The organism is Streptomyces sp. NPDC001903 (genome assembly GCF_042891345.1).
Taxonomy (GTDB): domain Bacteria; phylum Actinomycetota; class Actinomycetes; order Streptomycetales; family Streptomycetaceae; genus Streptomyces.
The window spans coordinates 57,672-114,103 of sequence record NZ_JBIASZ010000024.1 but is presented as its reverse complement, the minus strand read 5'-3'; the positions used below and the strand labels follow the sequence as shown (position 1 = coordinate 114,103).

Genomic DNA, 56,432 nt, shown 5'->3' with positions numbered 1-56,432 from the left:
CGAGAAGATGGCGGCCAAGCTCCAGAAGGGCCCGAAGGAGTTCACGCTCGACGACTTCCTGGCCCAGATGGAGCAGGTCCGCAAGATGGGCTCCATCTCCAAGCTGCTCGGCATGCTCCCCGGCATGGGGCAGATCAAGGACCAGATCAACAACATCGACGAGCGCGACGTCGACCGCACCGCCGCGATCATCAAGTCGATGACCCCGGCCGAGCGCCAGGACCCGCACATCATCAACGGCTCGCGCCGCGCCCGTATCGCCAAGGGCTCCGGTGTCGAGGTCAGCGCCGTCAAGAACCTCGTCGAGCGCTTCTTCGAGGCCCGCAAGATGATGTCCCGCATGGCCCAGGGCGGCGGCATGCCCGGGATGCCGGGCATCCCCGGGATGGGCGGCGGCCCCGGCCGGCAGAAGAAGCAGATCAAGCAGGCCAAGGGCAAGCGCAAGAGCGGCAACCCCATGAAGCGCAAGGAAGAGGAGGCGGCGGCCGCCGCCCGCCGCGAGCAGGGCCCGCAGAGCGCCCCGCCCGCGACCGGCAGCCCGTTCGGCCTTCCCGCCGGCGGCCAGTCCGGCCAGGACTTCGACCTTCCGGACGAGTTCAAGAAGTTCATGAAGTAGGCGCGGCCGTACGCGCAGGGGCCCTGGCCGGAGCATCCGGCCAGGGCCCCTGCGCGTTCCTCCTGGAGGCGCCGAGGTGCGATTTGTCCCTTATGGTCGGCCACGAGGACGGCAGTAAGGAGGCCACGTGCCCAGCCCCACCCCCGTACCGCCTCGCGACCGCGCCGACACGCCCTGGCGCTCCGAGGGCGCGCCGACACCGCCGCCCAAGAGGAAGATGCCCGGGGGCTGGCGCGGACTCGTCCTCGCCGCACTGATCGTCTTCCTGCTCGCCAACGTGGCCCTGTCGTACTTCAACCAGGGCGACGAGCCGACCGTCTCGTACACCGAGTTCAGCAAGCAGGTCGCCGACGGCAACGTCTCGAAGATCTACTCCAAGGGCGACGCCATCCAGGGCGAGCTGAAGAACAAGCAGCCGCTGCCCGACGGCGACAAGGGCGACTACACGAAGTTCGTCACCCAGCGCCCGGCCTTCGCCGACGACGACCTGTGGGCCAACCTCAGCAAGCACAACGTCGTCGTCACGGCCTCACCGGTCGTCGTGCAGCGCAGCTTCCTCGCCAATCTGCTGATCTCGCTCGCCCCGATGCTGCTGCTGGTCCTCCTGTGGGTGTTCATCGCCCGCCGCATGGGCTCGGCCATGGGCGGCGTCGGCGGGCTGGGCCGCAAACAGCCGCCCAAGCCCGTCGAACTGGAGGGCGGCAAGCGCACCACCTTCGCCGACGTGGCCGGCATCGACGAGGTCAAGGGCGAGCTCCACGACGTCGTGGACTTCCTCAAGAACCCCCAGCAGTACCGGGCCCTGGGCGCCAGGATGCCCGGCGGGGTGCTGCTCGCCGGACCGCCCGGCACGGGCAAGACCCTGCTGGCGCGGGCGGTCGCGGGCGAGGCCGGGGTGCCGTTCTTCTCCGCCTCCGCCTCCGAGTTCATCGAGATGATCGTCGGCGTGGGCGCCTCACGGGTGCGGGAACTCTTCTCCGAGGCGCGGAAGGTGGCCCCCTCCATCGTCTTCATCGACGAGATCGACACCATCGGGCGGGCCCGCGGCGGCGGCGCCGCCATGGGCGGCCACGACGAGCGCGAGCAGACCCTGAACCAGATCCTGACCGAGATGGACGGCTTCTCCGGCTCGGAGGGGGTCGTCGTCATCGCCGCCACCAACCGGCCCGACGTCCTCGACCCCGCGCTCACCCGCCCCGGCCGCTTCGACCGCACGGTCTCCGTCTCCCCGCCCGACCGGGCCGGCCGCGAGGCCATCCTGCGCATCCACACCCGCGAGATCCCGCTCGCCGCCGACGCCGACCTCGACCAGACGGCCCGCACCACCCCCGGCATGACGGGCGCGGACCTCGCCAACCTCGCCAACGAGGCGGCCCTGCTCGCCGTGAAGCGCAAGCAGACCCAGGTCACCCAGGCCGACTTCATGGACGCCCTGGAGAAGGTCCAGCTGGGCGCCGCGCGGTCGCTGGTCATGCCGCAGGAGGAACGCCGCCGCACCGCCTACCACGAGAGCGGCCACGCCCTGCTCGGCATGCTCCAGCCGGGCGCCGACCCGGTCCGCAAGATCACGATCGTGCCGCGCGGCCGGGCGCTCGGCGTCACCCTCTCGACCCCCGACGCGGACCGCTACTCCTACACGGAGGACTACCTCCGCGGCCGCATCATCGGCGCGCTGGGCGGCATGGCGGCCGAGCACGTCGTGTTCGACGTCATCACGACGGGCGCCGAGAACGACCTGGAACAGGTCACCAACCTCGCCCGCGGCATGGTCGGCCGCTGGGGCATGAGCGAGCGCGTCGGCCGCCTCACCGCGATCCCCGCGGACGCGCAGAGTCCGTACGGGCTGCTGGCGGCCCCCGCCACCCTCGACGCCGTGGACCACGAGATGCGGCGGATCGTCGACGAGTGCTACGCGGAGGCCTGCCGGCTGCTGCGCGAACACCGGCCGAAACTCGACGCGCTGACCGAGGCCCTGCTCGCGAACGAGACCCTGGACGAGCCGGCCGCCTACGAGGCCGCCGGCATCCCCCGGCTGTCGAAGGAACCGAAGTAGCGCCGGGACCGCCGCGCGGTGCCCCGCGGCGGTCCCCGGCCGTCGCGGCTACGGCACGCGGGCGATCACGTAGCGGAAGATGTTCGGCAGCCAGACGGCGCCGTCCGGCCGCTCGTACGGGTGAAGCGCCTCGGTCAGCTCCTTCTCGACCTGCGCCGGATCGGACGAGGCCTCGTACAGCCCCGTCGACAGCAGCCCCCGTACCGCGCTGTCCACGTCCGCGTACCCGAAGGGGCAGAACACCCGCCCCGACCCGTCGGGCGTGAGCCCCGCCCGCGCCACGGCCGCGTCGAGGTCCCGCGGCGCGGGACCGCCGCCCAGGACCGCGGGCACCGTGCACCGCTCCGCCGGGCCCCAGTCGGCCAGCACCACCGCCCCGCCCCGCCGCACCGCGGGCAGGGCCGCGTCCAGGGTCGCCGCGGACGGGGGGAAGGCCAGCAGCACGTCGTACGGGCGCGCGCCGCCCGGCGGGTCCGGGACCACGTCCAGCAGCCGCTCGCGCGCCAGCGCACGCCGCGCCGGATCCGCCTCCACCCCCGTGGCGACGGCTCCCCGCCCCGCGGCCAGCAGCAGGGCCAGCCCGGACCCGCAGTCCAGGCCGAGCAGCCGGTCGCCCGGCCCGACCTCCAGCCGGTCGTAGACCGCTTCGTACAGCGGTACCAGCATCCGTTCCTGGATCTCCGCCCAGTCCCGGGCGACGAGCGTCGCCGTCGGCGTCGGTGTCATCGAAAGAGCGCTCCTGATTCCTTGTCGCCCCCTTGCCCCCGTTGCCAGAGAACTCCCCATTCGCCCCCGCGTCCAGAGGAGTGCGCCACCCGATTCACGCTCGACGCGCCCGGCGCCGTACCATTCGCGCCATGGCAAAGGCACCCGTTCTCACCCCCCAGGCGGAGGATTTCCCCCGCTGGTACCAGGATCTGATCAACAAGGCCGAGCTGGCCGACAACGGTCCGGTACGCGGCACCATGGTCATCCGACCGTACGGCTACGGGCTGTGGGAGCGGATGCAGCAGGAGATGGACGCGCGCATCAAGGACGCGGGCGCCCAGAACGCGTACTTCCCGCTGTTCATCCCGCAGTCGTACCTGACGCGCGAGGCCGAGCACGTCGAGGGCTTCGCCCCCGAGCTCGCGGTCGTCACGCACGGCGGCGGCAAGGAGCTGGAAGAGCCGGTCGTGGTCCGGCCCACCTCCGAGACGATCATCAACGACTACTTCTCCAAGTGGGTCCAGAGCTACCGCGACCTGCCCCTGCTCATCAACCAGTGGGCGAACGTGGTCCGCTGGGAGATGCGCCCGCGCGTGTTCCTCCGTACGAGTGAGTTCCTCTGGCAGGAGGGCCACACCGCCCACGCCACGTACGAGGACGCCCGCGACTACGCCGCCCGCATCCACACGGACGTGTACGGCGACTTCATGACGAACGTGCTCGGCATCGACGTCGTGCTCGGCCGCAAGACCGCCAAGGAGCGCTTCGCCGGCGCCATCAACACCCTCACCCTCGAAGGGATGATGGGCGACGGCAAGGCGCTGCAGCTGGGCACGAGCCACGAGCTCGGCACCAACTTCGCCAAGGCCTTCAACACGCAGTACCTGTCGAAGGAAGGCAAGCAGGAGCTCGTCTGGCAGACCTCCTGGGGCGTCTCGACCCGCATGGTCGGCGGTCTGATCATGTCCCACGGCGACGACAACGGCCTCCGGGTCCCGCCGCGCCTGGCGCACATCCAGGTCGTCGTCATGGCGATCAAGGGCGACGAGGCCGTCACCAAGGTCCGCGAGCTCGGCGCGCAGCTGAAGGCCGCCGGCATCCGCGTGCACGTGGACGACCGCGTCGACACCCCCTTCGGCCGCCGCGCCGTGGACTGGGAGCTCAAGGGCGTTCCGGTCCGCGTGGAGATCGGCCCCCGCGACCTGGAGGCCGGCACCGCGATGCTGGCCCGCCGGATCCCGGGCGGCAAGGAGCCCGTGCAGATCGACGCGCTCGCCGACCTGCTGCCCAAGGTGCTCGACGAGGACCAGGCCCAGCTGCTGCGCGAGTCCCGCGAGCGCCGCCTGGCCCGTACCTCCGACGTCTCCACCATCGAGGAGGCCGCCGAGGCCGCCATCGCCGGCGGCTGGGCGCGGATCCCGTGGGCCGACCTCGGCCCCGAGGGCGAGGCCAAGCTGGGCGAGCAGGCCGTCTCCGTACGCTGCCTGATCGCCGCGGACGGGTCGGTTCCGGAGACGGACGACGCCCCCGGTACGCTCGCGATCGTCGCGCGCTCGTACTGATCGCCGCCGTCTGACCAGGGGCCGGTCCCGGCGCACGGCACGAGCCGTGCGCCGGGACCGGCCCTTTTGGTCGACGTTACGTACCGACTCCTCCTGGGATCGGCGCACCCGTCCTCGTCGGGACGCATGAGACTGAACTGACTGGTACGTGCAAAAAATTTGGAATGGCCCGGAATCGGAACACCGGGGCACCCCGGCTCGTTGTCACGACGTGAGCACGACACCACCTGTTCTCGCCGCAGAGCTGGCGCAGGCGTGGGCCGACATTCAGCGGTACCACCCCGAGCTGCCTGACCTTGCCGCGCCCGAGTCCCTGATCGGAGAGTCCTCGTCCGCCTGCGGCGCCGAACTCTCCTTCGAGCGACTGCTGCACGAGGCAGTCCACGGCATCGCCGCCGCCCGCGGAGTGCGCGACACCTCGCGAGCAGGCCGCTACCACAACCGCAGATTCCTCGCGATCGCCGAGGAGATGGGGCTGGACCACTCCGACGAGCCGCATGCCAGCAGCGGCTTCTCGCTGGTCTCGCTCAATCCCGAGGCGAAGAAGCGCTACCGCCCCACCATGGAGCGCCTTCAGCGCGCACTGAAGGCGCACACGGCCGCGACGGCCGCCGACACCAAGCGCAGCTTCCGCGGGCCGGCCGCCCGGCACGGCTCCTCGGGTGGCGGTGTCCGCGTCAAGGCGGTCTGCGACTGCGGGCGCAACGTGCGGGTGGTCCCCTCCGTGCTGGCGCAGGCGCCGATCGTGTGCGGCGGCTGTATGAAGCCCTTCCGCATCCCCGAGGTCGCCGTCTCGGCCGCAGCCTCCTGAGCGCGGCCGACTCCCCGCGAGAAGCGCCGCAGGCATGTGGCACAATGGCTAGCTGTACTCGACAGTCGCATAGGACCCCTCTCTCCTCCGGCTGACGCGTCCATCGGGCACCCGAGTACCGCAACCCCACGTGGCATCTCATGTGCCCAACCACGTCAAGTTCAGGAGACACCACTCCAGTGGCAGTCAAGATCAAGCTCAAGCGCCTCGGCAAGATTCGCCAGCCGCACTACCGCATCGTCGTCGCCGACGCCCGCACCCGCCGGGACGGTCGCGCGATCGAAGAGATCGGTATCTACCACCCGACGTACAACCCGTCGCGCATCGAGGTCAACGCCGAGCGTGCGCAGTACTGGCTGTCGGTCGGCGCCCAGCCCACCGAGGCCGTGCTCGCCATCCTGAAGCTCACCGGTGACTGGCAGGCGCACAAGGGCCTCCCGGCCCCCGCGCCGCTGCTGCAGCCGGAGACGAAGGAGAGCAAGCGTCGCTCCTTCGACGAGTTCGCCAAGGCCCTCGAGGGCATCGGCGAGACCAAGGGCGAGGCCATCACGCAGAAGGCGAAGAAGGCCGACAAGAAGGCGGACGAGGCTGAGGCCGCCGCCGAGTCGACCGAGGCCTGAGCATGCTCGAGGAGGCTCTTGAGCACCTCGTAAAGGGCATTGTGGACAACCCCGACGAAGTGCAGGTCGCCTCGCGCAACCTGCGTCGTGGGCAGGTGCTCGAGGTCCGGGTTCACCCGGACGACCTCGGGAAGGTGATCGGCCGCAACGGCCGCACCGCGCGTGCCCTGCGTACCGTCGTGGGCGCCATCGGCGGCCGGGGGATCCGCGTCGACCTCGTCGACGTGGACCAGGTCCGCTGAGACTTGGTTCATTGAGAACGTGAATCACCGGCACGGGCCGGGGAGGGCATTCGTGCCCGCCCCGGCCCGTCGTCGTCTGAACAGGAGAAAACACAAGTGGAGCTGGTTGTCGCGCGGATCGGCCGCGCCCACGGGATCAAGGGTGAGGTCACCGTCGAGGTGCGGACCGACGAGCCGGAGCTTCGGCTCTCGCCCGGTGCCGTTCTGCGGACCGAACCGGCGTCGGCGGGTCCGCTGACCATCGAGACGGGCCGCGTGCACAGCGGGAGGCTGCTGCTCCGCTTCGCCGGCGTCAAGGACCGCACCGGCGCCGAGGGCCTGCGCAACATCCTGCTGATCGCCGACGTCGACCCGGCGGAGCTCCCCGAGGAAGAAGACGAGTACTACGACCACCAGCTGATGGACCTGGACGTCGTGCTCGAGGACGGCACCGAGATCGGCCGGATCACCGAGATCTCGCACCTGCCCTCGCAGGACCTCTTCATCGTCGAGCGCCCCGACGGCACCGAGGTGATGATCCCCTTCGTCGAGGAGATCGTCGCCGAGATCGACCTGGAGGAGCAGCGCTGCGTCATCACGCCCCCGCCCGGGCTGATCGACGACCGTGCGGAGATCGTCTCCACGCGCGACGCCGAGCCCGAGGGCGACGCCTGATGCGTCTCGACGTCGTCACGATCTTCCCCGAGTACCTGGAACCGCTGAACGTCTCCCTCGTCGGCAAGGCGCGGGCCCGCGGGCAGCTCGACGTACACGTCCACGACCTGCGGGACTGGACCCACGACCGGCACAACACCGTCGACGACACCCCCTACGGCGGCGGTCCCGGCATGGTCATGAAGACCGAGCCGTGGGGCGAGGCCCTCGACGAGGCGCTGGCCGACGGGTACGAGGCCGGCGCGCACGGGCCCGTCATGGTCGTCCCCACCCCCAGCGGCCGCCCGTTCACCCAGGAACTGGCCGTCGAGCTCTCCGAGCGGCCCTGGCTGATCTTCACGCCGGCCCGGTACGAGGGCATCGACCGCCGGGTCATGGACGAGTACGCCACGCGCATGCCGGTCTACGAGGTCTCCATCGGCGACTACGTGCTGGCGGGCGGCGAGGCCGCCGTCCTGGTCGTCACCGAGGCCGTGGCCCGGCTGCTGCCCGGAGTGCTCGGCAATGCCGAATCGCACCGCGACGACTCCTTCGCGCCCGGCGAGATGGCGAACCTGCTGGAGGGGCCGGTCTACACGAAGCCCCCGCAGTGGCGCGGCCGGGGCATCCCCGACGTGCTGCTCAGCGGCCACCACGGGAAGATCGCCCGCTGGCGCCGGGACGAAGCCTTCCGTCGGACCGCGCTGCACCGCCCCGATCTGATCGAGCGCTGCGAGGCCTCCGCCTTCGACAAGAAGGACCGCGAGATCCTGAGCATCCTGGGCTGGCGGCCCGCCGCCGACGGCCGATTTTGGCTCAGGCCGCAGGCCGTGGAAGAATAGGCGGCTGCTGTGTGCTCGCGTGCGCCCCTGCCACAGGGGGACAGTCGCCCGCCGAGTGACGCGGCTCCCGAATTCTCTCCGGAAACCCGCACCGGCGGCCTGTGGCGTCGTGCGAAGAAAGCAGACGAAGAACATGTCTCACCTGCTCGATGGCGTCAACGCCGCCTCGATCCGCTCCGACGTCCCGGCCTTCCGCCCGGGTGACACGATCAACGTGCACGTCCGCGTCATCGAGGGCAACCGCTCCCGTATCCAGCAGTTCAAGGGTGTTGTCATCCGTCGCCAGGGCTCTGGCGTCTCCGAGACCTTCACCGTTCGCAAGGTCTCCTTCAGCGTCGGCGTCGAGCGCACCTTCCCGGTGAACTCCCCGATCTTCGAGAAGATCGAGCTCGTCACCCGCGGTGACGTGCGTCGCGCCAAGCTGTACTTCCTCCGTGAGCTCCGCGGCAAGGCCGCGAAGATCAAGGAGAAGCGCGACCGCTGATCTCCTCTCCGGGTCCCGGAGGCGGCCGGATAGGCTCGCCCTCGATGGACACCGAAGCAGAGCTCACACAGCGCGGCCACTCCTCCCCCGAAACGGGGGAGGGGCGGCCGCGCTTTGCGTTGTGGGGGCGTCGCGCGCTGCCCCCATGGCGGGCCTTCCTGACCTTGCGGGGGGCCGCGGTGCTCGGCGTGCTCTGCACGTGCTTCCTGCTGCTGCTCAGCAATTTCGTCGTACAGCCCTTCCTGATCCCGAGCCGGTCGATGGAACCGACGCTGCGGGTCGGCGACCGGGTGCTGGTGAACAAACTGGCGTACCGTTTCGGCGACCAGCCCGGGCGCGGGGACGTGGTGGTCTTCGACGGCACGGGCTCCTTCGTACGGGAGGGCGCCCAGGGCAATCCGATCGGCGAGGCCCTGCACGGCGCGGCCTCCGCGCTCGGGATCGGCGAGCCGTCCGAGACCGACTTCGTGAAGCGGGTCGTGGGCGTCGGCGGGGACGACGTGGTGTGCTGCGACGCGGGCGGGCGGATCAAGGTGAACGGAGTCCCGGTGGAGGAGCCGTACCTGTATCCCGGCGACGCGCCCTCGAAGGTGCCCTTCCGGATCGTCGTACCCCTTGGGACCCTGTGGGTCATGGGTGATCACCGTTCCCAGTCCCGGGACTCCCGGGACCACCTGGGGGAACCGGGCGGAGGGATGGTGCCGGTGGAGAAGGTGATCGGGCGGGCCGACTGGATCGGCTGGCCGGTTTCGCGCTGGGGGTCGGCTCCCACGGCGACACCGTCCTCCGGCGGCGGTCATGGGTAGCCGGGGGCGGCCCAGAGGCGGCCGGGTCCCCGAGCCGGATCCGGAGTCCGAGCCGAGGCGGACGCCCCCGCCCACGCACACGCCCCAGCCCGCGCCCGCGCCCCGATTCTGGCGTGCACCCGAGACTCCGGGCGGCCCCGTGCCCCGGCGGGAGCCCGAGCCCGCCGCTGTCCCCGAGCCCGCCGCGGTCCCCGAGCGGCCGGTGCGGGAGCCCGGGTCGCGGCGAGGGGCCAAGGCGCAATCCGTTGCGGCCGAGACCGGAGGCCGCGCCGAGCGGCGCCGGCTGGCGCGCCGGGTCAAGCGGCGCAGACGCACCCGCCGGGTGGGCGAGGTGCCGCTGCTGATCATCGTGGCGCTGTTGATAGCGCTCGTCCTCAAGACCTTCCTCGTGCAGGCCTTCTTCATCCCGTCCGGATCCATGGAGCAGACGATCCGGATCGGCGACCGCGTGCTGGTCGACAAGCTGACCCCGTGGTTCGGCTCCAAGATCGAACGCGGCGAGGTCGTCGTCTTCAAGGACCCCGGCGGCTGGCTCAAGGGCGAGGCCGCGCGGCCGCCCGAGGACCCCGTCGGCGTCAAGCAGATCAAGGAGACGCTGACCTTCATCGGCCTGCTGCCCTCCGCCGACGAACAGGACCTGATCAAGCGCGTCATCGGCGTCGGCGGCGACACCGTCGTGTGCTGCGACGCCAAGGGCCGCGTCACCGTCAACGGAACGGCGCTCGACGAGCCGTACGTGAGCCCGGGCAACGCCCCCTCCGAAATCCGGTTCGAGGTACAAGTGCCCAAGGGGCGGCTCTTCGTGATGGGCGACCACCGTGCGAATTCGGCCGACTCCCGCTTCCACCTCGACGAAGCCTTCGACGGCACCATCGACGAGAAGGGGGTCGTGGGCCAGGCCGTCGTCATCGCATGGCCGTTCGACCACTGGCGGAAGCTCGAACAGCCCGTGACCTTCCGTTCGGTTCCCGATCCGGCCCCGAGCGGGCGACGCGGCCGTCGTGGGCGCCGACGCGGCCCGCCGTTCGCATAGTGTGTCCTCGGTCTCCCGCGCCTTAGGGAACTCCCGCTCGTTAGGGGAGGGGAGGGCCCGCACCCGAATCCGGCGCGGGCGGCGATCTGCGAGGTTGAGGAGTGGATGTGGGGGATGTGGCGGTAGGCGCGCGATCCGGACGCGACGAAGGCGAGGAGCGGCCGGACGATGCCAAGCGCGAAGCCGAGGACGAGGACAGTGGTGCCGAGGCGAAGCCGCACCGCTCGTTCTGGAAGGAGCTCCCGCTCCTCATCGGCATCGCCCTGCTGCTCGCCCTGCTGATCAAGACCTTCCTGGTGCAGGCGTTCTCGATCCCGTCCGACTCGATGCAGAACACCCTGCAGCGCGGCGACCGGGTGCTCGTGGACAAGCTGACCCCGTGGTTCGGCTCGGAGCCCGAGCGCGGTGAGGTGGTGGTCTTCCACGACCCCGCGAGCTGGCTGGCGGGGGAGCCCACCCCGGAGCCCAACTTCGCGCAGCAGGTCCTCAGCAAGATCGGCCTGATGCCGTCCGCGGACGAGAAGGACCTGATCAAGCGGACCATCGCCATCGGCGGTGACACGGTCGAGTGCAAGAAGGGCGGACCGGTCGTCGTCAACGGCAAGGAGCTCGACGAGCCGTACATCTACCCGGGCAACACCCCGTGCGACGACGCCCCGTTCGGTCCGATCACGGTGCCCAAGGGCAAGATCTGGGTGATGGGCGACCACCGGCAGAACTCGCAGGACTCCCGCTACCACATGCAGGACTCCACCCAGGGCTTCGTGCCGGTCGACAAGGTCGTCGGGCGAGCCGTGGTCGTGGCCTGGCCGATCACCCGCTGGGCGACCCTGCCCATCCCGGACACCTTCGACCAGCCGGGCATCGGGAAGCAGTCCAAGGCGACCGCGATGGGCCTCGGTGCCGCCGGGCCGGCGCCCGTCGGGCTCGGACCGGCCGCGCTGGGCCTCGTCGGAGCGGTTCCGGTCGTGATGTGGCGCAGGCGGAGGCTGACCAGCGGGACTACCGGCAGGTAGGGTGCCGCCCAGGTCGTCGATCCCGGAAGTGTGGGGGCGCTGCAATGGGCGGAACGCAAACCAGCGGTACCGAAGCAATACGCGGTGGCAAGGACGGCCGCGGCGGTCTCGGCCATGTGCTGTCGGGAGTCGCCGTGGCCGTCGGCTTCGTGCTCTTCCTGGGCGCCTTCGCCTGGGGGGCCTTCGTGTACCGGCCGTATACGGTGCCGACCGACTCGATGATGCCGACGGTGAACCCCGGCGACCGCGTGCTCGCGCAGCGGATCGACGGCGGCGAGGTCCGGCGCGGCGACGTGGTCGTGTTCACCGACCACCTGTGGAGTGACTCGCCCATGGTCAAGCGGGTCGTCGGCATCGGCGGCGACACCGTGAAGTGCTGCGGGGCGGGCGGCCGGCTCACCGTGAACGGCAAGGAGCTCGACGAGCCGTACCTGAAGCACGCCCTGCCCGAAGGGGCGGTCGCGGGGCCGGCCTCCGACACCCCCTTCGAGGTCACGGTTCCCGAGGGCAACCTCTTCCTGCTGGGCGACCAGCGCGCCGCCTCGCTCGACTCCCGGGCCCACCTCCAGGAAGCCGGCCAGGGCACCGTGCCCCGGTCGGCCGTCCAGGCCCGGGTCGACGCCCTCGCCTGGCCGACGATGAAGATGCTCGAGCGGCCCGGCACGTACGCCTCCCTGCCCGGCGGGATCTCGCACCCGGGGCCGCTGCGCCCGCAGCTGGCCGCGGTGGCGGCCGGAGCCGCCCTGGTGCTGCTGGGAGCCGCGTACGGCCCCCTCGTACGGGTCCTGGGGCGCGGGCGGCGGCGGGAGCCTGCCGGTGCCCGCTGACGCGGCCGCCGCGGGCGGCCCCCGCAAGGTGTCCCGGGTGGTCCTGCTGGACCCCGCGGACCGGATCCTGCTGCTGCACGGCTTCGAACCGGACAATCCCGCGGACCACTGGTGGTTCACCCCCGGCGGCGGGCTCGAAGGCGACGAGACCCGTGAGCAGGCCGCGCTGCGGGAGCTCGCCGAGGAGACGGGGATCACAGAGGTGGATCTGGGGCCGGTGCTGTGGCGCCGGTACTGCTCGTTCCCGTTCGACGGGCGGCGCTGGGAGCAGGACGAGTGGTACTACCTGGCCCGGACCGCACGGACGCGGACCGAGATGGGCGGCCTCACCGAGCTGGAACGACGCAGCGTCAGCGGTGCCAGGTGGTGGACCTCCGAGGAACTTCTCTCGGCCCATGAGACGGTGTACCCGACCAGACTCGCCGAGCTGCTCCGTACGCTGCTCGACGACGGTCCCCCGGGTGCGCCGGTGGTCCTGGCTCCGGAAATCGTTTAGGGGCGCAGGGGCCTGGCGCACAATAGGGGGACGCACGGCTGAAGGGGAACATGCCATGAGCGCCGAGGACCTCGAGAAGTACGAGACCGAGATGGAGCTGAAGCTCTATCGCGAGTACCGCGACGTCGTCGGGCTGTTCAAGTACGTGATCGAGACCGAACGTCGTTTCTACCTCACGAACGACTACGAGATGCAGGTGCACTCGGTCCAGGGGGAGGTGTTCTTCGAGGTCACGATGGCCGACGCCTGGGTGTGGGACATGTACCGGCCGGCCCGCTTCGTGAAGCAGGTGCGGGTGCTGACCTTCAAGGACGTGAACATCGAGGAGCTCAACAAGAGCGATCTCGAGCTGCCGGGCAGCTGACGCCCGGCCCTCCGCCGCCCGTCCCCGCCCTCGCGCCCCACCCTCCCGGCCCCCTCGGCCTCCCCGGTTTTCACCCTCAGGGGTGAGCGGGTTGTCCACAATGCCCTCACTGTCCACCAAGATCCACAAGGTGGGCGGGGCCGCGGGACCGTCGGGGGCGGAGGTGGTGCCCGATGAACGCGAAGGGCGTGGCACAGCAGGCATTGGGGCGGTACGGCGAGGAGCTCGCGGCGCGGCGCCTGACCGAGGCCGGGATGACGGTGATCGCCCGGAACTGGCGGTGCCGCAGCGGGGAGATCGACATCGTCGCGCGGGACGGGGACGCCCTCGTCGTCTGCGAGGTCAAGACCCGTCGGTCGGGGGAGTTCGAACACCCCATGGCCGCCGTCCGCCCCGGCAAGGCCGAGCGATTGCGGCGGCTCGCCGGGCGCTGGCTCGCCGACCACGGAGGACCGCCGGCGGGCGGGGTGCGCATCGACCTCGTGGGAGTCCTGCTGCCACGGCGCGGCGCGCCCGTGGTGGAGCACGTCCGGGGGGTGGCGTGATGGGGTTCGCACGAGCCTGCTCGGTGGCCCTGGTGGGCGTCGACGGCGTGGTGGTGGAGGTCCAGGCCGATCTGGAGCCCGGGCTCGCCGCCTTCACCCTGGTCGGGCTGCCCGACAAGACCCTGACCGAGAGCCGGGACCGGGTGCGGGCCGCCGTCGTGAACTCCGGCGCGACCTGGCCGCAGAAGAAGCTCACGGTCGGGCTCAGCCCGGCCTCCGTACCGAAATCGGGCGCGGGGTTCGACCTGGCCGTCGCGGCCGCCGTGCTGGGCGCCGCCGAGGTGGTCGACCCCGCGGCCATCGCCGACCTGGTGCTCATCGGGGAGCTGGGGCTGGACGGCCGGGTGCGGCCGGTGCGCGGCATCCTCCCGGCGGTGCTCGCCGCGGCCGACGCCGGATACCGCAACGTGGTGGTGCCCCAGCAGTGCGCCGCCGAGGCCATGCTCGTCCCGGACGTGAGCGTGCTCGGCGTCCGCAGCCTGCGGCAGCTGATCGCCGTCCTCACCGACGGAGAGGTACCCGAGGAGGAACCACCGGACCCGCTCGGACGGCCCGACCCGATGCTCGCCGGGCTGGTGGTCCCGGGAGCCGGCATCGGCACCGGGATCTCCCGCGCCGCACGCCCGGCCGGGCAGGACGAGACCCCGGACTTCCCCGACCTCTCCGACGTCGCCGGGCAGTACGGCGCCCGCCGGGCCCTGGAGGTGGCGGCCACCGGAGGCCACCACCTCTTCCTCAGCGGACCCCCGGGAGCGGGCAAGACCATGCTGGCCGAGCGGATCCCCTGGATCCTCCCGCCGCTCTGCCGGCAGGACTCCCTGGAGGTCACCGCCGTGCACTCGGTCGCGGGAGTGCTCCCGCCCGGGGAACCGCTGGTCGCCCGGCCCCCGTACTGCGCGCCCCACCATTCGGCGACGATGCAGTCCCTGGTCGGCGGCGGAGCGGGAGTGCCCCGGCCCGGGGCCGTCTCCCTGGCCCACCGGGGAGTGCTGTTCCTGGACGAAGCCGCCGAGTTCAGCACGAAGGCGCTGGACGCGCTGCGCCAGCCCCTGGAATCGGGGCACGTGGTCATCGCCCGGGCCGCCGGGGTGGTGCGGCTGCCGGCCAGGTTCCTGATGGTGCTCGCGGCGAACCCCTGCCCGTGCGGGCGGCACACCCTGCTCGGAGCCGGCTGCGAATGCCCGGCCTCGGTGATCCGGCGCTACCAGGCCAGGCTGTCGGGGCCGCTGCTGGACCGGGTGGACCTGCGGGTGGAGGTCGAACCGGTCACCCGCTCCGACCTGCTGGGGCGCGGCGGCCGCGGGGAGTCCACGGCCGCCGTCGCGGACCGGGTGCGCGAAGCCAGGCAACGCACCGCCGCCCGGCTCGCCGACACCCCCTGGCGGCTCAACGCCGAGGTGCCCGGACACGAGCTGCGCACCCGCTGGCAGGCCGCCCCCGGGGCGCTGGCCCAGGCCGAGCGGGACCTGGAGCGCGGTCTGCTCACCGCCCGCGGGCTGGACCGGGTGCTGCGCGTCGCCTGGACCCTGGCCGACCTGCGCGGCCGGGACCGCCCCGAACCCCTGGACGTGGCCGTGGCCCTCGAACTGCGCACCGGCATCGCCCGCGGCGCGGCCCTGGCCATGGAGGCGGGGTCGTGAGCGCCCCGGAGCGGCCCGGCCCGGCGACCGGCCCCGGCCCGGTCGAAGCCCCTTGGCCGGCCTGCCGAGCCGAACCGCCGAGAGAGCCCGAGCCGGGTGACGGGCCCGACCGGGGCGCCGCGGCGGGCCCGGCCGCCGAGCCCGATCCCGAGTGGTTGGCGCGCGCTGCCCTGACCCGGGTGCTGGAGCCCGGCGACGAGCACGGCGGGCGGTGGCTGCGCGAGCACGGCGCCGTCGGGTTGATACGGCTGCTGACCGGGCCGGACCGCGCGGCGACGGGCCTGGCCGGGGTGACGGAGCAGCGGCTCGCGGGCTACCGCAGACGGGCCGCGCTCGCCGACCCCCGGCGGGACCTGGCCGCCGCCGCCCGCAGCGGCTGCCGGTTCATCTGCCCCGGCTCCCCGCAGTGGCCGACCCAGCTCGACGACCTCGGCGACGCCCGGCCCGTCGGCCTCTGGCTCCGGGGCCGGCCCGACCTGCGGACCTGGGCGCTGCGCTCCGTAGCCCTGGTCGGGGCCCGGGCCTGCACACCGTACGGCGCGCACATGGCCCAGACCCTGGCCGCCGGGCTCGCCGAGCGGGGCTGGGTCGTGGTCTCGGGCGCGGCGTACGGGGTCGACGGCGCGGCCCACCGAGGAGCCCTCGCCTCGGGCGGCGCCACCGCCGCGGTGCTCGCCTGCGGGGTGGACGTCGCCTACCCGCGCGGCCACGCCGAGTTGCTCGGCCGGATCGCCGCGCAGGGACTCGTCCTGGGGGAGCTGCCGCCCGGCAGCCACCCGACCCCGAGCCGGTTCGTGCTGCGCAACCGGGTCATCGCCGCACTGACCCGCGCCACCGTGGTGGTCGAGGCGGCCCACCGCAGCGGCTCCCTCGTCACGGCCCGGCGGGCCCAGCGGCTCGGGCGGTTCACCATGGGCGTCCCCGGCCCGGCCACCAGCAGCCTCTCGGGCGGGGTCCACGAACTGCTGCGCGGCGAGGCCGTCCTCGTCACGGACGCCGCGGAAGTGGTCGAGCTCATCGGCGGCATGGGCGAACTGGCTCCCGAGCGGCGCGGCCCCGTACTCGCCCGGGACCTGCTGCACCGGGACACCGCCCGCGTACTCGAAGCCCTCCCCGCCGGCCGCCCCGTCCGCGCCGACGAAGTGGCCCTCGCCGCCGGCACCGACACCGATGAAGTCATCGGCAGACTGTACGAACTTCACTCTCTGGGGTTCGTCGAACGGCAGGGCGAGGGCTGGCAGTTGACCACGCGATCGCTTGGGGGCGGCACACAAACCGGTGGCACCCGGCGAGGCGGTGGTTGACCTGGGGTGTTCCGGTGAAAGAGTGAAGCCGATGAGAGACGCGGTCTTCCCGGTGGCAGCCGCCGGGACCGAGCGCCAGGCGCCGGTCCCGGGCCGCCCGCGCGAGTCAGGACGCCCCGGTGCCCATGCGCGATCCCGTACTCTTCGCGCACCGCGACACTTCCGTCACGCTACGCTCCCAAGGAATCCGGCTCCGGCAAAGGCGAAGCATGCCCCAGCACACCTCAGGGTCTGACCGCGCTGCGGTGCCCCCCGCTGCCCGCGGCAGCGTGCGGACCACCGCGCCCTCGTCCCTCGAGGTGCTGTGGCGCTCGTACAAGGAGAGTGGTGACGAGCGGCTGCGGGAGCAGCTGATCCTGCACTACTCACCCCTGGTGAAGTACGTCGCCGGCCGGGTCAGCGTGGGGCTGCCGCCCAATGTGGAACAGGCCGACTTCGTCTCCTCCGGGGTCTTCGGGCTGATCGACGCCATCGAGAAGTTCGACATCGACCGGTCCATCAAGTTCGAGACGTACGCGATCACCCGCATCCGGGGCGCGATGATCGACGAGCTGCGCGCCCTCGACTGGATCCCGCGCTCGGTCCGGCAGAAGGCCAAAGCCGTGGAGCGGGCCTACGCCGTCCTCGAGGCCCAGCTGCGCCGTACCCCCACCGAGCACGAGGTGGCCGGCGAGATGGGCATCGCCGTGGAGGAACTGCACGCCGTCTTCAGCCAGTTGTCGCTGGCCAACGTGGTCGCCCTGGAGGAGCTGCTGCACGCGGGCGGCGAGGGCGGCGACCGCCTCTCCCTGATGGACACCCTGGAGGACACCGCCGCCGACAACCCGGTCGAGGTGGCCGAGGACCGCGAGCTGCGCAGGCTCCTGGCCAGGGCGATCAACACCCTGCCCGAACGCGAGAAGACCGTCGTCACGCTCTACTACTACGAGGGCCTCACGCTGGCCGAGATCGGCAACGTACTGGGCGTCACCGAGAGCCGGGTCAGCCAGATCCACACCAAGTCGGTGCTCCAACTGCGGGCCAAGCTGGCGGATGTCGGGCGGTGAGCTTGCGGCACCTCCGTAGAGTGGACGTGTGCCCAGGATTCGAGCGGCCTCCGTGGCCGAGCACCGGTCGATGCAGCGCGGCGCCCTGCTGGACGCCGCGCGCTCCCTGCTGTCCGAAGGCGGGACGGAAGCGCTGACCTTCCCCGCCCTGGCGGAGCGCACCGGCCTCGCCCGGTCCTCCGTGTACGAATACTTCCGCTCCCGCGCGGCCGTCGTCGAAGAGCTGTGCGCGGTGGACTTCCCCGTGTGGGCCGCCGAGATCGAGGCCGCGATGGAGCGGGCCGAGTCGCCCGAGGCCAAGGTCGAGGCCTACGTGCGGAGCCAGCTGGGGCTGGTCGGGGACCGCCGGCACCGGGCGGTGGTCGCGATCTCGGCCAGTGAGCTGGACGCGGGGGCGCGCGAGAAGATCCGCGCCGCGCACGGGGGACTCGTGGCGATGATCGTGGAGGCGCTGGGTGCCCTCGGGCACGAGCAGCCCCGGCTCGCCGCGATGCTGCTGCAGGGGGTCGTCGACGCGGCGGTGCGGCGCATCGAGCTGGGCGCCGCCGAGGATCCCGGCGTGGTGACGGAGGCCGCCGTGGCCATGGCCCTCCGAGGCGTGCAGGGCTGAGACCCGGGGGGGCTCCCCCCCCGCCCCCGCCCCTCCGCCCCACCCCGTGCCACGTCGCCACCCCGTCTCAGCCGGTCGGGGGCGTGAGGGGCAGCAGTCTCGGGGTCGGGTGCGGGAGGAGGGTCAGGGGGTTCAGGTACGTCGTGCCCGACAGGAGGCCCCAGTGGAGGCAGGGGCTCGCGCAGTGCGTGCCCTCCGTGAGGACCGCCACCACCTGGCCCGTCGTGACCTCCTCGCCCTCCGCCACCAGCGGCCGGACCGGTTCGTACGTGGTGCGCAGGCCGCCCGGAAGGGTCAGGGACAGCACCCCGCGCCCGGCCACCGGGCCCGCGTGGTGCACCCGCCCCGGGCCCACGGCCCTGAGCTCCGCGCCCACCGGGGCGGCCAGGTCCACCCCGCGGTGCCCGGCCGCGTACGGGGTCGGGGGCGGATCCCACCAGCGGGCCACCACCAGGGGCGGCGGGAGCGGCCGGGCTCCCGGGGAGAGCGCCTGGGACAGGGCCAGCAGCAGCGTGAGCAGCAGTGTCGTCATGTCGTCCAGGTTGCCGCCGCGTCGCGCAGCGTGATCGGGTCTGTGGACAACCGGCCGGGTGTGGACAACGGCGTCACCAGGCATACCGCCCGGTCCCGTACACTTCTTACGGCGATCCGGGTCACCGGGTCGACTTCGCACGCCCCAGCACCAGCCGCTCAGGCCGGGTGAAAGCGTCTCTCGGTCCCCTCGTCGGGGGCAGGGCGCGGTGGGGCGTCAGGAACCAAACCGAGAAACCAAGGAGATGGCCATGGCCGTCGTAACGATGCGGGAGCTGCTGGAAAGCGGCGTCCACTTCGGTCACCAGACCCGTCGCTGGAACCCGAAGATGAAGCGCTTCATCTTCACCGAGCGCAACGGCATCTACATCATCGACCTGCTCCAGTCGCTGTCGTACATCGACCGCGCCTACGAGTTCGTCAAGGAGACCGTCGCCCACGGCGGCTCCATCATGTTCGTCGGTACCAAGAAGCAGGCCCAGGAGGCCATCGCCGAGCAGGCGACGCGCGTTGGTATGCCGTACGTCAACCAGCGCTGGCTGGGTGGCATGCTCACCAACTTCTCCACCGTCTACAAGCGCCTCCAGCGTCTGAAGGAGCTTGAGGCGATCGACTTCGAGGACGTCGCCGCCTCGGGTCTCACCAAGAAGGAGCTCCTGGTCCTCTCCCGCGAGAAGACCAAGCTGGAGAAGACCCTCGGTGGTATCCGCGAGATGTCGAAGGTTCCCAGCGCCGTCTGGATCGTCGACACCAAGAAGGAGCACATCGCCGTCGGTGAGGCGCGCAAGCTCCACATCCCGGTCGTCGCGATCCTCGACACCAACTGCGACCCCGACGAGGTCGACTACAAGATCCCGGGCAACGACGACGCGATCCGCTCCGTCACCCTGCTCACCCGCGTGATCGCCGACGCCGTCGCCGAGGGCCTCATCGCCCGCTCCGGCGCTGCGACCGGCGACTCGAAGCCGGGCGAGAAGGCCGCCGCCGAGCCGCTCGCCGAGTGGGAGCGCGACCTGCTCGAGGGCGAGAAGAAGGCCGACGACGCCGAGGCCGCCCCGGCCGAGGCCGCCCCGGCCGAGGCCGCTGTCGAGGCCCCCGCGGCCGAGGCCGTCGTCGAGGCTCCGGCCGCCGACGCCGAGCAGGCCTGACCCTCTGAGAGAGCCCGGCGTTCATCCGCCGGGCACTCGCAGCACGGACGATGACGGCGGGGGAGCCGCGCCACGAGCGCGACTCCTCCGCCGTTCACCCGTAGATCTACGACTTCGAGAGAGAATCACAGACTCATGGCGAACTACACCGCCGCTGACGTCAAGAAGCTCCGCGAGCTCACCGGCGCCGGCATGCTGGACTGCAAGAACGCGCTGGTCGACTCCGACGGTGACGTCGACAAGGCCGTCGAGGCGCTCCGTATCAAGGGTCAGAAGGGCGTCGCCAAGCGCGAGGGCCGTTCTGCCGAGAACGGTGCCGTCGTGTCCCTCATCGCCGACGACAACACCTCCGGTGTCATCGTCGAGCTGAAGTGCGAGACGGACTTCGTCGCGAAGGGCGAGAAGTTCCTCGCCGTCGCCAACGAGCTGGCCGCGCACGTCGCCGCCACCTCCCCGGCCGACATCGAGACGCTGCTCGCGTCCGAGATCGCCCCGGGCAAGACCGTCACGGCCTTCGTGGACGAGGCGAACGCCAACCTCGGCGAGAAGATCGTCCTGGACCGCTTCGCGCAGTTCACCGGCGGTTACGTCACGGCGTACATGCACCGCACCATGCCCGACCTGCCGTTCCAGATCGGTGTCCTGGTCGAGCTCGACAAGCCCAACGCCGACGTCGCCCGCGGTGTCGCGCAGCACATCGCCGCGTTCGCGCCGAAGTGGCTGTCCGCCGAGGACGTCCCGGCCGAGGTCGTCGAGTCCGAGCGCCGCGTCGCCGAAGAGGTCACCCGCGCGGAGGGCAAGCCCGAGGCCGCCCTGCCGAAGATCGTCGAGGGTCGTGTCAACGGCTTCTTCCGCGACAACACGCTGCTCGGCCAGGCGTACGCCCTGGACGCCAAGAAGTCCGTCCAGAAGGTTCTGGACGAGGCCGGTGTCACCCTGGTGCGTTTCTCGCGCATCAAGGTCGGCATCTGAGTCCGTCCTTACAACGACGGACACCGGACCCCGGTAGGGTCTGAAGCAGTCGTCCGCGTGCGCGCGGAACGACCGCAGATCTGACGAGGAGGCCATTGCCGTAGAGGGAACCGCGAGGACCCACCGGCAATGGCCTTCTTCGTATGTGCACGAGGAGATCTCCATGAATCAGGGCGTGGACCCCCACACCGCTTCCGACGACAAGAGCGACCACGACAAGAAGGGCCGCCGCTTCATGCTGAAGCTGTCGGGCGAAGCCTTCTCCGGTGGTGGAGGACTGGGCGTCGACCCCGACGTCGTCCATGCCATCGCGCGCGAAATCGCCGCGGTGGTCCGTGACGGCGCGGAGATCGCCGTCGTGATCGGCGGCGGAAACTTCTTCCGCGGCGCCGAACTCCAGCAGCGCGGCATGGACCGCGCGCGGTCCGACTACATGGGCATGCTGGGCACCGTCATGAACTGCCTCGCCCTCCAGGACTTCCTGGAGAAGGAAGGCATCGACTCCCGCGTGCAGACCGCCATCACCATGGGCCAGGTCGCGGAGCCGTACATCCCGCTGCGCGCCGTACGGCACCTGGAGAAGGGCCGCGTCGTGATCTTCGGCGCCGGTATGGGCATGCCGTACTTCTCCACCGACACCACGGCCGCCCAGCGGGCCCTGGAGATCGACGCCGAGGCCCTGCTCATGGGCAAGAACGGTGTCGACGGGGTCTACGACTCCGACCCGAAGAAGAACCCCGACGCGGTGAAGTTCGACGCGCTGGAGTACAGCGAGGTGCTGTCCCGCGATCTCAAGGTCGCCGACGCCACCGCCATCACGCTGTGCCGCGACAACAAGCTGCCGATCCTGGTCTTCGAGCTGCTCGCCGAGGGCAATATCGCCCGCGCCGTCAAGGGTGAGAAGATCGGCACGCTCGTGAGCGACCAGGGCACCCGGGCCTGAGCGTTCCCACGCCGGGCCCGGCCCCACTGGGCCGAGCCCGCCCCGCCCGCCTGAACCATCCATATCTGACATGCAGGAGCACGTGGTGATCGAAGAAATCCTCCTCGAGGCCGAGGAGAAGATGGAGAAGGCCGTCGTCGTCGCCAAGGAAGACTTCGCGGCGATCCGCACCGGTCGTGCGCACCCGGCGATGTTCAACAAGATCGTGGCGGACTACTACGGCGCCATCACGCCCATCAACCAGCTCGCGTCCTTCTCGGTGCCCGAGCCGCGCATGGCGATCGTGACCCCGTTCGACAAGAGCGCCCTGCGCAACATCGAGCAGGCCATCCGCGACTCCGACCTGGGCGTCAACCCCAGCAACGACGGCAACATCATCCGGGTGACCTTCCCCGAGCTGACGCAGGACCGCCGCAAGGAGTACATCAAGGTCGCGCGCACCAAGGCCGAGGACTCCAAGGTCTCGATCCGCGCCGTCCGCCGCAAGGCGAAGGACTCCCTCGACAAGCTCGTCAAGGACAAGGAGTCCGGCGAGGACGAGGTGCGCCGCGCGGAGAAGGAGCTCGACGACACCACCGCGAAGTACGTCGCGCAGGTCGACGAGCTGCTCAAGCACAAGGAAGCCGAGCTCCTCGAGGTCTGATGAACGACTCTCCCTGGGCCACGGAGCCGGTTCCGGCGGGTCCCGCATACGATGCGCTGGTGGGCCCGCACACTCGGCCCATGCCCATCGTGCCCGATGCCGCCGGCCGTGACTTCGACGACCGGGAAGCACGCGATCGGGGGGCCGCCGCCGAAGGCGGCCCCCCGTTCCGCGCCGAGACGCCGCCGCAGGAGCCCATGCCCAGCCCCCCGCCCCCGCCCTCGCAGGCACCGCAGGACGCCACGCCCCCGCCGAAGAAGCGGGCGGGGCGAGACCTGCGTGCCGCCATAGGGGTCGGTGTCGGCCTCGGTGCGGTGATCTTCGCTTCGCTGTTCATCGTCAAGGCGGTCTTCGTCGGCGTCATCGTCGTCGCGGTCGTCGTGGGCCTGTGGGAGCTCACCTCCCGGCTGCAGGAGAAGAAGGGCATCAAGGCCCCGCTCGTCCCGCTCGCGGTCGGCGGCGCCGCCATGGTCATCGCCGGATACGTCCGCGGGGCCGAAGGCGCCTGGGTGGCCATGGCCCTGACCGCGCTGGCGGTCCTGGTCTGGCGGATGACCGAACCGCCCGAGGACTACCTCAAGGACGTCACGGCGGGCGTCTTCGCCGCGTTCTACGTGCCCTTCCTGGCCACCTTCGTCGCGATGCTGCTCACCGCCGACGACGGTCCGGAGCGCGTGGTCACCTTCCTGCTGCTGACCGTGGTCAGCGACACCGGGGCCTACGCGGTGGGCTGGCGCTTCGGCAAGACCAAGCTGGCTCCGCGCATCAGCCCCGGCAAGACCCGTGAGGGGCTCTTCGGAGCGGTGGCCTTCGCGATGGCGGCCGGCGCGCTCTGCATGGAGTTCCTGATCGACGGCGGCGTCTGGTGGCAGGGCCTGCTGCTCGGCCTCGCGGTCGCGGTCAGCGCCACGCTGGGTGACCTCGGCGAGTCGATGATCAAGCGGGACCTGGGCATCAAGGACATGGGCACGCTGCTCCCGGGCCACGGCGGCATCATGGACCGGCTCGACTCGCTGCTGCCGACCGCCCCGGTGGTGTGGCTGCTGCTCGCCGCGTTCGTCGGCACCGGCTGAAACCGGGCTCCGCGGCTTCCGGCCGACGGGCGGTTCACCAGGGCAACCCCGCTGAGCTGGGACGACGTACGTCTGACGGCTTGGGGCGGGTCCGGGCGGTTACTCTTGAAAGGCGCGCTGCTTCTGCGGCGCGCCTTTCGTCTTACGAGGAGTACCAGCCATGGCCCGCCCTGTCCCGGGAGAGCTCACCTTCGTCGCCCCTCGCGGGGCCAAGAAGCCGCCCCGGCATCTCGCCGACCTCACCCCCGAGGAGCGTCGCGAGGCGGTCGCCGCGATCGGCGAGAAGCCCTTCCGGGCCAAGCAGCTCTCGCAGCACTACTTCGCCCGGTACGCGCACGACCCGGCCGAGTGGACCGACATCCCGGCGGGCTCGCGCGAAAAGCTCCAGCAGGAGCTGCTGCCCGACCTGATGAGCGTCATCCGGCACATCTCGTGCGACGACGACACCACGCGCAAGACCCTGTGGAAGCTGCACGACGGCACGCTCGTCGAGTCCGTGCTGATGCGCTACCCCGACCGGGTCACCATGTGCATCTCCTCGCAGGCCGGCTGCGGCATGAACTGCCCGTTCTGCGCCACCGGCCAGGCGGGCCTGGACCGCAACCTGTCCACCGCCGAGATCGTCCACCAGATCGTCGACGGCATGCGCGCGCTGCGCGACGGCGAGGTCCCCGGCGGACCGGCCCGGCTGTCCAACATCGTCTTCATGGGCATGGGCGAGCCGCTGGCCAACTACAAGCGGGTCGTCGGCGCCATCCGCCGCCTCACCGACCCCGAGCCCGACGGCCTGGGCCTGTCGCAGCGCGGCATCACCGTCTCCACCGTCGGCCTGGTCCCGGCGATGCTGCGCTTCGCCGACGAGGGCTTCAAGTGCCGCCTCGCGGTCTCGCTGCACGCGCCGGACGACGAGCTGCGCGACACCCTCGTCCCCGTGAACACCCGCTGGAAGGTCCGCGAGGTCCTCGACGCGGCCTGGGAGTACGCCGAGAAGTCCGGCCGCCGGATCTCCATCGAGTACGCCCTGATCCGCGACATCAACGACCAGGCCTGGCGCGGCGACCTCCTCGGCCGACTGCTCAAGGGCAAGCGCGTCCACGTCAACCTGATCCCGCTGAACCCGACGCCGGGCTCGAAGTGGACCGCCTCGCGCCCCGAGGACGAGAAGGCCTTCGTCGAGGCCATCGCCCGCCACGGGGTGCCGGTGACCGTACGGGACACCCGCGGCCAGGAGATCGACGGCGCCTGCGGCCAGCTGGCCGCCTCGGAGCGCTAGCCTGCGGTTTCCGCGGGCCTGCGGGCCCGCGGGCCCGATTCGGCCACGGGGTACCCTGTGGCCGAACCAATTGCATATTCCGACAGGGGAGCGCCACAGCGCTGAGAGTGCGGTAACCGTCATCCGCAGACCCTCTGAACCTCGCCCCGGTCATTCGGGGTAGGAAGTTCGGTCATCACTCAAGCTGTTGCGCCCTGCCCGGCGACCGCTCGCATGGAGCGCCGGGCAGGGCCGCGTCTTCTCCTGGTCATCCCAGGAGGAATTCACCAGTGAGCACCACCAAGAAGTTCGCGGGCGCGGCGCTCGCGGCCGCGCTCGGCGTCGCCACGCTCAGCGCCTGCGGCGGCGGGGGCAAGGACGAGTCCGCCTCCGGCGAGAGCGGCGCGCCGAAGTCCAAGACGGTCACGCTCGTCTCGCACGACTCCTTCAACGTGACCGACACGGTCCTCAAGGAGTTCGAGCAGCAGAGCGGCTACACGGTCAAGGTCCTGAAGTCCGGGGACGCCGGAGCCGCCCTCAACCAGGAGATCCTCACCAAGGGCTCCCCGCGCGGAGACGTCTTCTTCGGCGTGGACAACACGCTGCTCTCCCGCGCCCTCGACAACGGCATCTTCACCGCGTACGAGGCCAAGGGCCTGGCCGACGTGAAGCCCGAGTACGTGCTCGACAAGGAGCACCGGGTCACCCCGATCGACTCCGGCGACATCTGCGTCAACTACGACAAGGCGTACTTCGCCGACAAGAAGATCGCCCCGCCGCAGACGCTGGACGACTTGGTCAAGCCCGAGTACAAGAACCTGCTGGTCACCGAGAACGCGGCCACGTCCTCGCCGGGCCTCGGCTTCCTGCTCGCCTCCGTCGGCAAGTACGGTGAGGAGGGCTGGAAGGACTACTGGAGCAAGCTCAAGGCCAACGGCGTCGAGGTCGTCGACGGCTGGGAGCAGGCCTACAACGAGCGCTTCTCCGGCTCCGCGGGCGGCAAGAAGGCCAAGGGCGACCGGCCGCTGGTCGTCTCGTACGCCTCCAGCCCGCCGGTCGAGGTCCTGTACGGGGAGCCGCAGCCGGCCGAGGCCCCCACGGGCGTGGCCACCGGCACCTGCTTCCGCCAGGTCGAGTTCGCGGGCCTGCTCAAGGGCGCGAAGAACGAGGAGGGCGGCAAGGCGCTCCTCGACTTCCTGGTGGGCAAGAAGTTCCAGGAGGACATGCCGCTCCAGATGTTCGTGAACCCGGTGGTGAAGGACGCGAAGCTGCCGGAGCTGTTCACGAAGCACGGCGTGGTCATCGAGAAGCCCGAGAACGTGGCCCCCGAGACCATCGCCAAGAACCGTGAGCAGTGGGTCAAGGCATGGTCCGCGCTCGTCGTGAAGTAGGACGCGAGAGCGCGCGCGGTACGGCCGTCCGGCTCCTGCTGATGGCCGTGCCGCTCGCCTTCTTCGGGCTGTTCTTCGCCTACCCCGTGGCCGCGATCGTCGGCCGCGGGATCAAGACCGACGAGGGCTGGCAGTTCGGGCGGATCGGCGAGGTGCTGACCCGGCCCGACATCGCCGACGTGCTCTGGTTCACCACCTGGCAGGCGTTCGCTTCCACGGCGCTCACGCTCCTGATCGCACTCCCCGGCGCGTACGTCTTCGCGCGCTTCGAGTTCCCCGGCAAACAGCTGCTGCGCGCGGTGGTCACGGTCCCGTTCGTGCTGCCGACGGTGGTGGTCGGCACCGCCTTCCTGGCGCTGGTCGGGCGGGGCGGGCTGCTGGACGAGCTGTGGGGCGTCCGGCTGGACACCACCGTGTGGGCGATCCTGCTCGCGCACGTCTTCTTCAACTACGCCGTCGTCGTACGGACGGTCGGCGGGCTCTGGTCGCAGCTGGACCCGCGCCAGGAGGAGGCCGCCCGGGTGCTCGGCGCCGGGCGGTTCGCCGCCTGGCGGCGGGTGACGCTGCCCGCGCTCGGGCCGGCGGTGGCCGCGGCCTCGCTGATGGTGTTCCTGTTCACGTTCACCTCCTTCGGCGTCGTGCAGATCCTCGGCGGGCCCTCGTACGCCACCCTGGAGGTGGAGGTCTACCGGCAGACCGCGCAGCTGCTGGACCTTTCGACGGCCGCCGTCCTCACGATGGTCCAGTTCGCGGCGGTCGGCCTGATCCTCGGTATCCATGCCTGGACCGTGCGCCGGCGGGAGACCGCCCTGCGGCTCGTCGACCCGGCGCGGACCGCGCACCGGGTCCGCGGGCCGGCGCAGCGCGCCCTGCTGGGCGGGGTGCTGCTGACGGTGGCGCTGCTGATCGTGGCCCCGCTGGCGGTGCTGGTGGAGCGCTCCCTCGACGCGCCCGGCGGGTACGGGTTCGGCTTCTACCGGGCGCTCCAGGACGTGGGCGCGGGTGGCGGAACGTTCCTGGTGCCGCCGCTGGAGGCCATCTGGAACTCGCTGCAGTACGCGCTCGCCGCCACCGCCATCGCTCTGGTGATCGGGGGGCTCGCGGCGGCGGCACTGACCCGGCGCGCGGGCCGGTTCGTGCGCGGGTTCGACGCGCTGCTGATGCTTCCGCTGGGGGTGTCGGCGGTGACCGTCGGCTTCGGGTTCCTGATCACCCTGGACGAGCCGCCGCTGGACCTGCGGACCTCGTGGATCCTGGTGCCGCTCGCGCAGGCGCTGGTGGGCGTGCCGTTCGTCGTACGGACCATGCTGCCGGTGCTGCGCGCGGTGGACGGGCGGCTGCGCGAGGCCGCCGCCGTGCTCGGGGCGTCGCCGCTGCGGGCCTGGCGGGAGGTGGACCTGCCGCTGGTGCGGCGGGCCCTGCTGATCGCGGCCGGATTCGCCTTCGCCGTCTCCCTGGGGGAGTTCGGCGCGACCGTCTTCATCGCCCGGCCCGACCGGCCGACGCTGCCGGTGGCCGTGGCGCGGCTGCTGGGGCGGGCCGGTGAGCTGAACTACGGGCAGGCGATGGCCCTGAGCACGATTCTGATGCTGGTGTGCGCGGTGTCCCTGCTGGTGCTGGAGCGGCTGCGCCCCGACAAGACCTCGGGAGAGTTCTGATGACGTTGCTCGAACTGGCCGGGGTGTCGGTCCGCTTCGGTGAGCGTGCCGTCGTCGACGCGGTCGACCTGGAGGTCGCCGAGCACGAGATCGTGTGCGTGCTCGGGCCCAGCGGAAGCGGCAAGTCCACGCTGCTGCGGGTCGTGGCCGGGCTCCAGCCCGTCTCGGCGGGGCGGGTCCTGCTGGGCGGGGCGGACCAGGCGCGGGTGCCGGTGCACCGGCGGGGGGTCGGCCTGATGTTCCAGGACCACCAGCTGTTCCCGCACCGGGACGTGGCCGGGAACGTCGCGTTCGGGCTGCGCATGCGGGGCTCCGGGCGGGGTTCCGGGCGGGGCGCGTACGAGGCCCGGGTCGCGGAGCTGCTGGAGCTGGTCGGGCTCCCCGGGGCCCAGGGCCGCTCGGTGGCTTCGCTGTCGGGCGGTGAGCAGCAGCGGGTCGCCCTGGCCCGGGCGCTGGCCCCCTCGCCCAGGCTGCTGATGCTGGACGAACCGCTGGGGCAGCTGGACCGCGGGCTGCGCGAGCGGCTGGTGGTGGAGCTGCGGGGACTGTTCTCCCGGCTCGGGACCACGGTGCTGGCCGTCACGCACGACCAGGGGGAGGCCTTCGCACTGGCCGACCGGGTGGTGGTGATGCGGGACGGACGGATCGCGCAGGCCGGGACCCCGCTGGAGGTGTGGCAGCGGCCGGCCTCGGAGTTCGTGGCGCGGTTCCTCGGCTTCGAGAACGTGATCCCGGCGGTGGTGTCGGGCGGGGCCGCGGCGACGGCGTGGGGGAAGGTGCAGGTGCCGGCCGGGTCGCCGCAGGGGGAGCAGAACCTTTTGATCCGGCCCGCCGGGGTGGTGCCGGCGGCCGCCGGCCTGCGGTGCGAGGTGCTCGCGCGCACGTTCCGCGGGACCCATGTGGCGCTGCGGCTCCGGCCGGAGGCGGGGCCGGAGCTGGAGGCGGAGTGCGGGTTGGCCGGGGCGCCGGGGGTGGGTGACCGGGTGGCGGTGGCCTTCTCGCCGGCTGAGGTGGTCGTCCTCCCGGCGGCGTAGCCGCCGTCCGGGAGGGCCCCGCCCGGGGCTGCGCCCCGTACCCCGTACCCCGCGCCTCAGACGCCGGCGGGGCTGAGTTCTTCCGCCGGGGCTTCGTCCGCGCCCTCGTGGTTGCCGTACCAGGCGACCGCCACCGCGCCCGCGACGGCCAGGACGAAGCCGAGGACCGCCAGCCAGGCCAGGCCCGGGCGGGAGGCGTCGCCCAGCCACAGGACGCCGATCGCGCCCGGCAGGACGGTCTCGCCGACCACCAGCGCGGCCGTCGCGCCGTTCACCGAGCCGATCTGGAGGGCGACGGTGTGCAGGTACATGCCGCCGACGCCGGCCAGCACGATGGCGTAGAGCGCCGGGTCGGCGAGCAGCGTGCCGAGGTCGAAGGGGTCGATGCCGTCGAGGATCCGGACGCCGACGCCCAGCGCGCCGAAGGCCAGGCCCGACAGCAGGCCCGCCAGGATCGCCGCCCGGGAGCCCAGGAGCCGGACGGCCACGGTGCCGCCCGCGATGATCAGCAGGGTCACCGCGAACAGCCACCAGTGCGTGGACATCGGGGCGTGGTGGCCGCCCTCGTGGCCCGCCGCCGTCGCCAGCAGCACCAGCGCCGCGCAGACGACCCCGATCGAGGTCCATTCCTTGCGGGTCAGCCGGATGCCCAGCATCTTCACGCTGAGGACGGCCGTGATCACCAGGTTGGCGCTGATGACCGTCTGGGAGAGGAACAGCGGCAGCAGCCGGGCGGCCAGCGCGCCGAGCCCGAAGCCCACGAAGTCCAGGATGGTGCCGACGATGAACTCCCACGTCATCGCCGCCTTCGCGGTGGACGAGAGGTTCGGGCCGCCGTGCGCGGTCACCCCCGCGGCGGCCGGGGTCATCCGGGCCGCCCTGCGCGAGCCCACGGCTTGCAGGACGGACCCCGTGCCGTAGCAGATGGACGCCGCGATCGCGGTCAGCAGGCCTATGAGCACCGAGGGCTCCGTTCACGTCTGGCAGGTTTTGCGTGTTGATTACCTATGGCAGACGTGCGATCGGGCCGGGAAGTTGCCTCGGACCGCCCTCTAGTTCGTCGCATTCATCGCCGCCAGGACGGCGGGGACTTCCTCCACCGAGTCGACGAGCGCGATCCGCGACTCCATCGCGCGGCCGCGCGCCAGCGCCTGGAGCAGCGGCCACGCCGGCAGGTGCTCGGTCCAGTGCGTACGTCCGACCAGGACCATCGGGGTCGGCTCGCCCCGCGACTGGTAGTAGTTCGGCGTCGCGTTGTCGAATATCTCCTGGAGGGTGCCCGCGGCGCCCGGCAGGAAGACCACGCCCGCGTTCGACCGGGCGAGGAGCCCGTCCTCGCGGGTGGCGTTCGCGAAGTACTTGGCGATGTGGCCGGCGAAGGCGTTCGGCGGCTCGTGCCCGTAGAACCAGGTGGGGATGCCCACCGAGTCCCCGCCGGCGGGCCAGCGCTCCCGCACGGCGAAGGCCGCGCGCGCCCAGTCGGACACCGAGGGGGCGAAGGAAGGGGCCTTGGCCAGCATCTCCAGGGCCTCCGGCAGGGCCTCGTCCGGGGCGGGCGCCAGGTAGGCGCCCAGGTTGGCCGCCTCCATCGCGCCGGGGCCGCCGCCGGTGGCCACCGTCAGCCCGGACCGCGCCAGCTTCCGGCCGAGCTCCGCCGCGCCCTGGTAGTCGAGGGCGCCGCGGGCCATGGCGTGGCCGCCCATGACGCCCACCACCCGGGCGCCGGCGAGGTGTTCGTCGAGGGCGTCGGAGACCGCGTCGTCGTGGATGGAGCGCAGCATCGAGGAGAAGACGTCGCCGTCGGCCTTGGTCTCCTGGAACCAGGCGTACGACTGGGCGTCCGGGGTGGCCTCGTATCCGGCGGACAGTCCGGCGAAGAGCTCGTCGGCGGTGTACGGCAGGCCGCGGTACGGGTCGAAGGGCAGGTCAGGGACGGGCGGGAAGACGAGCGCGCCGTCCGCGCGCACCTTCGCCGAGGCGTCGGGCTCCATCGCGCAGCCGAGGAAGACGGCGGCGGAGGTGTCGGCGGCCAGCAGGGCGAACGTGCGCTCCAGCAGGTTGAGCGACTGGATCCGGTAGCCGCTGAGCGAGCCGCGGGCCGCGACCCGGTCGAATTCGGCGAGCGTCTCGATCTCGGTGTCGATGTATCCGTTGACCATTCGGCCCACCCTAAGGGCTGCCCGTGTCAGCGGGTCAGTGCCAGCGACGTCAGCTGCGCCACACCCCACACCACCGGTACGCACGCGGCGGCCAGGGCGGTGGCGCGCAGCGTCGCGGCCGTACGCAGGACCGCGCCGGGAGTGCCCAGGTCGCGCAGGGCCGCATGGGTGGCCGAGCGGTCCTGGCGGACCTCGACGGCCCGGGTGAGCAGCGTCGCGGCCGCGCACAGCACGACCAGGGCGCAAGCCGGCCCGGTCAGCGGGCCCAGCGGGACACCGAAGCCGCCCCGCCCGCGCAGGGCCGCGGCTGTGAGTGCGCCCGCGCCGACCGCGCACAGCACCCCGAGGGGGCGGCCCAGCCGGGGCGCCTCCTCCTGGAGGGCCCGGCCGGCCAGCAGCCGCAGGGCGCCGGGGCGGACCGCCTGGACCAGGGCCCCGCAGGCGTAGGCGAGTCCGGGTCCCGCGAGGGAGAGCCCGACGGCGGTGAGCGCCCAGCCGGCGGGCATGCCCGCGCCGCCGGGACCCGCGTACGCCTCGACCGCCAGTCCGCAGGCGGTCAGGGCGATGCCCCAGGGCAGTGCGGTCTGCGGGGCCAACGGCGGGTGCGGACGCAGGGCGAGGGCGGTGGCGGCGCAGGCGCTCAGCGGGATCAGGGCCAACAGGGTGAGGGCGGCCGCCACGGGCAGCGGCCGGTCGGCGTGCAGCAGTGCGGCCCCGGCTCCGTCGAAGGGCAGACCGGTGAGCTCGCCCCGCAGGTGCAGGAAGGCGGCCAGGGCCAGGGCGCCGCCCAGGGTGCACGCGATGGCGGTGGAGACCACCGCGACGAGCACGCGTTGTACGGGGCCCAGCCCGACGGCGTCCAGTCCCTCCCGGGGCCGGGTCGCCGGGTCGGTCCGGGCCACGGCGACCGCGAACTGCACGGTGACGGCGAGCGGGACCATGGCCCACAGCAGCCGCGGGAACGATCCGGCAGGCCGGACGGTGGCCTCGGCCAGCACGTACAGCAGGAGGAATCCGGTACCGGCGCACGCGGCGGCGACCAGCAGCCGGCGCAGCTGGACGAGCGGGCGGGAGCCGCGGGCTAGGCGGAGAGCGAGCACGCGGCCTGGTCCTCCGGGGTCTCGTCGGACGGCGCGCCGGCACCGCCCGCGCCGATCGCCCCGCCGACGGCGGCCGCGGCCGCGGCGGGCCGCCCGTCGAGCAGTTCGACCCGGCGGTCGGCGACGGCCGCGCTCTCCTCGTCGTGGGTGGCGAGCAGCACGGTGATGCCGTGCGAGCGGGCCGCGGTGGTGAGCGTACGGAGCAGCAGGGCGCGCTCGGCCCGGTGCAGCGGGGCGGTGGGTTCGTCGGCGAAGACGACCGCGGGCTCCTTGACCAGGGCCCGGGCGAGGGCGACCCGCTGTGACTCGGCCCGGGTCAGCGCTCCGGGCCGCTTGCGGGCGAAGGCGCCGATGTCGAGCCGGTCGAGCCATTCGCAGGCGGCGGCCTTGGCGGCGCGGTGGGAGGCGCCGCAGACCAGCAGCGGCAGGGCCGCGTTCTCCCATACCTTGAGCTCGGGCAGCAGCAGGGGGTCGGGGCCGATCCATCCGAACCGGTCGCGGCGCAGCCGTTCGCGGGCCACGGCGCCCATGGTGTGGACGGGCACGCTGTTGAACCAGATCTCGCCCTGCTCGGGCACCAGATGTCCGGACAGGCAGCGCAGCAGGGTGGTCTTCCCGCTGCCGCGCGGGCCGGTCAGGGCCAGGATCTCGCCCTGGCGGACGCCCACCGAGACCCCGATGAGGCCGGGTGAACCTCCGTGGGAGTAGTGAACGGACCGTGCCCACAGGACGTCATTGTCCGGTGGGGCGTTGTCCGGTGGAGCCACCATGGCGTACACCTCCGTCCGGGGGAACGAAGCGGAACCGGTTCGGTCACTGGCACCGCACTGAGATGTAAAGAGATGAACGTCTTGGATGGTGACAGCACACGGCCCGGACCCCCGCGTTCTCACTCGAACGGGGGATCCGGGCCGTGTGGTTCGGACTGTTTACTGCTCGTCGCTGCTCTTTACAGCTTGGTCCACGCCTCGGTGAGCACCGAGCGCAGGATGCCTTCGATCTCGTCGAAGGTGCCCTGGTCCGCAATCAGCGGCGGGGCCAGCTGGATGACCGGGTCGCCGCGGTCGTCGGCCCGGCAGTACAGGCCGTTCTCGAAGAGCGCCTTGGAGAGGAAGCCGTAGAGCACGCGCTCCGTCTCCTCGTCCGTGAAGGACTCCTTGGTGACCTTGTCCTTGACGAGCTCGATGCCGTAGAAGAAGCCGTTGCCGCGGACGTCGCCGACGATGGGCAGGTCGTGCAGCTTCTTCAGCGTCGAGAAGAAGGCGTCCTCGTTGTCCAGCACGTGCTGGTTGAGGCCCTCCTTGTCGAAGATGTCGAGGTTGGCGAGCGCCACCGCGGAGGACACCGGGTGTCCGCCGAAGGTGTAGCCGTGCAGGAAGGTGTTGTCGCCCTTGTAGAACGGCTCGGCGATGCGGTCCGAGACGATGCAGGCACCGATCGGGGAGTAGCCCGAGGTCATGCCCTTGGCGCAGGTGATCATGTCGGGCACGTAGCCGAACTTGTCACAGGCGAACATCGTGCCGAGGCGGCCGAAGGCGCAGATGGTCTCGTCGGAGACGAGGAGCACGTCGTACTCGTCGCAGATCTCGCGGACCCGCTGGAAGTACCCGGGCGGCGGCGGGAAGCAGCCGCCGGCGTTCTGCACCGGCTCCAGGAAGACGGCGGCGACGGTGTCGGCGCCCTCGAACAGGATCTCCTGCTCGATCTGGTCGGCGCACCAGCGGCCGAAGGCCTCGGGGTCGTCGCCGTAGATCGGGGCGCGGTAGATGTTGGTGTTCGGCACCTTGTGCGCGCCGGGCACCAGCGGCTCGAAGGGGGCCTTCAGGGCCGGCAGGCCGGTGATGGACAGGGCGCCCTGCGGGGTGCCGTGGTAGGCGACCGCGCGGGAGATGACCTTGTACTTGGTGTGCTTGCCCTGCAGCTTGAAGTACTGCTTCGCCAGCTTCCACGCGGTCTCGACGGCCTCGCCGCCACCGGTGGTGAAGAAGACCTTGTTCAGGTCGCCCGGGGCGTAGTCGGCGAGGCGCTCGGCGAGCTCCACGGCCTTGGGGTGCGCGTACGACCAGATGGGGAAGAACGCGAGTTCCTGCGCCTGCTTGTAGGCGACCTCGGCCAGTTCCTTGCGGCCGTGACCGGCGTTGACCACGAACAGTCCGGCGAGACCGTCCAGGTAGCGCTTGCCCTTGTCGTCGAAGATGTAGGTGCCCTCACCCCGCACGATGGTGGGGACGGGGGAGTTCTCGTACGACGACATGCGGGTGAAGTGCATCCACAGGTGGTCGTACGCGGTCTTGGAGAGGTCCTGGCTCACGGGCTATCGAGTTCCCCACATGTAGGTCTGCTTCTTCAGCTTCAGATAAACGAAGCTTTCGGTTGATCGCACGCCGGGGAGCGCGCGGATCTTCTTGTTGATCGTCTCCAGCAGGTGGTCGTCGTCCTCGCAGACGATCTCCACCATCAGGTCGAACGAGCCCGCGGTCATGACCACGTACTCGCACTCGGCCATCTGGGTCAGTGCGTCGGCCACCGGGTCGAGGTCTCCCTCGACGTTGATGCCGACCATGGCCTGGCGTCGCAGACCCACGGTGAGCGGGTCGGTGACGGCGACGATCTGCATGACGCCCTGGTCGAGCAGCTTCTGCACGCGCTGGCGCACGGCCGCCTCCGACAGGCCGACGGCCTTGCCGATCGCTGCGTAGGGACGGCGACCGTCCTCCTGCAGTTGCTCGATGATCGCCAGGGACACAGCATCGACCGAAGGGGACGGTTGTCTGTTCCTGGAATCTGCGCTTCGACTGACCACGACCTCACTGTGCACGAGGAGTCGTCTGTTCCGCAAGACGGAATCGATGAAATCCGTTGTTTGACGTCTTGGATCTCACTGATTTCGTAGTTGGTGGCATCCGGCCCTGCCGAAAGCGTCCGCCTAGGGGCTAGGATTGGGATTCGTCTCAATCGTTGGACATGTGATCAGGAGTGTGGCTGGAGTGACCACCGAACTGCGTCGTCTGCGCAACTACATCGGCGGAGAGTTCAAGGACGCCGCCGACGGGCGGACCACCGAGGTGGTCAACCCCGCCACCGGCGAGGTGTACGCCACCGCCCCGCTCTCCGGCCAGGCCGACGTCGACGCCGCCATGGCCGCCGCCGCGGCCGCGTTCCCGGGCTGGCGCGACACCACCCCGTCGGAGCGCCAGAAGGCCCTGCTCAAGATCGCGGACGCCTTCGAGGCGCGCGCGGACGAGCTCGTGGCCGCCGAGTCGGAGAACACCGGCAAGCCGCTGGGCCTCACGGCCAGCGAGGAGCTGCCGCCGATGGTGGACCAGATCCGCTTCTTCGCGGGTGCGGCCCGCCTCCTGGAGGGCCGCTCGGCCGGCGAGTACATGGAGGGGATGACCTCGATCATCCGCCGCGAGCCGGTCGGCGTATGCGCCCAGGTCGCGCCGTGGAACTACCCGATGATGATGGCCGTGTGGAAGTTCGCCCCGGCCATCGCCGCGGGCAACACCGTGGTGCTCAAGCCCTCGGACACCACCCCGGCCTCGACCGTCCTGATGGCCGAGATCATCGACTCGGTGCTGCCCAAGGGCGTCTTCAACGTCGTCTGCGGTGACCGCGAGACCGGCAAGGCCATGGTCGAGCACTCCACCCCGGCGATGGCCTCCATCACCGGCTCGGTGCGCGCCGGCATGCAGGTCGCCGAGAGCGCCTCGAAGGACGTCAAGCGCGTCCACCTGGAGCTCGGCGGCAAGGCCCCGGTCGTCGTCTTCGAGGACGCCGACATCGCCAAGGCCGTCGAGGACATCGCGGTCGCCGGGTACTTCAACGCCGGCCAGGACTGCACCGCCGCGACCCGTGTGCTCGTGCACGAGTCCATCCACGACGAGTTCGTGACCGCCCTCGCCAAGGCCGCCGCCGACACCAAGACCGGCGCCCCGGACGACGAGGACGTGCTCTACGGCCCGCTGAACAACCCGAACCAGCTCAAGCAGGTCGCGGGCTTCATCGAGCGCCTCCCGGCGCACGCCAAGGTCGAGGCCGGCGGCCACCAGGTCGGCGACAAGGGCTACTTCTACGCCCCGACCGTGGTCTCGGGCCTCAAGCAGGACGACGAGATCATCCAGAACGAGGTCTTCGGCCCCGTCATCACCGTCCAGTCCTTCACGGACGAGGCCCAGGCGCTGGAGTACGCGAACGGCGTCGAATTCGCCCTCGCCTCCTCCGTGTGGACCAAGGACCACGGCCGCGCGATGCGGATGTCCAAGAACCTCGACTTCGGCTGCGTGTGGATCAACACCCACATCCCGCTCGTCGCCGAGATGCCCCACGGCGGCTTCAAGAAGTCCGGCTACGGCAAGGACCTCTCCGCCTACGGCTTCGAGGACTACACCCGCATCAAGCACGTGATGACCTCGCTCGACGGCTGATCGCTCCCCGCGGGGATCGCATCGATCACCGAAGGGGCTTGAGAGGGCGGGCAGTAGACAATGTGTCTATTGCCCGCCCTCCGCTGTTCCCCGAGGCTTTGCCCATGCCTGAACTCGCCTTCTCCCGCCGCGCGGCGCTGCGCGGCCTCGGTGCCGCCGGCTTGTTCGCGGCCCTGACCGGCTGCGGTGTGCCCGCCGCCTTCGTCCCCGAGGACCGGCGGGGAGGCCCGGACCGCTCCGGCCGGGACAAGCGGGTCGCCTTCTCGAACTGGCCGCTCTACATCGACACCGACGACGAGGACGAGGAGCGCCGGCCCACGCTGGACGCCTTCTCGGAGAAGACCGGCATCGAGGTCCGGTACACCGAGGAGATCAACGACAACGACGAGTTCTTCGGCAAGGTCAGCCCGGCCCTGATGAACCACCAGGAGACCGGCCACGACCTGGTGGTGGTCAGCGACTGGATGGCCGCCCGCTTCGTCCACCTGGGCTGGGCCCAGAAGATGGACCGCTCGGCGCAGCCCAACGTGGCCACGCACCTCGACCCGCAGCTGCGCTCGCCCGCCTTCGACGAGGGCCGCCTGCACACCGTGCCGTGGCAGTCGGGGATCACCGGCATCGCCTACAACCGCAAGGCGCTGGGCCGCGAGATCAAGTCCGTGAAGGACCTGTGGCATCCGGACCTGGCCGGCAAGGTCACCCTCTTCTCCGGCCTGGACGAGTCCTTCGCCCTGCTGATGCAGGGCAACGGCGTGGACGTCACCCGGTGGACCGAGTCCGACTTCCATCGGATGTGCGACCAGGTGGAGAGCATGGTGAAGAAGAAGCACATCCGCCGCTTCACCGGCAACGACTACACCTCCGATCTGAGCAAGGGCGACGTCCTGGCCTGCCAGGCGTACTCGGGTGACGCGATCCAGCTCCAGGCCGACAACCCCGACATCCGGTTCGTGGTTCCGGAGGAGGGCGCCGAGCTCTGGGCGGAGAGCCTGCTCGTCCCCAACCTGGCCCGGCACAAGGCCAACGCCGAGGCCCTGGTCGACTACTACTACGACCCCGAGGTGGCCGCCGAGCTCGCCGCCGCGGTCAACTACGTCTGCCCGGTCCCGGCCGCCCGCGAGGTGCTGGCCGCCTCCGAGGACAAGGAGACCGCCGAACTCGCCGAGAACCCGCTGATCTTCCCCGACGAGGAGATGCGCAAGAGGCTGGTCGTGGCCCGGGACATCTCCTCGGCCGAGCGCCGCTCCCTCGCCCAGCGCTGGAATGCCATCGTCGGCCTCTGAGCACGGGCGCCGCCGCAATGATCACGGTCCCGCCACAGAACTGAACATGTTCAGAGATTTGGCTGAACGTGTTCAGAAATCGGCGTACGCTTCCTTCCATGAGCGAGCGAAGCGCCCTTCAGCGGCGGATCCGTGCCTGGCTGGTCCTGTTCATCGTCTGCCTCGTGCTCAGCGGCCTCACCGCTTTCCCCTTGGTCAGCGAACTCCACTGGGCCAACTCCCTGGTGTCCCACGCGTGGCTGCGACGGGTGGGGGACGGGCTGGACCAGGCGGACGCGGACTACCCCTTCCTCCTCTACGGCACCGACTGGCTCGCCTTCGCCCACCTGGTGATCGCGGTCTTCTTCTACGGGGTCCACCGCGACCCCGTCCGCAACATCTGGATCGTCGAAGCCGGCATGATCGCCTGCGCCGGCGTGATCCCCCTGGCCCTGATCTGCGGCCCCATCCGGGGCATCCCCTTCGGGTGGAGCCTCATCGACATGTCGTTCGGCGTCTTCGGGGTCATACCCCTGCTGGTGCTCCGCCGCATGATCAAGCGCCTCGAGTCGCTGCCGGCGCAGGGCTACTTGGCGAAGGCCGCCGCGACGATCCCGTAGGCCACCTGGTTCATGTCCCGGCCCTTGGCGTCGGTGGAGTTGACCGAGTAGACGAGCGTGCGCGAGAGGTCGCGCGCGCCGCCGATCACGGTGCTGTAGCCGTACCGGGACCCGGTCTTGCCGTAGACCACCGTTCCGTCCGGCAGGGCGAACCGCTTCATCCCCGCGGTCTGCACGGCGTCCTCCCCGGACTCGAAGTCCCGCACCGCCGGCACCGTGAACATCTCCGCCAGCTGCGCCTTCGGCACCACCCGGCCGGCGAACAGGGCCACGGTGAACCGCTCCAGGTCCGCCGTGGTCGATATCAGGTCCCCGGCAGCCCAGTTGGACGAGGAGTTCCACTCCGTCACGTCCACCAGCGTGCTCCCGCCGCCGGGCTCGGCCACCGCCTGGTAGCCGTGGTGGTGCGGGCCCGCTATCCGGTTCTCCGTACGCGAGGGAACCGAAGTGTGGTGCAGGCCGAGCGGCTTCAGGATCCGGGCGGACAGGGCCTGCTCATACGACGTGCCCGTCAGCTTCTCGATCAGCACGCCGAGGACCGTGTAATCGATGTTGAGGTAGTGCTGCTGCTCGCCCGGCCGGAACTCGGGCCCCTTCGCCGCCGCTTCGGCGATCAGCGCGTGCGGATCGACCACGTCGAACCGGTGCGCGTACTGGACCGGGAACGAGTCACCCGGACCCTCGGCCGAGGGGATGCCGCTCGTGTAGTTCAGCAACTGCCGCACGCTGATGGGCTCGAAGCCGCGCGGGCCGGACGGCAGCAGCCCCGGCAGGTACTCCTGCACCGGCCGGTCCAGGTCGACCCTGCCCTCGGCCGCCAGCTGGAGGACCAGCGCCGCAGTGAAGGTCTTGGTCACCGAACCCGCCCGGAACCGGGCATCGTCGAACGCCGCGCGCCCCGTGCGGACATCGGCCACGCCGGAACTGCCCACCCAGCGGCCGCTCGTACCGCCGACGCGGACCAGTGCGGCCGTCGCGTCCTTGTTGCCGGGGCCGACCCCGGCGATCGCCTTCCGCAGCGCCGCCGCATCGGGCGGGGTCGTGTAGAGCGGTGTCCGGGCCGAACCGGCCGACGCCGGCGCGCCCACCGCGCCGGGCGCCGGAGCCGGAGCGGCGTGGGCCACGGCCGGTCCGGCCGCGATGCCCAGGACCAAGGCGGTGGCGATCAGCGTGCGCGTACGTGCCTTCATGGCGGAACCCCCTGCGAGTCATCCGGGCCCCAGCGGCCCCGACGACTCAATGCTGCAGGTCAGACAGGTCCCAGCGGATCACCACTGAGAGGGGTCTTCACCGGTACGACAACTCACCGGAGCGAGGGACCGGCCAGCCCGCCTCTCACTCCCCAGAGGGAGATACCTCCGAGCCGGCCCAGGGCCAGGCACGGGTCCCGGCACCGGTCGCGGCCCCGGTCCCGGGCGGGGCGCCGGCCCCGGTCCCCACCCCGATCAACCCCGTCTCGTACGCGCAGATCACCGCCTGGATCCGGTCCCGCAGCCCCAGCTTCGCCAGCACGTTCCCCACGTGCGACTTCACGGTGTGCTCGCTCACCACCAGTGCGGCGGCGATCTCGGCGTTCGACAGCCCCCGCCCCAGATGCAGCAGGGTCTCGCGCTCCCGCGCCGTCAGCACCTCCAGCCGCTGCGCGCAGAGCGCCCCCGCGGCCGCCGGCCGCGCCGTCGCCGCCGTGTACTCCTCGATCAGCCGCCGCGCCACCGAAGGCGCCAGCAGCGAATCGCCCGCCGCCACCACCCGTACGGCGTGCACCAGATCGTCCCGCCGCACGTCCTTCAGCAGGAACCCGCTCGCCCCCGCGTGCAGTGCCTCGTACACGTACTCGTCCGAATCGAAGGTCGTCAGCATCACCGTCCGGCACGAGGTCCCGGCCGAGATCGTCCGGCACGCCTCGATCCCGTCGAGCACCGGCATCCTGACGTCCAGCAGCGCCACGTCCGGCCGCAGTTCCCGCACCGCCGCCACCGCCGCCGCGCCGTCCCCGGCCTCGGCGACGACCTCGATGTCCTCCTGCGCGTCCAGGATCATCGCGAAGCCGCTGCGCACCAGTTCCTGGTCGTCGGCCACCACCACACGGATCGTCAACGCCCCACCTCCAGCGGCGAGGTTACTAGGGGGTGTCCGCAAAGTCCCGCCTGCCCCGCGGCGCCCGGCACGCGCTCTCGGCGCACCGGGCGAAATCCCGAGTACGTCCAGTACACGGGCTTCCGCCCGGCACACCGAGAGCACGCACCGGACGCCGCGGGAGCGCCCTGCGGGCGCACGGCGCTACTTCGCGGACACCCCCTAGGCCGTGTCTTTCGGATCATGCCCGGCGCTGTCCCGCCGAGCAGGCGAGACACCCCCCAGGACGACGCGCACCGAGAACCCGAGGCCGCCGGGCCCGGGGCCGTACTCCGCCGTGCCGCCGTGTGCCGCCGCCCGCTCCCGGATCCCGATCAGCCCGTGCCCGCCCGCGCCGGCAGCGGCAGTGGCGCCGGCAGTGGCACGGGCAGTGGTCGTGGCACCGTCAGCCCGTCCCGGACCCCGCCCGTCGTCCGTCACCGTCACCGTGAGCTCGCGCGGCCCGTACTCCAGCCGTACGGAGGCCGTCGACGCCCCGGCGTGCTTCACCACGTTCGTCAGCGCCTCCTGCACCACCCGGTGCACCGTCGCCTCCAACGCCGCAGGCAGCGCGCGCACCGCGCCCGTCCGCTCGTACGAGACCTGCGCCCCGCTGCGCCGGACCCGCTCCAGCAGCCGCGGCAGTTCCTCGATCCCGGGCTGCGGCGACCGCGGAGCCTGCGCGTCCCGCGCCGTGTCCCCCGCCCGCAGCACCCCCAGCATCGTCCGCAGCTGGGCCATCGCGTCGCGCCCCGTCTCGGCGATCGCGTCGAACGCCGCCTCCGCCCGCTCCGGGGCCCTGCGCACCGCCACCGGACCGGCCTCCGCCTGCACGATCATGATGCTGACCGCGTGCGAGAGGATGTCGTGCATCTCCCGTGCGATACGCGCCCGTTCGCGCGCCGCCGCCTGCTCCGCCTCGATGCGGTTCGCCCGCTCCAGCTCCGCCGCCCGCGCCTCGACGGCCTGCGTGTACGCCTGCCGGGTGTACTGGAGCCGCCCCAGCGCGTACGCCGCCGCGAAGACGAACAGCGCGAACAGCAGCTCCCTGGCCGTCCCCGTGTTGAGCGCCACGGAGGCGAGGATCAGCCCGGCCAGGACCACGCCCATGGTGATCCGCACCCGGGCCGGGCACAGCAGCGCCATCGTGTACACCCCGATCAGCGCCGCGTACGGCAGCGGCTGCCCGGGGCCGTCCAGGGCCAGCGTGTAGAGCGAGCCGGCCGCCACCATCCCGAAGATCGCCGCCACGGGAGCCCGCCGCCGCCACACCAGCGGCACGTTGCCGAGCGTGGTCAGCAGGTACGCCGTCCAGGTGGCGGGCGAATCCAGCGGATCTCGCGGTACGACGAACGGAATCGTCGTCGCCACCTGGACCAGCAGAGTCAGTCCGAGGTCCTGCCACCGCGGATCCGCCCGCCGGATCCGCTCCCCCCAGGTCCGTATCACCGGCCGGGTACGCCGAGTTCCGCCCGGACGCGGGCCAGCGCGTCCACCCGGTTCGTGGTGACGGAGTCCACCCCGGCCGCGATCAGCCTGCGCATCGCCCAGGTCGTGTCCGCGGTCCAGGCCGACACCAGCAGGCCCTCCCGGTGCAGGGCGTCCGTCAGCTCCCGGTCCACCAGCCCGAAGCGGTAGTTGAGCCAGGACGGCGCCACCGCGTCGATCAGCACCCGGCGCGGCGGCGCCAGCGTGGTCCAGGTCAGCGCGATCTCGGCGCCCGGATCGGCGGCGCGCACGGCCAGCATCGTGTCCGGCCCCGCGCAGTAGTACGTACGGTCGCGTGCCCCGCACTCCCGGACCTGGCCGACGACCGTCCGTACGGCCTCGGCCGTGGCTCCGGGCAGGTCGATCATCACCCGGCCCGCGCCGGCCGCCATCAGGGCCTCGCGCAGCGTCGGGATCCCGCCGTCCGTCAGCTCCTCCAGCTGCGGGGCCGTGACGGCGTCGAGCCGCACGTCATGGCCCCACAGCCGCTGGAGCGTCTCGTCGTGGAGCAGGACCGGCCGGCCGTCGCGGGTCAGCCGTACGTCGATCTCCACCGCGTCCGCTCCGCGAGCGAAGGCGGAGCGGATCGAGGGCAGGGTGTTCTCACGGGCACGGTAGGGATCGCCGCGATGGCCCACGGCCGTCAGGGTGCGCATGGCACCCATTCTCCGCAGGCGTCAGCGCGCCAGCCAGGCGGAGGTGTACGTGTCGATCTCCGCGCTGAGCTTCGCCTTGCCGGCCTCGTCCAGGAAGGAGGCCTCGACGGCGTTCTTCGCCAGCTGCGCCAGCCCGCGCTCGTCGAGGTCGAGGAGGCGTGCGGCCACCGCGTACTCGTTGTTGAGGTCGGAGCCGAACATCGGCGGGTCGTCGCTGTTGATGGTGACGAGCACGCCCGCCTGCACCATCTCCTTGACGGGGTGGCGGTCCAGGTCGGTCACGGCGCGCGTGGCGATGTTGGAGGTCGGGCAGACCTCCAGCGCGATCCGGTGCTCGGCGAGGTAGGCGAGCAGCTCCGGGTCCTGGGTGGCGCTGGTGCCGTGGCCGATGCGCTCGGCGCCCAGCTCGCGGATGGAGTCCCAGATGGTCTCCGGGCCGGTGGTCTCGCCGGCGTGCGGCACGCTGTGCAGGCCGGCGGCGCGGGCGGCGTCGAAGTACGGCTTGAACTGCGGGCGCGGAACCCCGATTTCGGGGCCGCCGAGGCCGAAGGAGACCAGGCCCTCGGGGCGCAGTTCGACGGCGAGGCGGGCGGTCTCGGCGGCGGCCTCCAGGCCGGCCTCGCCGGGGATGTCGAAGCACCAGCGCAGGATGACGCCGAGCTCGGTCTCGGCGGCCTTGCGGGCGTCCTCGATGGCCTCCATGAAGGCCTTCTCGTCGATGCCGCGCCGGGTGGAGGAGTACGGGGTGATGGTCAGCTCGGCGTAACGGATGTTCTGCCGGGCCATGTCGCGGGCGACTTCGTAGGTCAGGGTGCGGACGTCGTCCGGGGTGCGGACCAGGTCCACGACCGAGAGGTAGACCTCGATGAAGTGGGCGAAGTCGGTGAAGGTGAAGTAGTCGGCGAGCGCCTCGGGGTCGGTGGGGACCGCGGAGTCGGGGTGGCGGGAGGCGAGTTCGGCCACGATGCGGGGGGAGGCCGAGCCGACGTGGTGGACGTGGAGTTCCGCCTTGGGCAGCCCCGCGATGAAGGGGTTCAGGTCGGGCATGAGGGAGCCTCCGGGAGGACGCGGGTGCGGACAGATCGGGCTTCATCGTAGGCAGCTCCGGGACTGTCGGTGACAGCACATAGCATGGGCGTACGAGAGGGGGGCGCCGCATGACCGATCAGAGCCCCGAGCCGAAGGACCCCTGGGCGCCGCCGGAGCGGCCGGCGGTGGAGCTCGGAAAGCCGCAGGTGACACCGGGGGTGTCGGGTCCGCCGTCCGTGCACGACCAGCCGACGATCGCGGGGATGCCGGGGGGCGACACCCCGCCCGCGCAGATACCCGGCCCGGCGCTGCCGCCCGCGTACGGATACCCGGCGCAGCCGGACCCGGGGGGTTACGCGTACCCCGGACCGCCGCCGGCGCAGCCGGCGTACGGCCACCCCGGCCACCCCGGTTACCCGGGCCAGCAGGGTTACCCGGGCTACGCGGGATACCCGGGGTACCCCGGCTATCCGCAGAAGAGCAACGGCTTCGGCGTCACCGCCCTCGTGCTCGGCATCATCGGCATCGTCACCTGCTACCTGGGGCTCCTGTTCGGCGTCCCGGCGGTCATCTTCGGCGTCCTGGGCCGGGGCAAGGCCCAGCGCGGCGAGGCGGACAACGGCCCGATGGCCCTGGCGGCCATCATCCTGGGCGCGATCGGCATCCTGCTCAGCCTGCTGATGATCGGGCTCGTCATCGCCGGCGTCCTGCTCGGAGACCCGGGCAGCGGTTCCGGCTCCGAGTACGACTACGACGGCGGGTCGTCCTCGCACACGCACATACGCGAGCGCGTCTGACGCGGCGGGCACGGGCACGCACACGGGGCATGCGGCGCAGGGCCGGTCCCGGGCAGCACGTGCCCGGGACCGGCCCTGTCCGTCTCTGCGGTCCTCCGTACGGCGCGGCCTACGCCGCCCACGGCCAGTCGGCGTCCCGGCCGCCCTCGATCAGGGAGACCATCCGGAAGGCCGCGTCGCCGAGCCCGCCGAAGGTGTGCCGGTTGCCCGAGCCGGAGGGCGCGTGGCCCGTCCGGTACCCGGCCAGGTTCCAGGTGTACACCGGGACCTCGTCCGGGACGAGGGCCGTCGGATCGCCGCCGTGGGCGTAGGCCGCCTGCTCGTCGGTGACGATCAGGACCCGGTCGTGCCCCTTGTAGTACCGGCGCACGGCCTCCGAGGTGTTGGTGCCGCCGAGGTCCTCGAACCGCTCCAGCACCTTCAGCACCGACTCGCCCCGGCCGTACGGGACCTGCTTGCTCTCCGTCCCGAACTGCACGAGGTCCGCCTCCTGCGCGCGCAGGGCGAGCGCCGCGCCGAAGACGGCCGCCGCGTCCGCCCGGTTGAGCTGCGAGCGGTCCGACAGCGGCGCCCACATCGACCCCGAGCGGTCCACGAGCACCAGCGTCCGGCCCGGCAGGGCCGGTACGTTGGCCAGCGAGTGGCCGAGCGCCCGCTCCAGCGGGTAGGCCCAGCGCAGCGAGGGCGCGTGCCGGTAGGCGGCCAGGTAGCGGAACGGGAACTGCCGGGACCGGGCGACGACCTCCGGGTCGCCGATCTTCGCCGCGACCTGGGCGGCCACCGCGTCCGAGACGCCGGCCTGGTCGAAGTTGCGCAGGTTCCGCAGCAGCGCCATCACCCCCATGGAGGGGATGACCGCCTCCCAGGCGGCCGCGTCCATCGGCCCCTGGAGCCAGCCGGCCAGCGCCTCCCAGGTCATGCCCGCGGCGGCGAGCCGCTCGGCCCCGTCGGGCGCGACGACCCGGGCCCGGCGCTCCTCCAGCGGCAGTTCCATGAGCTCCCGGTGCGCGAGCAGGGTGCGGTTGCCGGCCGGCACCTGCGCCGTCTCCGGGTGGTGCCGCCGGTCGAGGGCGTACCGGAACAGCTCGCCCTGCCAGGGCTTGGCGGGGTCGGGGGAGGCGTGCACGAGGTTGAGCACGTCACCGAAGCGGAAGCCCTTGGACGCGGTGTCGTACTTCAGCAGTGAGGTGGCGGAGTAGAGCCTGCGCACGGCATCGGCGACACCGCGCTTGACCGGCTTGGGGACGGCCCGCCCGTACGTCGCCGTCCAGTAGGCCAGCAGTTCACCGGGCTCGTCGGCGCGCCGCAGTACGGAGTCCACGACCGAGCGGTTCGACGGCCCGTCGGCGGCTCCGGCGTCGAGCCGCGCCTTCACGTACTCGGCCGCTCCGACCAGCGAGGCGGTCCGCATGTTCCCGTCGGCGCGCAGCCAGCCGAGAAGGCCCGCGGTCCATGCGGGGTCCTCGACGGCGAGGCGGCGCACGAGGGCGGCGAACCGCTCGTCGCGGGCCTCGCCGCTCTCGTGGAAGGTCCGCTGCGTCACGAAGTTGGCGACGGCGAGCAGGAACAGCTCGGAACGCGCGTCGCGGACGAAGCCGCGGCCGCCCTGGTGGTTGTCGGCGCGGTCGCCGGTGGTGCGCACGGGCGAGAGGGGCCCCGCGGCGGCGGATGCCTTCTTGGGTGCGCGCAGGTTGAAGCGAGCCATGGTGAATCCCCCCGAATTCAAGTGGAACGTGGGGGAGGCGTGACGTGCGGGATGCCCGAGATCGGAGTCGGCGACGGACTTTTATCCAGGCGAGCTGCCGAGCTGCTCCACCGGCCGGAGCCGGGCGGGATTCGAACCCGCGACCTCCTGGTCCCCGAAGTAACCGTCGCCCGCGCACCGGGCATCCCGCACGCGTGCCTCCCGAGATCAAGGTGGCGGCGGCTTGGGATTCTCTGCGAAAGAAGGAGCCGCAGCCCGCGCACCGGGAGGTGCGTGACGTAGGTGTCCAGAGATCGAGGTCGGCGAAACCACGTGCTGCTCTGCCAACTGAGCTACACCGGCCCGGAAGCCGGTGGCGGGACTCGAACCCGCGACCTGCCCATGAAGAGTGGAAGTAGGTCTCGCCTGCGCACCTGGACGAGACCCACCGTAGGCGGCCCGCTCGTCCGCCCGCCACGCATTTAAGCCCGCGTGCGCAGCCGCTCGCGCGCCTCCATCAGCGCGAAGCCCAGCAGGTTCAGCCCGCGCCAGCGGGCCGGGTCCAGGGCCCGCTCGTCGTCCGCCGCCAGCCCGATGCCCCAGATGCGGTCCATCGGGCTCGCCTCCACCAGCACCCGGTCCCCGGTGCCCAGCAGGTAGGCGCGCAGCTGGGGGGTGGACGCGAACTTGTGCACGCTGCCCTCGACCACCAGCGCGAACCGCTCCCGCACCCATATCGCGTCGTCGAAGCCGCGCACCAGCCGGCCGGCCTTCTTGGCCTCCGCCGGGGTCTTCGCCTCCAGGGCGATCCGCTCCGCCTCCGCGTCCTCGAACAGCCGCGCCTTGCCGGCCATCATCCAGTGCTCGGCCGTGTCGTACCGGACATCACCCACGGTGAACGGGGACGGCCACCACTGGCTCAGGCAGCTGGGGCCGAGCGTCCCGTCGGGGCGCGGCCGGTGCCCCCAGAACGGCAGGTACTTCACCCGCTCACCACGGCTGACCTGCTCGATCAACTTGTCGATCTTCTCCATGCACGCGAGTCTGGCAGTCGCCACTGACACTTCGTACGGGATTTGCGGCGTGCCTCGACACATGGTCGACCGATTCCGTCGCGTAATCAAAAGGCAACAACGGAATCACTTGGCGGTGGGGAACACCTCTGCCAGGATCGGCACTCAATTCGAGCTGAAGCTACGGAGAGCGTGAGAGCGTCATGGGTAATCGCTTCCAGGTCAAGGACCGCTTCGCAGACGGCGCGCAGTACATCGACGGGCAGCTGAGGTCCGGTACGTCCGGGCAGTCGCACACCATCGTCAACCCTGCCACGGGCGAGGAGGTGCTCACGTACGAGCTGGCCTCCACCGCGGACGTCGACGCGGCCGTCGCCGCCGCCAAGCGGGCCTTCCCGGCCTGGTCCGCGGCCACCCCCGGCGAGCGCTCGGACGCCCTGCACCGGCTGGCCGCCGTGCTGGCCGAGCAGGCGGAGGACTTCGCGTACGCGGAATCCCTGCAGTGCGGCAAGCCGATCAAGCTGTCCACCGAGTTCGACGTACCGGGGACCATCGACAACACCGCCTTCTTCGCGGGCGCCGCCCGGCACCTCCAGGGGCAGGCGGCAGCTGAATACTCAGGAGACCACACCTCCTACGTACGCCGCGAGGCCATCGGGGTCGTCGGATCCATCGCGCCCTGGAACTACCCGCTCCAAATGGCCGCCTGGAAGATCCTCCCGGCGATCGCCGCGGGCAACACGATCGTCCTGAAGCCCGCCGAGCTGACCCCGCTGACCTCCCTGATGTTCGCCCAGGCCGCCAAGGACGCGGGCCTGCCCGACGGCGTGGTCAACATCGTCACCGGCGCCGGCCGGGACGCGGGCGAGCACCTGGTGGGGCACCCGGACGTGGTCATGACCTCCTTCACCGGGTCCACCGCCGTCGGCAAGCGGGTCGCCGAGATCGCCACCGCCACCGTCAAGCGGCTCCACCTGGAGCTCGGCGGCAAGGCGCCCTTCCTGGTCTTCGACGACGCCGACCTGGAGGCCGCCGCGCACGGCGCCGTCGCGGCCTCACTGATCAACACCGGCCAGGACTGCACCGCCGCCACCCGCGCGTACGTCCAGCGCCCCCTGCACGACGCCTTCGTCGCCCGCGTGGCCGAGCTGATGGAGACCGTCCGCCTGGGCGACCCCTTCGACCCGGCCACCGACCTCGGTCCGCTGGTCTCGCACGCCCAGCGCGACCGGGTCGCGGGCTTCGTGGAGCGCGCCCGCGGCTACGCCACCGTCGTCACCGGCGGCGAGGTCCCGGGAGGCGAGCTCGCCGAGGGCGCGTACTACCGGCCCACCCTCGTCTCCGGCGCCGCCCAGGACAGCGAGGTCGTCCAGTCCGAGATCTTCGGCCCGGTCCTCGTGGTCCTGCCCTTCGAGACCGACGACGAGGGCATCGGGCTGGCCAACGACACCCCGTACGGACTCGCCGCCTCCGCCTGGACCCGCGACGTCTACCGGGCAGGCCGCGCCACCCGCGAGGTCAAGGCGGGCTGCGTGTGGGTCAACGACCACATTCCGATCATCAGCGAGATGCCCCACGGCGGCTACAAGGCGAGTGGCTTCGGAAAGGACATGAGCGCCTACTCCTTCGAGGAGTACACGCAGGTCAAGCACGTGATGTACGACAACACCGCGGTGGCGGCCAAGGACTGGCACCGCACCATCTTCGGGGACCGCATCTAACCGTCTTCGGCTTCCGCCGAGTGGCAGCCGGCCGCCTGACCAGCGGCGCCACCCCTCCCGAAAGGGCAGCTCATGGAGCAGTTCGAGCCCGACCGCCTCTCGGCGGCGCAACTCGCCGCGATGCGGCGCAGTCTCACCGGCGGGCGCGGCGCCCTCACCCGCCGCTCGCTGTTGCGCGCCTCCGGTGTCGGAGCGCTCACCCTCGGCGGCCTGGCCTCCCTGTCCGCCTGCGGCATCCCGCCGGCCAAGCGCGCGGGGGACACGGCTGTCGCCTCGGACGACCACTCGGCCGACGAGAAGGAGATCAACTTCTCCAACTGGACCGAGTACATGGACACCAGCGAGGACGAGAAGTCCCATCCCACGCTGGAGGAGTTCACCAAGCGGACCGGGATCAAGGTCAAGTACACCGAGGACATCAACGACAACGTCGAGTTCTTCGGCAAGGTCCGCCCGCAGCTCGCGGCCGGCCAGGACACCGGCCGCGACCTGATCGTCGTCACCGACTGGCTCGCCGCCCGCATCATCCGGCTCGGCTGGGCGCAGAAGCTGGACCCCTCCCACCTCCCGCACGCCTACGCCAACCTGATCCCGCAGTTCCGCAACCCCGACTGGGACCCGGGACGCTCCTACAGCTACCCCTGGACCGGCATCGACACCGTCATCGCCTACAACGAGAAGGCCACCGGCGGCAAGAAGGTCGACTCCGTCACGCAGCTGCTCGACGACCCCTCCCTCAAGGGCCGCGTCGGCTTCCTCACCGAGATGCGCGACAGCGTCGGCATGACCCTGCTCGACCAGGGCAAGGACCCGGCGAACTTCACCACGGCCGACTTCGACGCCGCCATCGGCCGGCTCCAGAAGGGCGTGGACACCAAGCAGATCCGCCGCTTCACCGGCAACGACTACACGGCGGACCTCGACAAGGGCGACATCGCCGCCTGCCTGGCCTGGGCCGGCGACGTCATCCAGCTCCAGGCCGGCAACCCGGACATCAAGTACGCGATACCGGCGCCCGGTTACATCACCTCCAGCGACAACCTGCTGGTCCCCGCCCATGCCCGGCACAAGGCCAACGCCGAGAAGCTGATCGACTTCTACTACGAGCCGCCGATCGCCGCCCAACTGGCCGCTTTCATCAGCTACGTCTGCCCGGTCGAAGGCGTCAAGGAAGACCTCGCGAAGATCGACCCCGCGCTCGCGGACAACCCATTGATCATTCCGGACAAGGCGATGGCGGCCAAGGCCCACGCCTTCCGCTCCCTCAGCAGTGAGGAAGAGACCGCGTACGAGGAGAAGTTCGCCAAGCTCATCGGAGCCTGACGAGCCCTCCCGCGCCGGCCTCCGCGCCCCGCCCCCTTCCGACGACACCACCACCGAAGGCCCAGGCCCATGACTGACAAGACCGCGGGCGGCGACGTCCGCCTCGCCGGGATCAGCAAGCACTACGGCTCGTTCACCGCCGTGCACCCGCTGGATCTCACCATCCCCCAGGGCTCCTTCTTCGCCCTGCTCGGCGCCTCGGGCTGCGGGAAGACCACCACCCTGCGCATGATCGCCGGCCTGGAGGAGCCCTCCACCGGCACGGTCAGCCTCGGCGACCGCGAGGTCACCCAGCTGCCGCCGTACAAGCGCCCGGTCAACACGGTGTTCCAGAGCTACGCGCTCTTCCCGCACCTGAACATCTACGAGAACGTGGCCTTCGGACTGCGCCGGCGCGGCATCAAGTCCGTCAAGAAGCAGGTCGACGACATGCTGGAGCTGGTCGAGCTGGGCCAGTTCGCCCAGCGCAAGCCGCACCAGCTCTCCGGCGGCCAGCAGCAGCGCGTGGCCGTCGCCCGCGCGCTCATCAACCACCCGCAGGTACTGCTCCTCGACGAGCCCCTCGGCGCCCTCGACCTCAAGCTGCGCCGCCAGATGCAGCTTGAGCTCAAGCGGATCCAGACCGAGGTCGGCATCACCTTCGTGCACGTCACGCACGACCAGGAGGAGGCCATGACCATGGCCGACACGGTCGCCGTGATGAACGGCGGCCGCGTCGAGCAGCTGGGCGCCCCCGCCGAGCTGTACGAGAACCCCCGCACCACCTTCGTCGCCAACTTCCTCGGCACCTCGAACCTCATCGAGGCCGAGGTCCTGGAGGCGGGCGGCGCCGACGTGGTGGTCGGCTCGGCCGGCGCGAAGCTGCGGCTGCCCGCGGCCCGATGTTCGACCACGCCCAAGGCCGGCGGAAAGCTGCTGGTCGGGGTGCGTCCCGAGAAGATATCCCTGGTCCACGCGGATCAGGAGGACACCATCGCCGCCGGCCGCAACCAGGTCCGCGGCCGGATCGCGGCCTCCTCCTTCATCGGGGTCTCCACCCAGTACGTCATCGACAGCCCCGTCTGCCCGGAGCTGGAGGTGTACGTCCAGAACATCGAGCGCGACGCGCGCCTGACCCCCGGCGCCGAGGTCGTCCTGCACTGGAACCCCGAGCACACCTTCGGCCTGGACGCCGCTCAGGACATCGACGCGGGCATCGAGACGGTCGAGGAGGGCGCATGACCGCCACCGCCGCGCCGCCCGAGGTCCAGGCCCCCGCCGAGCCCCCGGTCCACAAGGCGTCCCTGCGCAAGCGGCTCGTCCCGTACTGGCTGCTGCTCCCCGGCATCCTGTGGCTGCTGGTCTTCTTCGTGCTGCCGATGGTCTACCAGGCCTCCACCTCCGTGCAGACCGGCTCCCTCGAAGAGGGGTTCAAGGTCACCTGGCACTTCCAGACGTACTGGGACGCGCTCACCGAGTACTACCCGCAGTTCCTGCGCTCCCTGCTGTACGCCGGCACCGCGACCGTGCTGTGCCTGCTGCTCGGCTACCCCCTGGCCTACCTGATCGCCTTCAAGGCGGGCCGCTGGCGCAACCTTCTGCTGGTGCTGGTCATCGCCCCGTTCTTCACCAGCTTCCTGATCCGCACCCTGGCCTGGAAGACGATCCTGGCCGACGGCGGCCCGGTGGTGGAGGTCCTCAACGCCCTGCACGTCCTGGACGTCACCAGCTGGCTCGGGATGACCGAGGGGGAGCGGGTGCTCGCCACGCCGCTCGCCGTCGTCTGCGGTCTGACGTACAACTTCCTCCCCTTCATGATCCTGCCGCTCTACACCTCGCTGGAGCGCATCGACACCCGCCTCCACGAGGCGGCCGGGGACCTGTACGCCCGCCCCTCCACCACCTTCCGGAAGGTGACCTTCCCGCTCTCCATGCCGGGCGTGGTCTCCGGAACCCTGCTCACCTTCATCCCGGCGAGCGGCGACTACGTCAACGCCGAACTGCTGGGCTCCACGGACACCCGGATGATCGGCAACGTCATCCAGTCGCAGTACCTGCGCATCCTCGACTACCCGACGGCCGCCGCGCTGTCCTTCATCCTCATGGCCATCGTGCTGATCATGGTCACCATCTACATCCGCCGAGCGGGGACGGAGGACCTGGTCTGATGCGTTGGCTCCGGCGCAATCTCGTCGTCATCTTCGGCCTCGGCACGCTCGCGTACATGATCCTGCCGAACGTCGTCGTGACGGTCTTCTCCTTCAACAACCCGGCCGGGCGGTTCAACTACGCCTGGCAGGAGTTCTCGCTCGACGCCTGGAAGGACCCCTGCGGGGTCGCCGACCTGTGCGGCTCCCTGTCCCTGTCGCTCCAGATCGCCGTGTGGGCCACCATCGGCGCCACCGTCCTCGGCACGGCCATCGCCTTCGCGCTGGTGCGCTACCGCTTCCGGGCGCGCGGCGCGGTCAACTCGCTGATCTTCCTTCCGATGGCCATGCCCGAGATCGTGATGGCCGCCTCGCTGCTCGCCCTGTTCCTGAACATGGGCATCCAGCTGGGCTTCTGGACGATCCTGATCGCCCACGTCATGTTCTGCCTCAGCTTCGTCGTCGCCGCCGTCAAGGCGCGCGTCCTGTCGATGGACCCGCGGCTCGAGGAAGCCGCCCGGGACCTCTACGCGGGCCCGGTGCAGACCTTCGTACGGGTCACCCTGCCGATCGCGGCACCCGGTATCGCGGCGGGCGCGCTGCTCTCGTTCGCGCTCTCGTTCGACGACTTCATCATCACCAACTTCAACTCGGGCAACACCGTCACCTTCCCCATGTTCGTGTGGGGATCGGCCCAGCGCGGTACGCCTGTACAGATCAACGTCATCGGCACGGCGATGTTCGTCATCGCGGTGCTGGTGGTGCTCGTCGGCCAGATGGTCGGCAACCGCCGCAAGAACGCACAGCCCAAGTAACTCTGTAGGGAGTTGGAAGACATGGCCCCAGTCGCCATGCGAAGTGTTGCTCGATCCCTTTCCGGAGCACTGCCGGTCTCGTACTGGCTGGACGACCCCGGCAAGCCCGCCGCACAGCCGGCGCTGACCTCCGACGAGGCCTGCGACCTGCTCGTCATCGGCGGCGGGTACAGCGGACTGTGGACCGCGCTCATCGCCAAGGAGCGCGATCCCGCCCGGGACGTCGTCCTGATCGAGTCGAAGGAGGCGGGCTGGGCCGCCTCCGGCCGCAACGGCGGCTTCTGCGCGGCCTCCCTCACGCACGGCCTGGCCAACGGCATGGCCCGCTGGCCGGGCGAGCTCGCCAAGCTGGAGGAGATGGGCGCCCGCAACCTCGACGAGATCGAGGCGGCCATCGACCGCTACGGCATCGACTGCGACTTCGAGCGCACCGGCGAGATCGACGTGGCCACCGAGCCCCACCAGGTCGAGGAGCTGCGCGAGCTGTACGAGGAGGCCGAGAAGCTGGGCCTCGCGGGCGGCTCGCGCTGGCTCGACCGCGAGGAGCTGCGCGCCGAGGTCGACTCGCCGACCTTCCTCGCCGGGCTGTGGGACACCGACGGCGTCGCCATGCTCAACCCCGCCAAGCTCGCCTGGGGCCTGAAGCGGGCCTGCCTCTCGCTGGGCGTGCGGATCTACGAGAACACCCGCGGGCTGTCCCTGGCCGCCTCCGGCGCCGGGATGGCCGTCCGCACCCCGTACGGGCGGATCTTCGCCCGGCGCGTGGCGCTCGGCACGAACATCTTCCCCTCGCTGGTCAAGCGGATCCGCCCGTTCACGGTGCCCGTCTACGACTACGCGCTGATGACCGAGCCGCTGACCGCCGACCAGCTGAAGGCCATCGGCTGGAACAACCGCCAGGGCCTGGGCGACAGCGCCAACCAGTTCCACTACTTCCGCATCACCCCGGAGAACCGCATCCTGTGGGGCGGCTACGACGCCATCTACCCCTACCGCGGCAAGCTGGACTCCGAGTACGACCACCGCCCCGAGACGTACCTGAAGCTCGCCCAGCACTTCTTCACCGCCTTCCCGCAGCTGGAGGGCATCAAGTTCAGCCACGCCTGGGGCGGGGCCATCGACACCTGCTCGCGCTTCTCGGCCTTCTTCGGCACGGCGCACGGCGGCAAGGTCGCCTACGCGGCCGGCTACACCGGGCTCGGGGTCGGCGCCACCCGCTTCGGCGCCGACGTGATGCTGGACCTCCTCGACGGGGCCCGCACCGAGCGGACCGAGCTGGAGATGGTGAAGTCCCGGCCGATGCCGTTCCCGCCCGAGCCCTTCGCCTGGACGGGGATCACCCTCACCAAGTGGTCCCTGGCCCGGGCGGATGCCCGCGGCGGCCGCCGCAACCTGTGGCTGAAGGTCATGGACAAGTTCGGCCTCGGCTTCGACAGCTGACCTGACCCGCCCCGCCCTGCCTGCCCCGCCCGGTCGGGCGGGCGTCCCGCCGCCCGACCCCGCCACGCCCCGGCGCGCGCCGCGGTTCACGCCGTGAGCCGCTTCACCACCACGGGGTGGGCAAACCCGCGTCATCGCAGGGCCCGGCCCCGCTCTCTTCCGGTGAGGAACCCTCACCCGAGAGAACGGAGGCCGGGCGATGCACGGCTCGGAGATCAAGACCGCGGTGGAATGGCTCGTATCGGTGGCGCCGGATCCCGACGCCTGCCGGTGGGAGTGGGAGCGCAACCCCCTCGGGGTCGCCCTGCTGCCCGCCGGCCGGCAGTGGGACGTGCTGATCCTGCCCGGGGAGCTGGGGCAGGCGGCCCTCGACGTCCTGGCCCTGCTCCTCGACCGGCCCGGCCCGGTGCTCGCCGACTTCGCGGACGCCCGGCTGGGCTTCTTCGTGCCCCCGGGCACGGCGTCCCGCTGGATCGGCACCGGCGTACGGGGGGCGGGACACGGGACCTGGATCGTGGTCCCGTACCCCGGCCGGGCCACGGGCGGGGTGCGCTGGCTGGTGGCCCCGGACGGCAGCGGGACGCTCACCGATCCGGTGCTGCTGGAGCTCGCGATGCACGAGGCCGCGGCCCGCGTGGCGGGGCAGGAAGGACGCAAGCCTTGACAAGGGCATTGGTCTGGACCATGTTGGGCGCCGCTGCCGCATCACCGGCGGCCTGGCTCCATCCCCCCATGTTCCGGAGGCAGTTGTGCGCAGACCCATGTCGCTGCTTACCGCGGCCGCCCTCGCGGTGGCCGCCTTCCTCGCCGCGGGCCCGCCGGCCGCGGCGGCCGACGCCGACCTCGCCCGCAACGGCGGCTTCGAAGCCGGACTCGACGGCTGGAGCTGCTCCGCCGGCAGCGGAGCCGTCGTCACCAGCCCCGTCCACGGCGGGAGTTCCGCCCTCAGGGCCACCCCGGCCGGCCAGGACAACGCCCGCTGCTCCCAGACCGTCACCGTCAAGCCCGACTCCGCGTACACGCTCACCGCCTGGGTGCAGGGCGCGTACGTCTACCTCGGCGCGGCCGGGACCGGCACCACCGACGTGTCCACCTGGACGCAGACCCCGGGCGCCTGGAAGCAGCTGAGCACGGCGTTCCGCACGGGCCCGGCCACCACCTCCGTGACCGTCTACACGCACGGCTGGTACGGCCAGAGCGCCCACCTCACGGACGACGTCACGCTCGTCGGCCCCGACCCGGGCGGCTCCGGACCCGGCCAGCCCCGGCCACCGGCCGCCCCCACCGGCCTGACGGCGTCCGGCGCCACCGCGAGCAGCCTGAACCTCTCCTGGTCGGCCGCCTCCGGCGCCACCTCGTACACGCTCTACCGGGACGGCGCCGCGCCCGTGAGCGTCACCGGGACCTCGGCCACGGTCACCGGACTCGCCGCGTCCACCGCGTACACCTTCCGGGTCGGCGCGGTGAACGCGGCCGGGGAGTCCCCGAAGAGCGCCCCCGTCTCCGCCTCCACGACGAGCGGCGGCGGCAACCCGGGCAACCCCGGCCTGCCGGCCCACGCCCTGGTCGGCTACCTGCACGCGAGCTTCGCCAACGGTTCCGGCTACGTCCGGATGGCCGACGTCCCCGCCTCCTGGGACGTCATCAACCTCGCCTTCGGTGAACCGACGTCGGTGACCTCGGGGGACATCCGCTTCTCGCTCTGCCCGGTCGGCGAATGCCCGAACGTGGAATCCGCGGCCGAGTTCAAGGCG

The 56,432-nt window shown here is 71.4% G+C and carries 55 protein-coding genes, 1 pseudogene and 1 riboswitch (2 of these 57 cut by a window edge); of the genes and pseudogenes, 41 read left to right on the top strand and 15 right to left on the bottom strand.

Translation table 11 applies throughout. The features are described 5' to 3' along the window. Positions 1-616, top strand: the 3' portion of a protein-coding gene (ffh, locus tag ACFYZS_RS36180) for a signal recognition particle protein (RefSeq protein ID WP_389022420.1). It extends 953 nt beyond the left edge of the window; 616 of the gene's 1,569 nt are visible here — the last part of the coding sequence; the start codon falls outside the window, past its left edge; it ends in the stop codon at positions 614-616. 127 nt (positions 617-743) lie between these two features. Continuing rightward, positions 744-2,669, top strand: coding sequence for an ATP-dependent zinc metalloprotease FtsH (ftsH, locus tag ACFYZS_RS36175; RefSeq protein WP_389022417.1), 1,926 nt, complete (start codon positions 744-746; stop codon positions 2,667-2,669). Positions 2,670-2,717: 48 nt separating this feature from the next. Here the strand turns inward: ftsH and ACFYZS_RS36170 are convergent, their stop codons facing one another. Beyond that, entirely contained in the window at positions 2,718-3,395 is a 678-nt protein-coding gene (locus ACFYZS_RS36170; protein ID WP_389022414.1) for a class I SAM-dependent methyltransferase, read from the bottom strand. A gap of 131 nt (positions 3,396-3,526) precedes the next feature. Between ACFYZS_RS36170 and proS the strand changes: the two genes are divergently transcribed. The 18 genes and pseudogenes from proS (at position 3,527) to ACFYZS_RS36080 (ending at position 18,258) form a co-directional block, all read left to right on the top strand. Then, positions 3,527-4,939 carry a proline--tRNA ligase gene (proS, locus tag ACFYZS_RS36165; RefSeq protein WP_389022411.1) on the top strand — a complete coding sequence of 471 codons (1,413 nt, stop codon included), beginning with the start codon at positions 3,527-3,529 and terminating at the stop codon, positions 4,937-4,939. A 211-nt stretch (positions 4,940-5,150) separates the two neighbouring features. After that, the gene (locus ACFYZS_RS36160; RefSeq protein WP_030298455.1) at positions 5,151-5,750 is read left to right on the top strand and encodes a hypothetical protein; all 600 of its coding nucleotides are present in this window, start codon (positions 5,151-5,153) and stop codon (positions 5,748-5,750) included. 179 nt (positions 5,751-5,929) lie between these two features. Next, complete coding sequence (gene rpsP / locus ACFYZS_RS36155) at positions 5,930-6,370, top strand: 30S ribosomal protein S16 (protein ID WP_030162461.1); 441 nt, start codon at positions 5,930-5,932, stop codon at positions 6,368-6,370. Between the two features lie 2 nt (positions 6,371-6,372). After that, entirely contained in the window at positions 6,373-6,612 is a 240-nt protein-coding gene (locus ACFYZS_RS36150) for an RNA-binding protein (protein WP_030011889.1), read from the top strand. 96 nt (positions 6,613-6,708) lie between these two features. Continuing rightward, complete coding sequence (gene rimM / locus ACFYZS_RS36145) at positions 6,709-7,266, top strand: ribosome maturation factor RimM (protein ID WP_389022408.1); 558 nt, start codon at positions 6,709-6,711, stop codon at positions 7,264-7,266. Next, on the top strand, positions 7,266-8,087 hold the full coding sequence (gene trmD / locus ACFYZS_RS36140; protein WP_389022405.1) for a tRNA (guanosine(37)-N1)-methyltransferase TrmD: 822 nt from the start codon (positions 7,266-7,268) through the stop codon (positions 8,085-8,087). The genes rimM and trmD overlap by 1 nt, the downstream gene beginning before the upstream one ends. 133 nt (positions 8,088-8,220) lie before the next feature. Continuing rightward, complete coding sequence (gene rplS / locus ACFYZS_RS36135) at positions 8,221-8,571, top strand: 50S ribosomal protein L19 (RefSeq protein ID WP_008737520.1); 351 nt, start codon at positions 8,221-8,223, stop codon at positions 8,569-8,571. Positions 8,572-8,615: 44 nt separating this feature from the next. Beyond that, entirely contained in the window at positions 8,616-9,377 is a 762-nt protein-coding gene (lepB, locus tag ACFYZS_RS36130; protein ID WP_389022401.1) for a signal peptidase I, read from the top strand. A 202-nt stretch (positions 9,378-9,579) separates the two neighbouring features. Continuing rightward, positions 9,580-10,606 (top strand): annotated as a pseudogene (gene lepB, locus ACFYZS_RS36125) (signal peptidase I); the annotation flags it as partial. Further along, the gene (lepB, locus tag ACFYZS_RS36120; RefSeq protein ID WP_389022398.1) at positions 10,527-11,426 is read left to right on the top strand and encodes a signal peptidase I; all 900 of its coding nucleotides are present in this window, start codon (positions 10,527-10,529) and stop codon (positions 11,424-11,426) included. The pseudogene lepB (ACFYZS_RS36125) and the gene lepB (ACFYZS_RS36120), both read left to right, overlap by 80 nt. 44 nt (positions 11,427-11,470) lie before the next feature. Further along, entirely contained in the window at positions 11,471-12,253 is a 783-nt protein-coding gene (gene lepB / locus ACFYZS_RS36115) for a signal peptidase I (RefSeq protein WP_389022395.1), read from the top strand. After that, positions 12,243-12,749 (top strand): NUDIX hydrolase, encoded by a 507-nt coding sequence (locus ACFYZS_RS36110; protein WP_389022393.1) that lies wholly within the window; start codon positions 12,243-12,245, stop codon positions 12,747-12,749. The genes lepB (ACFYZS_RS36115) and ACFYZS_RS36110 overlap by 11 nt, the downstream gene beginning before the upstream one ends. Before the next feature lie 55 nt (positions 12,750-12,804). Next, positions 12,805-13,113: a DUF2469 domain-containing protein gene (locus tag ACFYZS_RS36105; RefSeq protein WP_006139554.1), complete on the top strand. Its 309-nt coding sequence runs from the start codon at positions 12,805-12,807 to the stop codon at positions 13,111-13,113. 173 nt (positions 13,114-13,286) lie between these two features. Beyond that, the gene (locus ACFYZS_RS36100; protein ID WP_389022390.1) at positions 13,287-13,658 is read left to right on the top strand and encodes a YraN family protein; all 372 of its coding nucleotides are present in this window, start codon (positions 13,287-13,289) and stop codon (positions 13,656-13,658) included. Next, positions 13,658-15,298, top strand: coding sequence for a YifB family Mg chelatase-like AAA ATPase (locus tag ACFYZS_RS36095; RefSeq protein WP_389022387.1), 1,641 nt, complete (start codon positions 13,658-13,660; stop codon positions 15,296-15,298). The genes ACFYZS_RS36100 and ACFYZS_RS36095 overlap by 1 nt, the downstream gene beginning before the upstream one ends. Next, positions 15,295-16,602 carry a DNA-processing protein DprA gene (dprA, locus tag ACFYZS_RS36090; RefSeq protein ID WP_389022384.1) on the top strand — a complete coding sequence of 436 codons (1,308 nt, stop codon included), beginning with the start codon at positions 15,295-15,297 and terminating at the stop codon, positions 16,600-16,602. Before ACFYZS_RS36095 ends, dprA begins: the two co-directional genes overlap by 4 nt. A gap of 209 nt (positions 16,603-16,811) precedes the next feature. Further along, positions 16,812-17,648, top strand: a complete 837-nt coding sequence (gene whiG, locus ACFYZS_RS36085; RefSeq protein ID WP_389022381.1) for an RNA polymerase sigma factor WhiG — start codon at positions 16,812-16,814, stop codon at positions 17,646-17,648. Between the two features lie 52 nt (positions 17,649-17,700). Beyond that, on the top strand, positions 17,701-18,258 hold the full coding sequence (locus ACFYZS_RS36080) for a TetR/AcrR family transcriptional regulator (RefSeq protein WP_389022438.1): 558 nt from the start codon (positions 17,701-17,703) through the stop codon (positions 18,256-18,258). A 67-nt stretch (positions 18,259-18,325) separates the two neighbouring features. Here the strand turns inward: ACFYZS_RS36080 and ACFYZS_RS36075 are convergent, their stop codons facing one another. Further along, complete coding sequence (locus ACFYZS_RS36075; protein ID WP_389022378.1) at positions 18,326-18,790, bottom strand: M23 family metallopeptidase; 465 nt, start codon at positions 18,788-18,790, stop codon at positions 18,326-18,328. A gap of 250 nt (positions 18,791-19,040) precedes the next feature. Between ACFYZS_RS36075 and rpsB the strand changes: the two genes are divergently transcribed. From rpsB to ACFYZS_RS36030, 9 genes are all read left to right on the top strand, one after another. Further along, the gene (gene rpsB / locus ACFYZS_RS36070) at positions 19,041-19,937 is read left to right on the top strand and encodes a 30S ribosomal protein S2 (protein ID WP_389022376.1); all 897 of its coding nucleotides are present in this window, start codon (positions 19,041-19,043) and stop codon (positions 19,935-19,937) included. Positions 19,938-20,072: 135 nt separating this feature from the next. Further along, the gene (gene tsf, locus ACFYZS_RS36065; RefSeq protein ID WP_389022373.1) at positions 20,073-20,909 is read left to right on the top strand and encodes a translation elongation factor Ts; all 837 of its coding nucleotides are present in this window, start codon (positions 20,073-20,075) and stop codon (positions 20,907-20,909) included. A 163-nt stretch (positions 20,910-21,072) separates the two neighbouring features. Beyond that, on the top strand, positions 21,073-21,852 hold the full coding sequence (gene pyrH, locus ACFYZS_RS36060) for a UMP kinase (RefSeq protein WP_030162523.1): 780 nt from the start codon (positions 21,073-21,075) through the stop codon (positions 21,850-21,852). Between the two features lie 85 nt (positions 21,853-21,937). Continuing rightward, positions 21,938-22,495, top strand: coding sequence for a ribosome recycling factor (frr, locus tag ACFYZS_RS36055; RefSeq protein WP_030162526.1), 558 nt, complete (start codon positions 21,938-21,940; stop codon positions 22,493-22,495). Next, positions 22,495-23,568 carry a phosphatidate cytidylyltransferase gene (locus ACFYZS_RS36050; RefSeq protein WP_389022369.1) on the top strand — a complete coding sequence of 358 codons (1,074 nt, stop codon included), beginning with the start codon at positions 22,495-22,497 and terminating at the stop codon, positions 23,566-23,568. Before frr ends, ACFYZS_RS36050 begins: the two co-directional genes overlap by 1 nt. Before the next feature lie 160 nt (positions 23,569-23,728). Beyond that, a complete protein-coding gene (gene rlmN, locus ACFYZS_RS36045) occupies positions 23,729-24,841 on the top strand; it encodes a 23S rRNA (adenine(2503)-C(2))-methyltransferase RlmN (RefSeq protein WP_053691100.1) in 1,113 nt (370 codons plus the stop codon). Positions 24,842-24,915: 74 nt separating this feature from the next. Continuing rightward, a riboswitch (TPP riboswitch) is annotated at positions 24,916-25,025 on the top strand. An 85-nt stretch (positions 25,026-25,110) separates the two neighbouring features. After that, a complete protein-coding gene (locus tag ACFYZS_RS36040) occupies positions 25,111-26,211 on the top strand; it encodes a thiamine ABC transporter substrate binding subunit (RefSeq protein WP_389022364.1) in 1,101 nt (366 codons plus the stop codon). A 41-nt stretch (positions 26,212-26,252) separates the two neighbouring features. Next, complete coding sequence (locus ACFYZS_RS36035; protein ID WP_389022435.1) at positions 26,253-27,869, top strand: ABC transporter permease; 1,617 nt, start codon at positions 26,253-26,255, stop codon at positions 27,867-27,869. Continuing rightward, positions 27,869-28,903 (top strand): ABC transporter ATP-binding protein, encoded by a 1,035-nt coding sequence (locus tag ACFYZS_RS36030; protein WP_389022361.1) that lies wholly within the window; start codon positions 27,869-27,871, stop codon positions 28,901-28,903. Before ACFYZS_RS36035 ends, ACFYZS_RS36030 begins: the two co-directional genes overlap by 1 nt. A 56-nt stretch (positions 28,904-28,959) precedes the next feature. Here the strand turns inward: ACFYZS_RS36030 and ACFYZS_RS36025 are convergent, their stop codons facing one another. The 6 genes from ACFYZS_RS36025 to ACFYZS_RS36000 all read right to left on the bottom strand — a co-directional run bounded on the left by ACFYZS_RS36025 (position 28,960) and on the right by ACFYZS_RS36000 (position 34,980). Then, positions 28,960-29,865: a hypothetical protein gene (locus ACFYZS_RS36025; RefSeq protein ID WP_389022358.1), complete on the bottom strand. Its 906-nt coding sequence runs from the start codon at positions 29,863-29,865 to the stop codon at positions 28,960-28,962. A 90-nt stretch (positions 29,866-29,955) separates the two neighbouring features. Further along, complete coding sequence (locus ACFYZS_RS36020) at positions 29,956-31,062, bottom strand: LOG family protein (protein WP_389022355.1); 1,107 nt, start codon at positions 31,060-31,062, stop codon at positions 29,956-29,958. Between the two features lie 26 nt (positions 31,063-31,088). Beyond that, a complete protein-coding gene (locus tag ACFYZS_RS36015; protein WP_389022352.1) occupies positions 31,089-32,162 on the bottom strand; it encodes a hypothetical protein in 1,074 nt (357 codons plus the stop codon). Further along, positions 32,144-32,932 (bottom strand): ABC transporter ATP-binding protein, encoded by a 789-nt coding sequence (locus ACFYZS_RS36010; protein ID WP_389022351.1) that lies wholly within the window; start codon positions 32,930-32,932, stop codon positions 32,144-32,146. Before ACFYZS_RS36010 ends, ACFYZS_RS36015 begins: the two co-directional genes overlap by 19 nt. Before the next feature lie 179 nt (positions 32,933-33,111). Further along, a complete protein-coding gene (locus ACFYZS_RS36005) occupies positions 33,112-34,473 on the bottom strand; it encodes an aspartate aminotransferase family protein (protein WP_030162551.1) in 1,362 nt (453 codons plus the stop codon). Positions 34,474-34,476: 3 nt separating this feature from the next. Then, positions 34,477-34,980, bottom strand: a complete 504-nt coding sequence (locus tag ACFYZS_RS36000) for an Lrp/AsnC family transcriptional regulator (protein WP_030298396.1) — start codon at positions 34,978-34,980, stop codon at positions 34,477-34,479. Positions 34,981-35,149: 169 nt separating this feature from the next. Between ACFYZS_RS36000 and ACFYZS_RS35995 the strand changes: the two genes are divergently transcribed. From ACFYZS_RS35995 to ACFYZS_RS35985, 3 genes are all read left to right on the top strand, one after another. Beyond that, complete coding sequence (locus tag ACFYZS_RS35995; RefSeq protein WP_389022347.1) at positions 35,150-36,589, top strand: gamma-aminobutyraldehyde dehydrogenase; 1,440 nt, start codon at positions 35,150-35,152, stop codon at positions 36,587-36,589. 104 nt (positions 36,590-36,693) lie between these two features. Continuing rightward, complete coding sequence (locus ACFYZS_RS35990; protein WP_389022345.1) at positions 36,694-37,872, top strand: PotD/PotF family extracellular solute-binding protein; 1,179 nt, start codon at positions 36,694-36,696, stop codon at positions 37,870-37,872. Between the two features lie 98 nt (positions 37,873-37,970). Next, positions 37,971-38,471, top strand: coding sequence for a hypothetical protein (locus ACFYZS_RS35985; protein ID WP_389022342.1), 501 nt, complete (start codon positions 37,971-37,973; stop codon positions 38,469-38,471). Here the strand turns inward: ACFYZS_RS35985 and ACFYZS_RS35980 are convergent. From ACFYZS_RS35980 to ACFYZS_RS35960, 5 genes are all read right to left on the bottom strand, one after another. Beyond that, on the bottom strand, positions 38,438-39,661 hold the full coding sequence (locus ACFYZS_RS35980) for a serine hydrolase domain-containing protein (protein WP_389022341.1): 1,224 nt from the start codon (positions 39,659-39,661) through the stop codon (positions 38,438-38,440). The genes ACFYZS_RS35985 and ACFYZS_RS35980 overlap by 34 nt on opposite strands. A 145-nt stretch (positions 39,662-39,806) precedes the next feature. Further along, positions 39,807-40,568 carry a response regulator gene (locus ACFYZS_RS35975; protein ID WP_389022338.1) on the bottom strand — a complete coding sequence of 254 codons (762 nt, stop codon included), beginning with the start codon at positions 40,566-40,568 and terminating at the stop codon, positions 39,807-39,809. 201 nt (positions 40,569-40,769) lie between these two features. Next, positions 40,770-42,035, bottom strand: coding sequence for a sensor histidine kinase (locus tag ACFYZS_RS35970; protein WP_389022335.1), 1,266 nt, complete (start codon positions 42,033-42,035; stop codon positions 40,770-40,772). Continuing rightward, positions 42,032-42,739, bottom strand: a complete 708-nt coding sequence (locus ACFYZS_RS35965; RefSeq protein ID WP_389022332.1) for a glycerophosphodiester phosphodiesterase — start codon at positions 42,737-42,739, stop codon at positions 42,032-42,034. The genes ACFYZS_RS35970 and ACFYZS_RS35965 overlap by 4 nt, the downstream gene beginning before the upstream one ends. 12 nt (positions 42,740-42,751) lie before the next feature. After that, the gene (locus ACFYZS_RS35960; RefSeq protein WP_389022329.1) at positions 42,752-43,777 is read right to left on the bottom strand and encodes an adenosine deaminase; all 1,026 of its coding nucleotides are present in this window, start codon (positions 43,775-43,777) and stop codon (positions 42,752-42,754) included. A gap of 110 nt (positions 43,778-43,887) precedes the next feature. Here ACFYZS_RS35960 and ACFYZS_RS35955 point away from each other — a divergent pair, with 110 nt between their 5' ends. Beyond that, complete coding sequence (locus ACFYZS_RS35955) at positions 43,888-44,556, top strand: DUF4190 domain-containing protein (protein ID WP_389022327.1); 669 nt, start codon at positions 43,888-43,890, stop codon at positions 44,554-44,556. A gap of 109 nt (positions 44,557-44,665) precedes the next feature. Here ACFYZS_RS35955 and ACFYZS_RS35950 read toward each other — a convergent pair whose 3' ends face one another. Both ACFYZS_RS35950 and ACFYZS_RS35945 read right to left on the bottom strand, forming a co-directional pair. Next, entirely contained in the window at positions 44,666-46,261 is a 1,596-nt protein-coding gene (locus tag ACFYZS_RS35950; protein WP_389022324.1) for a TROVE domain-containing protein, read from the bottom strand. Positions 46,262-46,722: 461 nt separating this feature from the next. Then, positions 46,723-47,274 carry an NADAR family protein gene (locus tag ACFYZS_RS35945; RefSeq protein WP_389022321.1) on the bottom strand — a complete coding sequence of 184 codons (552 nt, stop codon included), beginning with the start codon at positions 47,272-47,274 and terminating at the stop codon, positions 46,723-46,725. 182 nt (positions 47,275-47,456) lie between these two features. Here ACFYZS_RS35945 and ACFYZS_RS35940 point away from each other — a divergent pair, with 182 nt between their 5' ends. From ACFYZS_RS35940 to ACFYZS_RS35905, 8 genes are all read left to right on the top strand, one after another. Then, positions 47,457-48,974 (top strand): gamma-aminobutyraldehyde dehydrogenase, encoded by a 1,518-nt coding sequence (locus ACFYZS_RS35940; protein ID WP_389022319.1) that lies wholly within the window; start codon positions 47,457-47,459, stop codon positions 48,972-48,974. Positions 48,975-49,046: 72 nt separating this feature from the next. Next, the gene (locus tag ACFYZS_RS35935; RefSeq protein ID WP_389022316.1) at positions 49,047-50,297 is read left to right on the top strand and encodes a spermidine/putrescine ABC transporter substrate-binding protein; all 1,251 of its coding nucleotides are present in this window, start codon (positions 49,047-49,049) and stop codon (positions 50,295-50,297) included. A gap of 69 nt (positions 50,298-50,366) precedes the next feature. Further along, on the top strand, positions 50,367-51,518 hold the full coding sequence (locus tag ACFYZS_RS35930) for an ABC transporter ATP-binding protein (protein WP_389022313.1): 1,152 nt from the start codon (positions 50,367-50,369) through the stop codon (positions 51,516-51,518). Further along, the gene (locus ACFYZS_RS35925; protein WP_389022310.1) at positions 51,515-52,444 is read left to right on the top strand and encodes an ABC transporter permease; all 930 of its coding nucleotides are present in this window, start codon (positions 51,515-51,517) and stop codon (positions 52,442-52,444) included. The genes ACFYZS_RS35930 and ACFYZS_RS35925 overlap by 4 nt, the downstream gene beginning before the upstream one ends. Then, complete coding sequence (locus tag ACFYZS_RS35920; RefSeq protein ID WP_030162582.1) at positions 52,444-53,238, top strand: ABC transporter permease; 795 nt, start codon at positions 52,444-52,446, stop codon at positions 53,236-53,238. Before ACFYZS_RS35925 ends, ACFYZS_RS35920 begins: the two co-directional genes overlap by 1 nt. Before the next feature lie 21 nt (positions 53,239-53,259). After that, positions 53,260-54,678, top strand: a complete 1,419-nt coding sequence (locus tag ACFYZS_RS35915; RefSeq protein WP_389022307.1) for an NAD(P)/FAD-dependent oxidoreductase — start codon at positions 53,260-53,262, stop codon at positions 54,676-54,678. A gap of 199 nt (positions 54,679-54,877) precedes the next feature. Then, positions 54,878-55,342 carry a hypothetical protein gene (locus tag ACFYZS_RS35910; protein ID WP_389022305.1) on the top strand — a complete coding sequence of 155 codons (465 nt, stop codon included), beginning with the start codon at positions 54,878-54,880 and terminating at the stop codon, positions 55,340-55,342. Between the two features lie 97 nt (positions 55,343-55,439). Continuing rightward, on the top strand, positions 55,440-56,432 hold the 5' portion of the coding sequence (locus ACFYZS_RS35905; protein WP_389022302.1) for a chitinase. Its footprint extends 810 nt past the window's final position; only the first 993 of its 1,803 coding nucleotides appear in the window; its start codon is at positions 55,440-55,442; its stop codon lies beyond the right edge, outside the window.

Bases quoted from the DNA above. Each gene is read 5' to 3' on its own strand.
- ACFYZS_RS35930 (WP_389022313.1), top strand. From the start codon at position 50,367: ATGACTGACAAGACCGCGGGCGGCGACGTCCGCCTCGCCGGGATCAGC.
- ACFYZS_RS36105 (WP_006139554.1), top strand. From the start codon at position 12,805: ATGAGCGCCGAGGACCTCGAGAAGTACGAGACCGAGATGGAGCTGAAG.
- ACFYZS_RS35985 (WP_389022342.1), top strand. From the start codon at position 37,971: ATGAGCGAGCGAAGCGCCCTTCAGCGGCGGATCCGTGCCTGGCTGGTC.
- ACFYZS_RS35955 (WP_389022327.1), top strand. From the start codon at position 43,888: ATGACCGATCAGAGCCCCGAGCCGAAGGACCCCTGGGCGCCGCCGGAG.
- ACFYZS_RS36150 (WP_030011889.1), top strand. From the start codon at position 6,373: ATGCTCGAGGAGGCTCTTGAGCACCTCGTAAAGGGCATTGTGGACAAC.
- ACFYZS_RS36035 (WP_389022435.1), top strand. From the start codon at position 26,253: ATGGCCGTGCCGCTCGCCTTCTTCGGGCTGTTCTTCGCCTACCCCGTG.
- ACFYZS_RS35940 (WP_389022319.1), top strand. From the start codon at position 47,457: ATGGGTAATCGCTTCCAGGTCAAGGACCGCTTCGCAGACGGCGCGCAG.
- pyrH (WP_030162523.1), top strand. From the start codon at position 21,073: ATGAATCAGGGCGTGGACCCCCACACCGCTTCCGACGACAAGAGCGAC.
- trmD (WP_389022405.1), top strand. From the start codon at position 7,266: ATGCGTCTCGACGTCGTCACGATCTTCCCCGAGTACCTGGAACCGCTG.
- ACFYZS_RS35935 (WP_389022316.1), top strand. From the start codon at position 49,047: ATGGAGCAGTTCGAGCCCGACCGCCTCTCGGCGGCGCAACTCGCCGCG.
- ACFYZS_RS35920 (WP_030162582.1), top strand. From the start codon at position 52,444: ATGCGTTGGCTCCGGCGCAATCTCGTCGTCATCTTCGGCCTCGGCACG.
- ACFYZS_RS35945 (WP_389022321.1), bottom strand. From the start codon at position 47,274: ATGGAGAAGATCGACAAGTTGATCGAGCAGGTCAGCCGTGGTGAGCGG.
- ACFYZS_RS35980 (WP_389022341.1), bottom strand. From the start codon at position 39,661: ATGAAGGCACGTACGCGCACGCTGATCGCCACCGCCTTGGTCCTGGGC.
- ACFYZS_RS36100 (WP_389022390.1), top strand. From the start codon at position 13,287: ATGAACGCGAAGGGCGTGGCACAGCAGGCATTGGGGCGGTACGGCGAG.
- ACFYZS_RS36075 (WP_389022378.1), bottom strand. From the start codon at position 18,790: ATGACGACACTGCTGCTCACGCTGCTGCTGGCCCTGTCCCAGGCGCTC.
- rplS (WP_008737520.1), top strand. From the start codon at position 8,221: ATGTCTCACCTGCTCGATGGCGTCAACGCCGCCTCGATCCGCTCCGAC.
- ACFYZS_RS36050 (WP_389022369.1), top strand. From the start codon at position 22,495: ATGAACGACTCTCCCTGGGCCACGGAGCCGGTTCCGGCGGGTCCCGCA.
- ACFYZS_RS36170 (WP_389022414.1), bottom strand. From the start codon at position 3,395: ATGACACCGACGCCGACGGCGACGCTCGTCGCCCGGGACTGGGCGGAG.
- lepB (WP_389022395.1), top strand. From the start codon at position 11,471: ATGGGCGGAACGCAAACCAGCGGTACCGAAGCAATACGCGGTGGCAAG.
- ACFYZS_RS36010 (WP_389022351.1), bottom strand. From the start codon at position 32,932: ATGGTGGCTCCACCGGACAACGCCCCACCGGACAATGACGTCCTGTGG.
- ACFYZS_RS36020 (WP_389022355.1), bottom strand. From the start codon at position 31,062: ATGGTCAACGGATACATCGACACCGAGATCGAGACGCTCGCCGAATTC.
- rpsB (WP_389022376.1), top strand. From the start codon at position 19,041: ATGGCCGTCGTAACGATGCGGGAGCTGCTGGAAAGCGGCGTCCACTTC.
- ACFYZS_RS35950 (WP_389022324.1), bottom strand. From the start codon at position 46,261: ATGGCTCGCTTCAACCTGCGCGCACCCAAGAAGGCATCCGCCGCCGCG.
- ACFYZS_RS36095 (WP_389022387.1), top strand. From the start codon at position 13,658: ATGGGGTTCGCACGAGCCTGCTCGGTGGCCCTGGTGGGCGTCGACGGC.
- ACFYZS_RS35960 (WP_389022329.1), bottom strand. From the start codon at position 43,777: ATGCCCGACCTGAACCCCTTCATCGCGGGGCTGCCCAAGGCGGAACTC.
- ACFYZS_RS35990 (WP_389022345.1), top strand. From the start codon at position 36,694: ATGCCTGAACTCGCCTTCTCCCGCCGCGCGGCGCTGCGCGGCCTCGGT.
- ACFYZS_RS35925 (WP_389022310.1), top strand. From the start codon at position 51,515: ATGACCGCCACCGCCGCGCCGCCCGAGGTCCAGGCCCCCGCCGAGCCC.
- ACFYZS_RS36030 (WP_389022361.1), top strand. From the start codon at position 27,869: ATGACGTTGCTCGAACTGGCCGGGGTGTCGGTCCGCTTCGGTGAGCGT.
- tsf (WP_389022373.1), top strand. From the start codon at position 20,073: ATGGCGAACTACACCGCCGCTGACGTCAAGAAGCTCCGCGAGCTCACC.
- lepB (WP_389022401.1), top strand. From the start codon at position 8,616: ATGGACACCGAAGCAGAGCTCACACAGCGCGGCCACTCCTCCCCCGAA.
- ACFYZS_RS35915 (WP_389022307.1), top strand. From the start codon at position 53,260: ATGGCCCCAGTCGCCATGCGAAGTGTTGCTCGATCCCTTTCCGGAGCA.
- rlmN (WP_053691100.1), top strand. From the start codon at position 23,729: ATGGCCCGCCCTGTCCCGGGAGAGCTCACCTTCGTCGCCCCTCGCGGG.
- ACFYZS_RS35910 (WP_389022305.1), top strand. From the start codon at position 54,878: ATGCACGGCTCGGAGATCAAGACCGCGGTGGAATGGCTCGTATCGGTG.
- ACFYZS_RS35965 (WP_389022332.1), bottom strand. From the start codon at position 42,739: ATGGGTGCCATGCGCACCCTGACGGCCGTGGGCCATCGCGGCGATCCC.
- proS (WP_389022411.1), top strand. From the start codon at position 3,527: ATGGCAAAGGCACCCGTTCTCACCCCCCAGGCGGAGGATTTCCCCCGC.
- whiG (WP_389022381.1), top strand. From the start codon at position 16,812: ATGCCCCAGCACACCTCAGGGTCTGACCGCGCTGCGGTGCCCCCCGCT.